The organism is Campylobacter lari (assembly GCF_004357905.1).
In the GTDB taxonomy this organism is placed as follows: Bacteria; Campylobacterota; Campylobacteria; order Campylobacterales; family Campylobacteraceae; genus Campylobacter_D; species Campylobacter_D lari_D.
Genome location: NZ_SMTT01000007.1, coordinates 1 through 57,671, shown reverse-complemented (window position 1 = coordinate 57,671; position 57,671 = coordinate 1). Strand labels below are relative to the sequence as shown.

General features: G+C 28.9%; 55 protein-coding genes, 1 tRNA gene and 1 pseudogene (1 of these 57 running past the window's edge). 29 read left to right on the top strand and 28 right to left on the bottom strand.

What is annotated here, in order from left to right; genetic code table 11:
- The 14 genes from ftsH to E2O22_RS06255 all read right to left on the bottom strand — a co-directional run.
- Nucleotides 1-71 carry the beginning of an ATP-dependent zinc metalloprotease FtsH gene (gene ftsH, locus E2O22_RS06320; protein WP_133319741.1) on the bottom strand. It extends 1,852 nt beyond the left edge of the window, so only the first 71 of its 1,923 coding nucleotides appear in the window; its start codon is at nt 69-71; the stop codon falls past the left edge of the window.
- Nucleotides 71-907 (bottom strand): 50S ribosomal protein L11 methyltransferase, encoded by an 837-nt coding sequence (locus E2O22_RS06315; protein ID WP_133319740.1) that lies wholly within the window; start codon nt 905-907, stop codon nt 71-73. The genes ftsH and E2O22_RS06315 overlap by 1 nt, the downstream gene beginning before the upstream one ends.
- A 12-nt stretch (nt 908-919) precedes the next feature.
- On the bottom strand, nt 920-1,297 hold the full coding sequence (locus tag E2O22_RS06310; RefSeq protein WP_039619063.1) for a chemotaxis response regulator CheY: 378 nt from the start codon (nt 1,295-1,297) through the stop codon (nt 920-922).
- Nucleotides 1,298-1,410: 113 nt separating this feature from the next.
- Nucleotides 1,411-3,174, bottom strand: a complete 1,764-nt coding sequence (pglF, locus tag E2O22_RS06305; RefSeq protein ID WP_133319739.1) for a UDP-N-acetylglucosamine 4,6-dehydratase (configuration-retaining) — start codon at nt 3,172-3,174, stop codon at nt 1,411-1,413.
- Nucleotide 3,175: 1 nt separating this feature from the next.
- Nucleotides 3,176-4,336: a UDP-N-acetylbacillosamine transaminase gene (pglE, locus tag E2O22_RS06300; protein WP_133319738.1), complete on the bottom strand. Its 1,161-nt coding sequence runs from the start codon at nt 4,334-4,336 to the stop codon at nt 3,176-3,178.
- The gene (gene pglD, locus E2O22_RS06295; RefSeq protein ID WP_133319737.1) at nt 4,333-4,929 is read right to left on the bottom strand and encodes a UDP-N-acetylbacillosamine N-acetyltransferase; all 597 of its coding nucleotides are present in this window, start codon (nt 4,927-4,929) and stop codon (nt 4,333-4,335) included. The genes pglE and pglD overlap by 4 nt, the downstream gene beginning before the upstream one ends.
- Nucleotides 4,916-5,518 carry an undecaprenyl phosphate N,N'-diacetylbacillosamine 1-phosphate transferase gene (pglC, locus tag E2O22_RS06290; protein WP_133319736.1) on the bottom strand — a complete coding sequence of 201 codons (603 nt, stop codon included), beginning with the start codon at nt 5,516-5,518 and terminating at the stop codon, nt 4,916-4,918. The genes pglD and pglC overlap by 14 nt, the downstream gene beginning before the upstream one ends.
- The gene (pglA, locus tag E2O22_RS06285; RefSeq protein ID WP_133319735.1) at nt 5,511-6,638 is read right to left on the bottom strand and encodes a N,N'-diacetylbacillosaminyl-diphospho-undecaprenol alpha-1,3-N-acetylgalactosaminyltransferase; all 1,128 of its coding nucleotides are present in this window, start codon (nt 6,636-6,638) and stop codon (nt 5,511-5,513) included. Before pglA ends, pglC begins: the two co-directional genes overlap by 8 nt.
- A complete protein-coding gene (gene pglB / locus E2O22_RS06280; protein ID WP_133319734.1) occupies nt 6,635-8,773 on the bottom strand; it encodes an undecaprenyl-diphosphooligosaccharide--protein glycotransferase in 2,139 nt (712 codons plus the stop codon). The genes pglA and pglB overlap by 4 nt, the downstream gene beginning before the upstream one ends.
- 1 nt (nt 8,774) lies before the next feature.
- Complete coding sequence (pglJ, locus tag E2O22_RS06275; RefSeq protein WP_133319733.1) at nt 8,775-9,875, bottom strand: N-acetylgalactosamine-N,N'-diacetylbacillosaminyl-diphospho-undecaprenol 4-alpha-N-acetylgalactosaminyltransferase; 1,101 nt, start codon at nt 9,873-9,875, stop codon at nt 8,775-8,777.
- A 1-nt stretch (nt 9,876) separates the two neighbouring features.
- On the bottom strand, nt 9,877-10,941 hold the full coding sequence (pglH, locus tag E2O22_RS06270; RefSeq protein WP_133319732.1) for a GalNAc-alpha-(1->4)-GalNAc-alpha-(1->3)-diNAcBac-PP-undecaprenol alpha-1,4-N-acetyl-D-galactosaminyltransferase: 1,065 nt from the start codon (nt 10,939-10,941) through the stop codon (nt 9,877-9,879).
- Nucleotides 10,938-12,632: a BC-type lipopolysaccharide transporter PglK gene (gene pglK / locus E2O22_RS06265; protein WP_133319731.1), complete on the bottom strand. Its 1,695-nt coding sequence runs from the start codon at nt 12,630-12,632 to the stop codon at nt 10,938-10,940. Before pglK ends, pglH begins: the two co-directional genes overlap by 4 nt.
- A complete protein-coding gene (gene galE, locus E2O22_RS06260) occupies nt 12,626-13,612 on the bottom strand; it encodes a UDP-glucose 4-epimerase GalE (protein WP_039626879.1) in 987 nt (328 codons plus the stop codon). The genes pglK and galE overlap by 7 nt, the downstream gene beginning before the upstream one ends.
- A 58-nt stretch (nt 13,613-13,670) precedes the next feature.
- Nucleotides 13,671-14,450 (bottom strand): 3'-5' exonuclease, encoded by a 780-nt coding sequence (locus E2O22_RS06255; protein ID WP_133319730.1) that lies wholly within the window; start codon nt 14,448-14,450, stop codon nt 13,671-13,673.
- Between the two features lie 66 nt (nt 14,451-14,516).
- On the opposite strand from E2O22_RS06255, the gene waaC reads away from it, so the two are divergent.
- The 4 genes and pseudogenes from waaC (at nt 14,517) to E2O22_RS06235 (ending at nt 19,138) form a co-directional block, all read left to right on the top strand.
- Nucleotides 14,517-15,536: a lipopolysaccharide heptosyltransferase I gene (gene waaC, locus E2O22_RS06250; protein WP_133319729.1), complete on the top strand. Its 1,020-nt coding sequence runs from the start codon at nt 14,517-14,519 to the stop codon at nt 15,534-15,536.
- Nucleotides 15,533-16,405, top strand: coding sequence for a lipid A biosynthesis lauroyl acyltransferase (locus E2O22_RS06245; protein WP_133319728.1), 873 nt, complete (start codon nt 15,533-15,535; stop codon nt 16,403-16,405). The genes waaC and E2O22_RS06245 overlap by 4 nt, the downstream gene beginning before the upstream one ends.
- An 8-nt stretch (nt 16,406-16,413) precedes the next feature.
- Complete coding sequence (locus tag E2O22_RS06240) at nt 16,414-17,961, top strand: glycosyltransferase family 2 protein (RefSeq protein ID WP_133319727.1); 1,548 nt, start codon at nt 16,414-16,416, stop codon at nt 17,959-17,961.
- A 3-nt stretch (nt 17,962-17,964) separates the two neighbouring features.
- A pseudogene (locus E2O22_RS06235) lies at nt 17,965-19,138 on the top strand (glycosyltransferase family 2 protein).
- Here the strand turns inward: E2O22_RS06235 and E2O22_RS06230 are convergent.
- Nucleotides 19,122-20,117, bottom strand: a complete 996-nt coding sequence (locus E2O22_RS06230; RefSeq protein WP_133319725.1) for a capsular polysaccharide synthesis protein — start codon at nt 20,115-20,117, stop codon at nt 19,122-19,124. The pseudogene E2O22_RS06235 and the gene E2O22_RS06230 sit on opposite strands and share 17 nt — an antisense overlap.
- Nucleotides 20,118-20,175: 58 nt before the next feature.
- On the opposite strand from E2O22_RS06230, the gene E2O22_RS06225 reads away from it, so the two are divergent.
- On the top strand, nt 20,176-21,348 hold the full coding sequence (locus E2O22_RS06225) for a glycosyltransferase family 2 protein (RefSeq protein ID WP_133319724.1): 1,173 nt from the start codon (nt 20,176-20,178) through the stop codon (nt 21,346-21,348).
- Here the strand turns inward: E2O22_RS06225 and E2O22_RS06220 are convergent.
- A complete protein-coding gene (locus tag E2O22_RS06220; RefSeq protein ID WP_133319723.1) occupies nt 21,343-22,716 on the bottom strand; it encodes a capsular polysaccharide export protein, LipB/KpsS family in 1,374 nt (457 codons plus the stop codon). The two genes, E2O22_RS06225 and E2O22_RS06220, sit on opposite strands and share 6 nt — an antisense overlap.
- 77 nt (nt 22,717-22,793) lie before the next feature.
- Here E2O22_RS06220 and E2O22_RS06215 point away from each other — a divergent pair, with 77 nt between their 5' ends.
- Genes E2O22_RS06215 through E2O22_RS06185 form a run of 7 tightly spaced genes read left to right on the top strand, consistent with a single transcriptional unit; the run spans nt 22,794 to nt 29,377 of the window.
- A complete protein-coding gene (locus E2O22_RS06215) occupies nt 22,794-23,804 on the top strand; it encodes an NAD-dependent 4,6-dehydratase LegB (protein WP_133319722.1) in 1,011 nt (336 codons plus the stop codon).
- 7 nt (nt 23,805-23,811) lie between these two features.
- Nucleotides 23,812-24,375: a NeuD/PglB/VioB family sugar acetyltransferase gene (locus tag E2O22_RS06210; protein ID WP_133319721.1), complete on the top strand. Its 564-nt coding sequence runs from the start codon at nt 23,812-23,814 to the stop codon at nt 24,373-24,375.
- Between the two features lie 2 nt (nt 24,376-24,377).
- On the top strand, nt 24,378-25,499 hold the full coding sequence (locus E2O22_RS06205; RefSeq protein WP_133319785.1) for an N-acetyl sugar amidotransferase: 1,122 nt from the start codon (nt 24,378-24,380) through the stop codon (nt 25,497-25,499).
- Nucleotides 25,486-26,496, top strand: coding sequence for an N-acetylneuraminate synthase (neuB, locus tag E2O22_RS06200; protein WP_133319720.1), 1,011 nt, complete (start codon nt 25,486-25,488; stop codon nt 26,494-26,496). Before E2O22_RS06205 ends, neuB begins: the two co-directional genes overlap by 14 nt.
- Complete coding sequence (gene neuC / locus E2O22_RS06195) at nt 26,486-27,646, top strand: UDP-N-acetylglucosamine 2-epimerase (RefSeq protein WP_133319719.1); 1,161 nt, start codon at nt 26,486-26,488, stop codon at nt 27,644-27,646. Before neuB ends, neuC begins: the two co-directional genes overlap by 11 nt.
- On the top strand, nt 27,643-28,674 hold the full coding sequence (locus E2O22_RS06190; protein WP_133319718.1) for a nucleotidyltransferase family protein: 1,032 nt from the start codon (nt 27,643-27,645) through the stop codon (nt 28,672-28,674). Before neuC ends, E2O22_RS06190 begins: the two co-directional genes overlap by 4 nt.
- Nucleotides 28,661-29,377: an acylneuraminate cytidylyltransferase family protein gene (locus E2O22_RS06185; RefSeq protein WP_133319717.1), complete on the top strand. Its 717-nt coding sequence runs from the start codon at nt 28,661-28,663 to the stop codon at nt 29,375-29,377. The genes E2O22_RS06190 and E2O22_RS06185 overlap by 14 nt, the downstream gene beginning before the upstream one ends.
- Here the strand turns inward: E2O22_RS06185 and E2O22_RS06180 are convergent.
- Nucleotides 29,374-30,180: a glycosyltransferase family 2 protein gene (locus E2O22_RS06180; RefSeq protein ID WP_133319716.1), complete on the bottom strand. Its 807-nt coding sequence runs from the start codon at nt 30,178-30,180 to the stop codon at nt 29,374-29,376. The two genes, E2O22_RS06185 and E2O22_RS06180, sit on opposite strands and share 4 nt — an antisense overlap.
- A 57-nt stretch (nt 30,181-30,237) precedes the next feature.
- Between E2O22_RS06180 and waaF the strand changes: the two genes are divergently transcribed.
- The 6 genes from waaF (at nt 30,238) to E2O22_RS06150 (ending at nt 36,589) form a co-directional block, all read left to right on the top strand.
- Nucleotides 30,238-31,158, top strand: coding sequence for a lipopolysaccharide heptosyltransferase II (gene waaF, locus E2O22_RS06175; protein WP_133319715.1), 921 nt, complete (start codon nt 30,238-30,240; stop codon nt 31,156-31,158).
- Nucleotides 31,159-32,661, top strand: coding sequence for an MBOAT family O-acyltransferase (locus E2O22_RS06170; protein WP_133319714.1), 1,503 nt, complete (start codon nt 31,159-31,161; stop codon nt 32,659-32,661).
- A gap of 8 nt (nt 32,662-32,669) precedes the next feature.
- Nucleotides 32,670-33,797 (top strand): hypothetical protein, encoded by a 1,128-nt coding sequence (locus tag E2O22_RS06165; RefSeq protein WP_133319713.1) that lies wholly within the window; start codon nt 32,670-32,672, stop codon nt 33,795-33,797.
- Nucleotides 33,798-33,889: 92 nt separating this feature from the next.
- The gene (locus E2O22_RS06160) at nt 33,890-34,192 is read left to right on the top strand and encodes an HU family DNA-binding protein (protein ID WP_039619003.1); all 303 of its coding nucleotides are present in this window, start codon (nt 33,890-33,892) and stop codon (nt 34,190-34,192) included.
- 96 nt (nt 34,193-34,288) lie between these two features.
- Nucleotides 34,289-35,191 carry a cysteine synthase A gene (gene cysK / locus E2O22_RS06155; RefSeq protein WP_133319712.1) on the top strand — a complete coding sequence of 301 codons (903 nt, stop codon included), beginning with the start codon at nt 34,289-34,291 and terminating at the stop codon, nt 35,189-35,191.
- A 12-nt stretch (nt 35,192-35,203) separates the two neighbouring features.
- A complete protein-coding gene (locus tag E2O22_RS06150; RefSeq protein ID WP_133319711.1) occupies nt 35,204-36,589 on the top strand; it encodes a replicative DNA helicase in 1,386 nt (461 codons plus the stop codon).
- On the opposite strand, the gene tpx is transcribed toward E2O22_RS06150, so the two are convergent.
- Genes tpx through E2O22_RS06135 form a run of 3 tightly spaced genes read right to left on the bottom strand, consistent with a single transcriptional unit; the run spans nt 36,586 to nt 39,618 of the window.
- The gene (tpx, locus tag E2O22_RS06145) at nt 36,586-37,104 is read right to left on the bottom strand and encodes a thiol peroxidase (protein ID WP_133319710.1); all 519 of its coding nucleotides are present in this window, start codon (nt 37,102-37,104) and stop codon (nt 36,586-36,588) included. The two genes, E2O22_RS06150 and tpx, sit on opposite strands and share 4 nt — an antisense overlap.
- 11 nt (nt 37,105-37,115) lie before the next feature.
- Nucleotides 37,116-38,459 carry a magnesium transporter gene (gene mgtE / locus E2O22_RS06140; protein WP_133319709.1) on the bottom strand — a complete coding sequence of 448 codons (1,344 nt, stop codon included), beginning with the start codon at nt 38,457-38,459 and terminating at the stop codon, nt 37,116-37,118.
- A gap of 1 nt (nt 38,460) precedes the next feature.
- A complete protein-coding gene (locus E2O22_RS06135) occupies nt 38,461-39,618 on the bottom strand; it encodes a M23 family metallopeptidase (RefSeq protein WP_133319708.1) in 1,158 nt (385 codons plus the stop codon).
- Between the two features lie 127 nt (nt 39,619-39,745).
- Here E2O22_RS06135 and E2O22_RS06130 point away from each other — a divergent pair, with 127 nt between their 5' ends.
- The 3 genes from E2O22_RS06130 to E2O22_RS06120 are packed head-to-tail and all read left to right on the top strand — an operon-like array spanning nt 39,746 to nt 42,650.
- The gene (locus E2O22_RS06130) at nt 39,746-40,456 is read left to right on the top strand and encodes a plasminogen-binding N-terminal domain-containing protein (RefSeq protein WP_412175223.1); all 711 of its coding nucleotides are present in this window, start codon (nt 39,746-39,748) and stop codon (nt 40,454-40,456) included.
- Complete coding sequence (locus E2O22_RS06125) at nt 40,456-41,838, top strand: FAD-linked oxidase C-terminal domain-containing protein (RefSeq protein WP_133319706.1); 1,383 nt, start codon at nt 40,456-40,458, stop codon at nt 41,836-41,838. Before E2O22_RS06130 ends, E2O22_RS06125 begins: the two co-directional genes overlap by 1 nt.
- On the top strand, nt 41,838-42,650 hold the full coding sequence (locus E2O22_RS06120) for a YihY/virulence factor BrkB family protein (protein WP_133319705.1): 813 nt from the start codon (nt 41,838-41,840) through the stop codon (nt 42,648-42,650). The genes E2O22_RS06125 and E2O22_RS06120 overlap by 1 nt, the downstream gene beginning before the upstream one ends.
- Here E2O22_RS06120 and E2O22_RS06115 read toward each other — a convergent pair.
- From E2O22_RS06115 to E2O22_RS06100, 4 genes are read right to left on the bottom strand one after another with little or no spacing between them, the layout of a single operon-like run.
- Entirely contained in the window at nt 42,597-43,856 is a 1,260-nt protein-coding gene (locus tag E2O22_RS06115) for a ComEC/Rec2 family competence protein (RefSeq protein ID WP_133319704.1), read from the bottom strand. The two genes, E2O22_RS06120 and E2O22_RS06115, sit on opposite strands and share 54 nt — an antisense overlap.
- Nucleotides 43,853-44,416 carry a DedA family protein gene (locus E2O22_RS06110; RefSeq protein WP_133319703.1) on the bottom strand — a complete coding sequence of 188 codons (564 nt, stop codon included), beginning with the start codon at nt 44,414-44,416 and terminating at the stop codon, nt 43,853-43,855. Before E2O22_RS06110 ends, E2O22_RS06115 begins: the two co-directional genes overlap by 4 nt.
- An 8-nt stretch (nt 44,417-44,424) precedes the next feature.
- Nucleotides 44,425-45,978, bottom strand: a complete 1,554-nt coding sequence (gene rny, locus E2O22_RS06105; protein ID WP_133319702.1) for a ribonuclease Y — start codon at nt 45,976-45,978, stop codon at nt 44,425-44,427.
- On the bottom strand, nt 45,902-46,531 hold the full coding sequence (locus E2O22_RS06100; protein ID WP_133319701.1) for a 5-formyltetrahydrofolate cyclo-ligase: 630 nt from the start codon (nt 46,529-46,531) through the stop codon (nt 45,902-45,904). The genes rny and E2O22_RS06100 overlap by 77 nt, the downstream gene beginning before the upstream one ends.
- A gap of 66 nt (nt 46,532-46,597) precedes the next feature.
- Between E2O22_RS06100 and E2O22_RS06095 the strand changes: the two genes are divergently transcribed.
- The 8 genes from E2O22_RS06095 to E2O22_RS06060 all read left to right on the top strand — a co-directional run bounded on the left by E2O22_RS06095 (nt 46,598) and on the right by E2O22_RS06060 (nt 55,202).
- Nucleotides 46,598-47,143 (top strand): TlpA family protein disulfide reductase, encoded by a 546-nt coding sequence (locus E2O22_RS06095; protein ID WP_133319700.1) that lies wholly within the window; start codon nt 46,598-46,600, stop codon nt 47,141-47,143.
- On the top strand, nt 47,143-48,009 hold the full coding sequence (ftsY, locus tag E2O22_RS06090; protein ID WP_133319699.1) for a signal recognition particle-docking protein FtsY: 867 nt from the start codon (nt 47,143-47,145) through the stop codon (nt 48,007-48,009). Before E2O22_RS06095 ends, ftsY begins: the two co-directional genes overlap by 1 nt.
- Before the next feature lie 3 nt (nt 48,010-48,012).
- A complete protein-coding gene (gene radA / locus E2O22_RS06085) occupies nt 48,013-49,353 on the top strand; it encodes a DNA repair protein RadA (protein ID WP_133319698.1) in 1,341 nt (446 codons plus the stop codon).
- A complete protein-coding gene (locus E2O22_RS06080) occupies nt 49,344-50,852 on the top strand; it encodes a phytoene desaturase family protein (protein ID WP_133319697.1) in 1,509 nt (502 codons plus the stop codon). Before radA ends, E2O22_RS06080 begins: the two co-directional genes overlap by 10 nt.
- A 62-nt stretch (nt 50,853-50,914) precedes the next feature.
- Nucleotides 50,915-51,595, top strand: coding sequence for a F0F1 ATP synthase subunit A (locus E2O22_RS06075; RefSeq protein ID WP_133319696.1), 681 nt, complete (start codon nt 50,915-50,917; stop codon nt 51,593-51,595).
- Between the two features lie 123 nt (nt 51,596-51,718).
- Nucleotides 51,719-53,137, top strand: a complete 1,419-nt coding sequence (gatB, locus tag E2O22_RS06070; protein ID WP_133319695.1) for an Asp-tRNA(Asn)/Glu-tRNA(Gln) amidotransferase subunit GatB — start codon at nt 51,719-51,721, stop codon at nt 53,135-53,137.
- 2 nt (nt 53,138-53,139) lie between these two features.
- The gene (locus tag E2O22_RS06065) at nt 53,140-54,042 is read left to right on the top strand and encodes an NAD(P)H-dependent glycerol-3-phosphate dehydrogenase (protein ID WP_133319694.1); all 903 of its coding nucleotides are present in this window, start codon (nt 53,140-53,142) and stop codon (nt 54,040-54,042) included.
- On the top strand, nt 54,039-55,202 hold the full coding sequence (locus E2O22_RS06060) for a metal-dependent hydrolase (RefSeq protein ID WP_133319693.1): 1,164 nt from the start codon (nt 54,039-54,041) through the stop codon (nt 55,200-55,202). Before E2O22_RS06065 ends, E2O22_RS06060 begins: the two co-directional genes overlap by 4 nt.
- A gap of 11 nt (nt 55,203-55,213) precedes the next feature.
- On the opposite strand, the gene cetZ is transcribed toward E2O22_RS06060, so the two are convergent.
- The 4 genes from cetZ to E2O22_RS06040 form a co-directional block, all read right to left on the bottom strand.
- Nucleotides 55,214-56,509 carry an energy taxis response protein CetZ gene (gene cetZ, locus E2O22_RS06055; protein ID WP_133319692.1) on the bottom strand — a complete coding sequence of 432 codons (1,296 nt, stop codon included), beginning with the start codon at nt 56,507-56,509 and terminating at the stop codon, nt 55,214-55,216.
- 64 nt (nt 56,510-56,573) lie between these two features.
- The gene (locus E2O22_RS06050; protein ID WP_133319691.1) at nt 56,574-57,008 is read right to left on the bottom strand and encodes a hypothetical protein; all 435 of its coding nucleotides are present in this window, start codon (nt 57,006-57,008) and stop codon (nt 56,574-56,576) included.
- A gap of 30 nt (nt 57,009-57,038) precedes the next feature.
- Nucleotides 57,039-57,124, bottom strand: a tRNA-Leu gene (locus E2O22_RS06045).
- A gap of 29 nt (nt 57,125-57,153) precedes the next feature.
- Entirely contained in the window at nt 57,154-57,477 is a 324-nt protein-coding gene (locus tag E2O22_RS06040) for a F0F1 ATP synthase subunit C (protein ID WP_012661906.1), read from the bottom strand.
- Nucleotides 57,478-57,671 lie beyond the last annotated feature (194 nt).

Here is a 57,671-nt window from a genome sequence, read left to right as displayed (position 1 = left end):
AAAATGGGATTTTTGTTAAAAAAGTTATTATTGTTTTGATTATCTTTTAAATCATTTGGTTTTTTATTCATTATTGCAATTCCTTTTTATAAACTAAACTCAACCATTCTCCTTTGTGTTTGCATTCTAACAAAGTGAAATCTTTGAATTTATTTTTAATCCTTTCTTCATATTTATTTAATATACCAGATAAGATCAAAATTCCACCTTCTTTGGTTTTTTCTTTAAGATCTTTTTCTAGTATGATCAATATATCGGCAATGATATTTGCCACAACTATATCATATTTATGTAAGCTTTTATTAATAGAACCTACCCAAATATCATCAAAGCTAACTTGATTTAATTTCGCGTTTTCTTTACTTGCAACTATAGCTAATTCATCTGTATCGCAAGCTTGTACTTTGGCTCCAAGTTTTGCCATGATAATGCTTAAAATTCCACTTCCACAACCCACATCTAAGCAAAATTTGGAATTATCTGTATATTTTTGTAGAAATTCTATACAAGTATAAGTACTCTCATGATGTCCTGAGCCAAAAGCTAGAGCAGGATCTATAATGATATTAATTTTATCTTGTTTAGCTTCTTGCCAAGTGGTATGAATGTGGATATTATCGATCGTCAAAGCTTGTATACCTTTTTTATACTCTTCTATCCAATTTTTATTTTCTTTTTTTTCTAAGGTAGAGTGGAAATTAATATGAGTATTTAGTTTTTGACATAATTTTTGATGAAAATCATGCAAGGCTATTTTAATGAGTTCTATATCTTCTTCTGATCTTATATAAATACCATTGTTTTTTTCTTCTATAGCGTCTATCTCTAGAGAAAAGATAAGATCAAGGAATAAATCTAAATATTCCTTGTCTGTTTGAAAAAAAAGTTCGTAATAATGTGTTTGCATAAAAACTTATAATTAGCCTTCGTTTGTTCCTAAAACATCTTCAAGTTTTTCTTTTAACACTTGAGGAGTAAAAGGTTTTACAATATAGTTATTTACGCCTGCTTTTAAGGCGGTAATAACTTCTGCTTTACCACCTTCTGTAGTTACCATAATAATTGGCATATCAGCATATTTTTCTTCCGCTCTTACTTTTTTTACTAATTCCAAGCCATTCATTTCAGGCATATTCCAGTCAGTAATTAAAATTTTAATATCATCATTTTGTGAAAGTAAATCCCAAGCTTCAACCCCGTGTTCAGCTTCTAAAACATCCTTGTGGCCTAATCTTACAAGGGTATTTTTGATTATTCTTCTCATGGTAGAACTATCATCAACTACTAATAACTTCACTTTTTTTCCTTTATCTTGATGTAATTACATAAAACTGTAATTGTATCGTTTTTATTTTTATTAATCAATTAAAAGTTTATATTATATCATTTTAAAATAAAATTAGAATTTAATCACTCTCCGTTTTTATTGTGATTAAATTCAGGCACAATCTCCTTTAAAACTTTTGCAGGATCTGTGCTGTGGAGTAATTTTTCTATTTCTTGATTTAAAATTTTTAAATCTTTAAGATCACTAGTGGTAACAAATATACTTTCATATTGAGTTTTTAAATCATTTTCATGGATTAAAAGCTCTTCGTAAAGTTTTTCACCTTTTCTAAGCCCAGTGATTTTGATTTCTAACTTTTTATTAGAAAGTAAAAGCATTTTTTGAGCTAAGTCCATGATTTTAACAGGCTCACCCATATCAAGTACAAATAATTCTCCACCTTTAGCAATAGCCGCAGCTTGTAAAACAAGTTGCACAGCCTCATCTACTAACATAAAATAACGCACTATATCAGGATGAGTAAGAGTAAGTGGCTCATTAGCTGCAATTTGAGCTTTAAATTTAGGTATTACACTTCCACTTGACCCTAAAACATTACCAAAACGCACACAAGCTACTTCAAAATTTTCACAACTTGAACTTAATGTATAAAGTTCACAAATTCTTTTTGTGCAACCCATGATGTTAGTCGGTCTTACAGCCTTATCAGTGCTTATCATAACAAATTTAGCAACCTTATAAGCTTTTGCAAGATCGATTAAATTTTTAGTACCTATGATGTTATTTAAAATAGCTGAATGTGGATTTTGCTCACATAAAGGCACATGTTTGTAAGCTGCTGCATGTAAAATCAAATCTATGTTTTTTTCTTGTAAAAGTTTTTCTAATGCTTCTTTGTCTAATATACTCATCATAATAGGTTCGATTTTTTCTTTATGTAAGCTTAATTCCTCATTGATTTTATATAAATTATACTCACTATGATCAAGCATGATCAAGCGTTTTGCACCAAATTTAATGCATTGTTTGCAAAGCTCACTTCCTATAGTTCCACCAGCTCCACTAACTAAAACTACTTTATCTTTGATAAAATCAATCACGCAAGCATTATCCAAATCTTTTGGCTTACGCGCTAATAAATCTTCGATACTTATATCTCTTGCTTCATTTTGCGTAAAAGAAAAAAGCTTTATATCATTAATCCCATAAGCAATGAGTTCGTCAAAAAGCTTTTTTAATTCTTCTTGCTCAAGTTTTAAAGCAATGATAGCAGTATGAATTCCTTCAGCGGTATATTTTCTGATTGCTTCTTTTTCTTCAACTATAAATTTATCACAATAAGTACCTATTAAATTTTTACGCTCATCTACTACAGCTACAGGAAAAAGTCCTAAGCTCCCTTCTTTAGCTCCTTTTAATAAATGCAAAGCCTTTGAAGTGGCGCCAACTACTATACAAGGATGTTCTTCGTTGTATTTTGGCTTTCTAAAATCAACTATCATTCTTTTGCTTATACGCAAACTTCCAATTAGCATACAAGATAAAACAAAGTCTATTCCTATAACGCTTCTTGGAAAAGGATTGAAAAAATCATCGTAAAAATAATAAATTGCTAAAAATACAAGCTCAGCCAAAGCTAAAGCGATGACTAATTTACGCGCTTCATTAAGTGAGAAAAATCTCCAAGCAACTTGATAAATTTTAAAAAAAGCTAGAAAAATGATTTTAAGTAAAATCAAAATCACAGCACTTTTAAACATACCTTCATAAAATTCACTTGGGATGTCCGCACTAAAGCGTAAAGAAAAAGACAAATAAATACTTATAACAAAAAGTAAAATATCAGCGCCTAGAAAAAATCCTAAGCGTTTGCTTTTATAATCCATCTTAGTCCTTTAAGGTGTTTAAGATTAAAGTAGAAACTTCCTCTACATCAGCTTTGCTCATAGTAGTTGCACTTGGAAGGCAAATTCCATTACTAAAGAAAAACTCACTATTACCATTTAAGTAAGCATCGCAACCTTTGTAAAGTTCTTGCAAATGCATTGGCTTCCAAAGTGGACGGCTTTCGATTTTATTATCTTTTAAAACTTGTATGATTTTTAAAATTTTATCTTGAATTTGAACATTTTTATTTTCACATATACAATGTTTTTCATAAGTATTAAGTTTATTTAAATCAAAATCAAGTAAAGCAGTGCTTAACCAGCGATTTGACTTGGTATTTTCAAGCTCATCTAAAAAAGTAAAAGTTCCACTTAAAAATTCTTTATACCAGCTATAAATTTCACGCTTTTTACTCACTCTTTCTTCTAAAACTTCCATTTGAGCAGTACCGATTGCGCCTAAGATATTGCTCATTCTATAATTATAGCCATATTCTTTATGCTCATAATGAAGACAATTTTCTCTAGCTTGGGTACTATAAAATCTTGCTTTTTCAAGATTAGCATGATTTTCACTCACAAGCATGCCACCACCACCTGTTGTGATGATTTTATTACCATTAAAAGAATATACTCCAAAATCCCCAAAAGTACCTAAGGCTTTATTTTTGTAAAAACTTCCCAAAGCTTCAGCAGCATCTTCGATTAAAAAAATCTCATTTTCTTTACAAATTTGGACAATCTCATCCATTTTAGAAGCATTACCATAAAGGTGTGTTAAAATGAGAGCTTTTGGCTTTTTAGGACTTTCTTTGATAGCTTTTTTTAATAAATTTACATCTAAATTATAAGTTTCATCACAATCAATAAATACAGGCGTAGCATTCATGTAAGAAATAGGTGCTACTGAAGCAATAAAGGTAAAACTTGAAGCTAGAACTATATCGCCTTCTTTGATACCCAAAACTCTTAAAGCTAAATGAATAGCTGCAGTGGCTGCATTTAGAGCAAGTGCGTTGGAACTTTTTGTATAATCTTTAATACTTTGTTCTAAGGCATTAACAAACTCACCCAAAGGTGCTATATAATTACTTTCAAAAGCTTTGTGTATGTATTCTAATTCTTTTCCACTCATATGTGGTGCTGATAGAAAAAATCTCATTTTACCTCCTTTATTTTTTTAGCAGGAACTCCAGCATAAATGCCTTTAGAAGTTAAGTTTTTAACTACAACTGCTCCTGCTCCTAAAGTTATATCATCATTTAAACTTATACAAGGAATAACACTTGAATTAACTCCTAAAAAACAACGCTTTCCTATTTTTACATTTCCTGTTAGTTTAGCTCCAACGCTAATATGGCTAAACTCATCTACAAAACACTCATGCTCAATCACACAAGCAGTATTTAAAATCACACCTTTTGCAATACTAGCTTTAGCATTAACTACGACATTTGGCATGATTAAAATACCCTCATCATCTAAAAAAGCACTTGGGCTAATAATAGCACTTTTGTGTATCAAATTAACTAATCTAAATCCATCATCTTTTGCTTTTTTGAAAAGTTTTTCTCTAATAGAGTTTGCGCCAATAGCAATAAACATATCGTGTTTTTCTAAATTGGAGTGATATTTTAAGCCTTTATTATCATCTAAAAAGATGATTTTTTCATATCCTAAATTTCTAGCTACATCAGCACAGACTAAACCATGCCCACTAGAACCATATATATAAATACTTTTAGTTGTGTCCATTGAATTTATCCGTTGTAGCTACTCCTTCTTTATTAACCCCGCTTCTTTTTAAAACTTTAATAATGGTCATAAAAAAGATTTTAAGATCAAATAAAAAAGAGCAATTTTGCACATATTCTACATCATATTTAAATTTTTGCTCCCAAGAAATAGCATTGCGTCCATTAATCTGTGCCCAACCTGTAATGCCTGGTCTTACATCGTGGCGTTTTTTTTGCTCTTGATTGTATAAGGGCAAGTATTCTACAAGTAAAGGTCTTGGGCCTATGAAGCTCATATCGCCTTTTAATACATTAAAAAGCTGCGGTAATTCATCTAAACTCAAGCTTCTAACTAGCTTACCAAAAGGCTTTAAGCGTAATTCATCAGGAAGTAATTCTCCATTTTCATCGGTTTCATCACTCATAGTTTTAAATTTATAAATATAAAAAATTTTTTCATTTAATCCTGGTCTTGCTTGTTTAAAAAGCACACTTCCTTGAATGATTTTTAAAACAATACCTATAAGCACTATAAAGGGTAAAAAAATAATCAATAAAATCAAAGCCAAAAAAAAGTCAAAAACACGCTTTAAACCATTTTTATACATTTATAAAACCCCTATAAAAGTCAAGATATTTCAAAGCTATGATATTTTCATCATAATTTTGTGCTCTAAGAAAAGCATTTTGCGCTAAAGTATTTTTTAGTTTTTCATCTTCTAGTAAAACTGCGATTTTTTCAGCTAAATCCTTGCTATCTTTGCTTTTACAAATTAAACCGTCTATGGCATTATTCACTGCTTCAATGCAACCCTCAGCATCACTTACCACGCATGCTTTTTTACAAGCTTGTGCTTCTAAAACCGTTCTTGGATAGCCTTCTTTATAACTTGGTAAAACAAAAATATCGCATAAATTTAATAAATGTGCAATATCACTTCTTGCGCCAAGATAAAAAACATCATTTGAGTTTAAAAATTCTAATGGTGCACAAGATTTATTATCATCTCTTCCACCCACTAAAACAAAATTTGCCTTATCTTTTAAAATTTGGCTTGCTTCATAAAATTCTTTAATTCCTTTATGCCAAAGTGCTCTTGAAATCATTAAAACGATAGGTTTATCAGGCATATTGTGTTCTTTTAAAAAAGCTTGTTTTTCTTCTGTGCTAATTTTTAAAGGTAAAAATTGTTTTAAATTTAGCCCTACGGATTTTATGATTTTGATTTTTTCTTCTTTTAAGCCTAAATTTTTCATAAATAAAGCATTGCTTTCATTGACAAAAATAAAACCATTAGCAAGTTTAAAAGAAATTTTATAAAGTAAATTAATGCTCATTCTTACTAATTTGCTTTTAAAATCATCATCTATATAAAAACTTCCTAAGCCCTCAACTAAACCAAAAGTGTATTTAATGCCCGCCATTTTAGTTGCTATAATACCTGTTGTATTGCTTTTGTGAGCGCTTGTTTGTAAAAGATCTAAATTTAAACTTTTGAGTGTATTTTTTAAACTAAGTAGATTTTTAAAAACAATCAAAGGATTAACACTTGATCTAGCTAAATCATAAAAGCAAACCTTATAGCCTAGCTCTTGTAACTTAATAGCAAAATCATCTTTTGGAGTGATGATTATAACTTCATGATTATTTTTTTCTAAAGCTCTAATGAGTGCAAGACGAAAATAATACACACTCATTGCACTATGGGTTAAAATTCCTATTTTCATCTTTTTAGCCTATAAATTTTCGCTCTTGCATCATTAGTGACTTGCTCAAATAAATCTTGATCGTATTGATTTAATAAAAACATTTGTATGTAAGCACTATTATAAAGATTTTCATCTAAAATCACAAAGCTTTTATATTCTCTTAAAAAGAGTAAATAAATTTGAGCTTTTGAATCAATTTCATTGTAATAAAATTTGCCATTAGTGATGGATTCTATATCTATAAAAGCTTTTAAAGGTATAGTTGTACCTTCTAGTTTTAAAGCTCTAAAATCATTAATAATTTCTACTCCATTATCAAGCATAACAGAACCTGTTGTTTTATCTTGAGCTATGGCATTGGCTTGAGAGAAAAATAAACTTTTTTCTTGCTCTCCATTGTCAGGATTTGTATTTGCAAATTGTGCTACCACGGGCATGATACGCAACATTCTATAAGGCATGTAAATATATACATCTCTAGTTTTATTGGTATCAAATTTAAAATCTTTATCATTTAAACTTTCTAAAAAATCTTTAGCACTTGTTTGGTTATAATCTTTTACCATAGCTTTTAAAACATCAGGATAATTTTCTTTGAAAGATTTTTCAGTGTATTCTACGCTAAGTCTTGCCATATTAGCTGCTGGAATTTGTTCTTTGCTTAAGACAAAAGATGAGAAAAAATTATCTTTTCCTAGGTGTTTTCCACCATCGATTAAGGTTTTTACATCGCTATAATAGCGTATTGGATAACCATAATCCCACCAAGCAACGACATAATCTTCTCTTTGAGCTTTATTTTTTAAATCATTTAAAATACTAGCTTCATAAGAAGTAAAAACAGTAGAGGATTTATAATAATAAATATGCATTAGGGCAGGACTTATACTAAAAAATGCAATGAGTATGAGCAAGATATTTTTATTTTTCAGACTAAGTTTGATTTGTTTTTTTTCTAAAAAATTAAAAAAAGCATATAAAAAATACCCAAAACCCAAAGCCATCACAGGAACTGCATAAATGGTAAATCTAAGTCCAGCTCTTAAAGCCATAAAACCTAGTGCAAGCATAGGTAGAGCCAAAAGCATACTTTTGTGATCTTTGCAAAGTAAGATAAAACCTATAAAAGAAAGGATAAATACTAAAACACTAGAACTAATTCTTTGCATAAATACTTCAGGATCGATAGTATTTACTTCCATAATAGTTTCATTAACATTAAAATACATAAAGGCAGCATCTTTTAAATTTTGCACATCAGAAGCTTTGAAAACATAAAATTTAAGTTGATATAAAACAGGATCTAAACCACCACTTAAATGTAATATCAAAATGCTAATAAAAATCAAAGCCCAAATCATATAAAAATTAATTTTTTCTTCTTTAAAGGCAAAAATAGCAAATAACAATACAGTCAAAGCAAGTTTATATTGCCATGCTAGCATACTTAAAGCTATGATCATTAAAGCAATAGCTAGATAAAAAATCTTTTCTTTTCTATGAAATACTAAAGTATAAAGACCAAAAAGTCCTATCATGGCAAAATTTAAAGAATAACTTGATGGATACCACCACAAATAAATCATGATGAAAACCGGACTTAAAAGTAGGGTAAAAATGTCTTTATTAATAGTTAAGCGTATAAAGGTAAGCAAAATAAGCATTGGTAAAACTAACACTAGCATATCAGTATCATAATACCCGCTCATAGTGCGGTTATAATAACTATTTGCAATACTTCCAAGTAAGGCTGCTATAAAGCCATAGGTAGTGAGTTTATATTCTCTTGCGATTAATATAATAGGCACAACGATCAAAGAAGCAAAAAAAGTACTCATATATAAAATAATACTTTCAAAGCTAAAAGGTAAAATACTATAAAGCCAATAAGTTAAAGTAGAAAGTGAGCTTCCAAAATAAGATAAGTCATTAGGTTGGTGAAAACCTGCTATCATATCCCTTGCACCTTCTGCAAAAGCATAGCCATCATTAGTAGTAATCATAAGTTGATCATTAAAGAAAAACTCATAAAACTCACTTGCCCAAGCCACCCAGTATAACCTACACAAAACACTAAAAGCAAAGGCTATAAGGATTAAAATACAGGTATATTTTATAGAATTATTATCAGTGAAATTTTGTTGCAGTTTCATTTTATGCCTTGTTGAAAAATTCAAATAATTGCTTTGCTATGCTAATTTTATCAAATTCTTTTGCACGCAAAAAAGCCTTTTGTCTATATGAAGCTTTTAATGCTTCATCATTGCACATTTTTTCTAAGCCTTCTTGCATGGCTTTTTCATCATCTACTTTTACTAAAAGTCCAAACTCATCATCTAAAAATAGCTCCCTTGCGCCACTTTTATGATCAGTGCAAAGTACGGCAGTATTACAAGCTAGGCATTCGATTAAAACATTGGAAAAACCTTCAAAACTTGAAGCAAAAGCAAAAAAGTCACATTTGCTCATGTATTTATAAGGATTTTTATCAAAACCTAGTAAAAAGACTTTGTCTTTTAAATTTAAAGTTTCTATTAAAGCTAAAAGCTCATCTTTTAAAATGCCCTCGCCTAAAATGACTAATTTTAAATCAGTTTTAACTTTTGCATAAGCTCTTATAAGCATAGCATGATTTTTACCATGATCAAGCCTACCAACACTTAATATAAAAGGATCTTTAAAATCTATTTTTTCTTTAGATTTTTCTATAATGTTTTCTAAATCTATGGCATTGTATAAAATATCGCATTTTTTAGCCTCTATATTGAAATTTTGTATTAAATCTTCTTTGTTTCCTATAGAATTTGCTAAGATTAAATCTGCTTTGTTATAAAGTTTTTTAATAAGAAATTTATTGATAAAAGAATTTAGATTATTATGTTTATAAATTACACTTGGAGTGGTGCATTCATTGATAATAAGGGTTGATTTAAGTCCTAGGGATTTTGCCATTAACGCAATATAATTAGGTCTATTTAATAATACAAATTGCAAGTTGATTTTTAAATCTTCACAAAGTTTTTTGTATTTTATAGCTAGCAAGGGTAGTTTTAAAAATTTAGCTAAGTTACTTTCACTTGGACTTGATTTTTCAAGATAGTGGATATTAACTTCAGGAATATCATATGATATTTTGTCATTCATTAAAATTAAATGTATTTCATATTTTAAATTTAACATAGGTAATAGTGTAGATACAACCCTTTCAGCGCCACCACTTCCTAAAGAATAAATAAAAATTGCTAGTTTTTTCATTTTAAACCCTTACTTCTTTGATTAAATCAAGCCATTTTTGTGCTACATTGGCCACTTCATAATCTTTACATCGTTGCTGTGCATTAAGCGCTAGTGTTTTTCTTAAATTTTCATCTTGCATTAAAAGTGCGAGTTTTTCGCTTAAAGCTTTTTCATCATCTAAATCTACTAAAAATCCATCTTTTCCATCATCAATTAAATCTTTATGACCGCTTGTGTATTTAGTGCTAATGCGCGCTACTTGATAATATAAACTTTCAAGTAAAACTGTTGGCAAGCCTTCTATGAAAGAGCAAAGGCAGATTATTTTTGCTTTTTTATAAAGCTCTTGCATATTTTCAATTTTACCTAGAAAATTAACTTTGATATTTAAATTCTTGGCTTCTTGTTCTAAATCTTGTCTTAATTCTCCATCGCCTGCTATGAAAAAGTTGTATTGTTTTTGTAAATTTGTATCTAGCCTTGCTATGGCTTTTAAAAACATAGAAGCATTTTTATTATGATCAAGTCTGCCTACGAAAATGACATTATTTTCTTTTTCTAAATTTTCTTTAATAGGGCTAAAATGACAAGGATTTGGCATATTGATAACTTTTTTAACAAAGTTTTCATAGTAATTTTTATCATCATTACTTAGCACGGTTAAAGCATTTGCATGAGGAAAACTTATACGGCGTAAAAACTTCCAAATTTTAGATTTTAAATAAGTATAAGAGCTATGTTCGCTAATGATTAAAGGTGTATTTAAACCTTTGTTTGCCCAAATGCAAGCAATATTAGTTGTATCTAAAAATGAGATAAAAACATCGCTTTTGTGGTCTTTAAGTGCTTGTTTTAAGGCTTTGAATTTTTTAATACGCGAGGCTATTTTATTATAAAGAGTGGAAAAGTCAAACTGCTCTAGGGTAAAAAGTTTGATTTTTGGCTCAAGCTTGTAAAAAGAGTCTTCTTTGTGAAATTTAATAATATTTATTTCATGATTTTTGCAAAGTTCATTAGCTAAAGTGACTAATACTCTTTCAGCACCGCCTGAATTTAAAGTAGCTATGATGAAAGTGATTTTCATACTTGTTCCTTTAAATGCCCATGTTTTACTTCAAATACTCTATCACAACCTTGTATGGTTGAGAGCCTATGGGCTATGATGATGAGAGTTTTATCTTTTGAAATTTTATAGATTTCTTCCATGATTTTTGCTTCACTTTCTTGATCAAGAGCGCTAGTTGCTTCATCTAAAACTAAAATTTCAGGTTGTTGATAAAGCGCTCTTGCTATGGCTATTCTTTGTCTTTGGCCTCCACTTAAAAACGAACCTGAATCACCTACCTTAGTATGCACTCCATCTTCAAGTGAATTTACAAAGCTTTCAAGATTAGCTTGTTTGATCACTTTGTGTAAAAGCGCTTCATCTACTTCTTCTCCAAAGCTAATATTTTTAGCAATAGAATCATTAAAAAGATAAATTTGTTGAGGTATGTAGCCAATTTTACTTCTAAAACTTTTTATATTGCTCTCATCAAGCTTAATTCCATCTACAAAAATAGCTCCATCGCTTGGTTTTAAAAGTCCTATGATAAGATCAACTAAAGTACTTTTACCACTTCCACTTTTACCTATAAAAGCGATTTTTTCATTTTTATTAAGCTCAAAATTTAAATTTTTAAATAAGTTTTTCTTACCCTTATAAGCAAAGAAAAGATTTTTTAAAACGATTTTTTCTTTAAATTCAATACTTTCATCGCCTAGCTTTTCTTCTTTTTCATTGAGCATGTTATAAATAATATCTAAAGAGTTTTTATAATATGTAATTTCATTATAACTTGTGATGATACGATTAGCACTTGGCATAAGCCTATAAAGAGCCACCACAAAAATAGTAATAGTTGCTAAGATAGATGAAATATCACTTTCATATCTTAAAACTAAATACACTACGATAAAACAAAGCATACAAAAACCTATACCTTCAAGGTAAATTCTAGGAATGCTTGACATGCTTTCATTGCTAATGTTTGCTTTGGCAAAAAGCCCACTTTGAATTTCATAAAGTTTTTGTGTGCTTTGTTCTTTGGTTTTGAGTTTGATGATTTTAAGGTTGTTTAAATTTGCATTTAAAATTTCAAAATAATTTTTCATCGCCTCTTCTCTAGCTATGGAAGCTTTTTTTACCAAGGGTGAGAGGATTTTAATCAAAATAAAAGCATTTAAAAGTAAAAAAGCACTTAAAGCTAGGGTGATTTTATAGTTGATAATTAGCAATAAAGTATAAAGTAAAAACACCACAAAGCTTTCACTTAGCATAAGTAAAAAAGCACTAATTAAAGTGCTTAAATGAAATACTTCTTGTGTGATGGTTTTTAAAAGTTCTGATTGATTTTTATTAGTAAAATTCTCATATTCAAGATGTAAGTATTTATCAAAAATACGACAAGCAAGGCTGTGATAACGCCCTTTAGAAAAACGCGCAAGCAAATGAAAATAAAAGGCATTCAAAAAGGCTCTAAAAATATAAAAGGCGATTAATATACAGCCAAAATAAGCAATAATCTTATAACTTGGTAAATTTAAATACTCATATATAGGTTGAAAATAGGAACTTTTTTCTAAAAGCTCAAAATTACTCGCTACTGATACAAAGGGCATGATTAAAGAAATAGCAAAGCTTTCTATGAATCCTATAAAAATAGAAAAAATTAGCAAAGCAAATAAAAATTTCTTATCATGAGCATTGAGTATGAAAAAAAGTTTTTTTAACACTGTTTTTCCCACTCATAAGCACTTTTACAGATTAATTCTAAATCATCATATTTTGGTTTCCAATTAGTTAGAGTTTTGATTTTATCAGCATTTGAAATAAGCACAGAAGGATCCCCAGCTCTTTTTGGTGCAAGTTCTACTGTGAAATCTACTCCACTTACTTTTTTCATAGTTTCAATAACTTCTTTTACGCTAAAACCGTGTCCATATCCTACATTGAAAATATTACTTTCATTATTTTCTAGGTATTCTAAAGCAGCTAAATGTGCACTTGAAATATCATCAACATGGATAAAATCTCTAATACAAGTACCATCTTTAGTATTATAATCATCACCAAAAATATAAAGCTTTTCTCTTTTTCCTGTGGCTACTTCAGCAGCAACCTTGATAAGTAAAGTAGCTTTTGGATAGCGTTGACCTATAGGATAACTCATGCAAGCACCTGCTACATTGAAGTATCTTAAAATGCAATATTTAAATTCAGGATTAGCCATATTAGCATCTTGTAAGACTTTTTCACTCATTAGTTTGCTTTGTCCATAAGGATTAATCGGTGCTAATGGACTTTGCTCATCTACGATAGGAGTTTGTGGCTCTCCATAAGTAGCTGCGGTTGAAGAAAAAATGAATTTTTTCACACCTGTTTCTAAACAAGTTTGGATTAGATTACTTGTGTTTGCGGTATTGTTCATATAATATTTTAAAGGATTTTCCATACTTTCAGGAACTTCAATACTAGCTGCAAAATGCACAATTGCATCAAATTTTTCTTCTTTGAAAAGTTTTTTAATCCCAGCATAATCGCTTAAATCTTGCTCAAAAAACTTAAAAGGTCTGATTTTAGAAAGTTCATCCAAACTTTTTTTACTGCCTTTTGAAAGATTATCTAATACACAAATTTCATGATTTGTTTCTAAAAATTGTTTTAAAGTATGAGAGCCTATGTATCCTGCGCCACCGGTGATTAAAATTTTCATTTTTATCCTTTTTGTGATATTTAATAATAGTTATTTTAATATACTTTTCTTAATTAATTTAAAACTTACTCTTTTCTTTTTCTATGGCTTCTAAAAATGGCTTTTGATAGCTTTTATCGCTATGTTTTTGCAAAAGCTCTTCTTTGAAATTTTCTAAAATATTAAGATAATCTTCTTGGGTTAAATTACCTTTAATGAGTTCGTATTTTAAAAATAGCATATAGGTGTTTAGCACATCACTTTCGCAATACTCGTGAATTTTTTCTAATTTGTTTTGATAAAAAAGTTCTAATACTTCATTTCCATGTACATCATACTTTCCAGGAAGTCCTGCCATAGCACAAAGTGTGTCAAGTTTTAAGCCTTTTTGGCCAAAACTTCCTAAAGATTCTAATAAATCACAATGTTTATTTTCTACAAATTTGCTTTTGTAGTTATTCCATTTATCGCTTGCGTCCAAATAAGCACTTGCGTTGATATTGTATTTTAATGCTCTTATAACAAGCAAAGGCATGTCATAGCTTTTGCCATTAAAACTTACAAGGCGGGGTTGGTGTTTATCTATGAAGTTAAAAAACTCTTCTAGCATTTGTTTTTCATTTTCGCCTTTGATTTTATTGACTTTGATGAAATTTCCAAATTTATCTGCAATCACTGCACAAATGCTTACAACTTTATGAAAAGGTAGGGGTAAAAATTCACTTCCACTTTCTTCTTTTTGTCTTTCTAAAGCTTGCTTGCTAATGCTTAAATCATCGCCATTAAAATCATAAAGATGTTTTATCAATTCTGCATCAGGAATGCTCTCACAATCAAAAACGCAAATATATTCTTGCATGATAAACCTTTTTTTAAAAAAATCTTTGTTAAAATCATAACAGAAAATTTAAAAATAAAGTAGTATATGAAAATAGGTTTGGTTAAGTTATCCGCACTTGGAGATATCATCCATGCGGTAATTGTTTTGCAATTTATTAAAAAGCATTATCCTAAGGCGAGTATTGATTGGTTTGTAGATGCAAGATTTGCAGGATTATTGCAAGATCATCCAATGATTAATGAAGTGTATGCCCTGCCTTTAAAGGATAGAAAATTCAAAGAAGTCTTTGCTATGCTTTTTGAAGCAAGACAAAATAAATATGATGTTGTGATTGACTTGCAAGGTTTGATTAAATCTGCTTTAGTGAGTAAATTTTTATGTGCTAATACTTTTGGTTTTGATCAAGAAAGTATCAAAGAGGGTTTTGCGAGCAATTTTTATACGCATAAATTTGCGTGTAATTATGAAGAAAATATTATCGTGCGTAATCTTTCTTTGGTAGCTTATGTATTAAATGAGCATTTTGATCATAGCGATATAGAGTTAAAACAAAGTTGTTTTAGTGTAGATGATGAGTTAAAAGAAAGCTTAGAACAAAGGCTTTCTTTAAGTGAAAGTGCGCCAAATATACTCATACATATAGGCTCATCTATGCCTAATAAAATTTACCCAAAAGAGCGTTTGATACTACTTTGTAGAATGCTTTTAGAGTATTTTACTAGTGCAAAAATCATGCTTGGTTGGGGCAATGTTAATGAGTTTAATTTTGCTAAAGATATAGTTTTAAATTTAAAACATTTGAAAATAGAACTTGCGCCAAAATTAAGCTTAAGCGAGCTTTGTGCTTTAACTAAGGCAAGTGATTTGATTATCGGAAATGATAGTGGGCCTACTCATTTGGCCTTTGCACTAAACAAGCCTTCTATAACGATTTTTGGTGCTACTCCTAGTCAAAGAAATACCTATGAAACAAATATCAACAAAACAATCAATGCAGGTAAAAAAATACTGCATTCAAAGCATATCGATAAGAGTGATTTTTGCATACAAAATATCGATGAAAAAGATATTTTTAAACTTGCTTGTGAGCTTTTAGAAAAATGATAAATTATGTATATCTAAGCCTTTTTTATATATTAAAAGCCCTTGTGAAGATTTTACCTTCAAAGCTTTTAAACTCTTTTGTAAATTTGGTTGCTTTGATCACTTATAGGCTTAATCACAAACACCGCAAAATCATTGACATAAACTTAAAAATTTGTTTTCCTGAAAAAGATCAAAAATGGCGTGATGAAACTAGCCTTAATATCTATAAAAATTTTGCTAAATTTGGGATTGATTTTATCAAAAATCAAAATGCAAGCAAAGAAGAAATCGTCAATAAAATTTGCTTTGATGATGAGGGGCAAATTTTAAATATAATGCAAAGTAAAAGACCCTTGATTGTAACTACGGCTCATTATGGTAACTGGGAGCTTTTGGCTTTGTCTTTTGGGGCTAAATTTCAAGGAATTTCCATAGTTGGAAGAGCACTTGATAGTATGATAATGGATAAAATTTTAAGTAAAAATCGCACGCAATTTAATATAGAGCTTATAGAAAAAAAGGGCGGGCTTAGAAAAATGCTAAAAGCCTTAAAAGAAGGTAGATCGCTTGGAATTTTAACCGATCAAGATGCAGTGGATAGTGAAAGTGTAAAAATACAATATTTTAACCAAGAAGTAAATTTCATAGCAGGTGCAAGTGTGCTTGCTAAAAAAACAAATGCTATGATTTTACCTTGTTTTGTGTATCAAAAAGATGAGAAATTTTTTGTAAAAACTTTTAAGGCTTTAGATGCAAGCAAGGCAAGTATAGAAGAGCTTACTAAGTATCAAGCAAAGTGTTGTGAAGAGATGATTAAATTTAAACCTGATGAGTATTTTTTCTTTCATAAGAGATTTAAAAGATACAATCATGAATTATATTTATAGGATATAAAATGGATTTAAAACAAATTAGTGTGATAATGATTGTTAAAAATGCTCAAAAAACTTTAAAAGCTTGCTTGGAATCTTTGCAAGAATTTGGCGAGATCGTTTTAATAGAAAATGATAGCAATGATGATACTTTAAAAATTGCTTATGAGTTTAGTAAAAATTATAAAAATATCAAGATTTATCAGCATAAATTTATAGGTTTTGGACCTTTAAAAAATTTAGCCATAAGTTATGCTAGCAATGATTGGATTTTTAATATTGACGCAGATGAGCTTGCTAAGAAAGAATTTTTACAAGAATTAGGGCAAATTGAGCCTAATAAAGAAGATATCATAGCTTTACCAAGAGAAAATTTATACAATGGAGAGTGGATTAAAGCTTGTGGGTGGTGGCCTGATCATGTAATGCGGGTGTTTAATAAAACCCATACTAGTTTTAATAAAAATTTAGTGCATGAGAGTTTAATTTTACATGAAGATAGCAAAAAGATTAAGTTGCAAAATGGTTTGAGGCATTTTGCGTTTGATGATATCGATAGTTTGTTAGATAAGCTTCAAAAATATTCTAAGCTTTGGGCTTTGCAAAATTTACATAAAGAAAGTAGTGTTTGCAAGGCTTTGCTAAGAGGAATTTGGACTTTTTTTAGAAATTATGTTTTGAAAAAAGGGATTTTTTATGGCTATAAAGGCTTTATTATAAGTACTTGTAATGGACTTGGAGCTTTTTTTAAATATATGAAATTGTATGAGTTAAAAAAGCAAAAGCCAAAAACTTGTGCTTTAATCATCACAACCTATAATCAAAAAGAAAGACTTGCTTTGGTGCTTGATAGTGTTAAAAACTTAGAGCCTTTACCAGATGAGGTTTTAATAGCTGATGATGGAAGCAGGGAAGATACGGCTAAGCTTATACAAGCTTATCAAAAGGATTTTCCTTGTAAGTTAGAGCATATTTGGCAAGAAGATGAGGGATTTCGTGCCGCGGCAAGTCGCAATAAGGCAATTAATGCTTCTAATAGCGAATATATTGTTTTAATCGATGGGGATATGATTTTAGAAAAAAACTTTATCAAAGATCATTTAAAATTTGCTAGTTTAAAAACTATCTTGCAAGGTTCAAGAACTATTTTAAACGAAAAAGAAAGCAAAGAACTTTTAAGCAAAAATGATTTTAGCTTAGCTTTTAATAAAAAGGGTTTTAAAAACAAAAGAAATGCTTTTTTAGCTAAATGTGTATATAAATTTTCAAAGCTAACTAAGAAGTTTTTTAAAAAATCACAACTTGTTAAAGGCAGTAAAACTTGCAATATGAGTTTTTATAAAAGTGATTTTGAAGCTATTAAAGGATTTAATGAAAAATTTATAGGCTGGGGCAGAGAAGATAGTGAGTTTGTGGCTAGATTTTTATTTAATAATGGAGTGTTTAAAAGACTTAAATTCTATGCTCTAGCTTATCATATTTACCATGAAGAAAATAGCAAAAATATGCTTGAGATTAATCATCAAATTTATCTTGAAACTATAAAAAATGAAAAAGTGATTTGGAGATAAAGCATGAAAAAAGTAGGCGTAGTAATCCCCATATACAATGTAGAAAAATATTTAAAACAATGTTTAGATAGTGTAATTAATCAAAGCTATACTAACTTAGAAATCATACTAGTAAATGATGGCAGCACTGATGAAAACTCATTTAACATAGCAAAAGAATACACTTTAAAAGATAAAAGAATAACTCTTTTTGATAAAAAAAATGGTGGTTTAAGCAGTGCTAGAAATGTAGGTATAGAATTTTTTTATGGTGAATATGAAATACAATATATTGAAAAAGAAAATGAATTAAATATTTTTAAGATTGTTGGCAATAACCCACAAAATATTTATAAAATTTATAAACATAAAAATGCTTTAGTAGATGATAAATTAGAAATTCCAAAGATTGATTATATTATCTTTTTAGATTCTGATAATTATTGGGAGTTAAACTGCATAGAAGAGTGTGTTATAAGAATGCAAAATGTAGATGTATTATGGTTTGACCATACTTGTATTTATGATGATGGTATAGAAGATAAGGGCCAAAAAACAAGGATGAATATATTTAATTTCACTCAAGAATGTACTATCACTCCAAGAGACTATGCTAAGCAAGCTATAAAAGTAGGTTCAAGGGATATCTCGTTTAGCTGGGGTGGTATGATAGATTTTTCATTTTTAAAACAATTAAAACTTAAATTTATTAACAAAATCATCAATGAAGATATTCATTTTGGCATGGTTTTATTTAGCTGTGCTAATAATATTTATATTTTGCCAAAAAGATTGTATTTGTGCCGTTTGAGAGCAAATAGTATATCAAATCATGATAAGAAAGTCACAAAGGCAAATGTATCAGAGTACTTTAAAGACTTATATGAATTTTTTGGAGAAAATGCTAAAGAGGCAAAAAACTATTTAAAAGCAGCAAGTAGGATGATAACAGCTTTAGAGTTGATAGAATTTTTTAAAGATCAAAAAAATGAAAATTTTCAAGCTATAAAGGAAACCTTTTTGCCTTTTTATGTAAAAAAGGCTTTGATGATTAAAAAATTTAAAAAAGATCCTTTAAATTTAAAGGAAAAATTACCTATAATAAAACCTTTTATCCAAACAAAAATTCCTTATGATCTTTGGAAAATTTGGCAAAAAATAAAAAGTATTTTTAGATAAAATCAACTTTGCAAAATGATTTTATCTATCATTGAATCTTTTTTTATAGATTTAAAATGCGTGAGTTTGTGTAAAAAACTTTGTTTTTGAATTTCTTCCCAAAGAGTTGGATTAAATTTTTCTTTGGCGCTAAATTGTAATAAATGGCATTCTATATCACTCATGTTTTTATAAACATCATTTACAAAGCTATGCTCTTTTAAAAGTTCAAATATGATATGCAGTACAAAATAATAGTGATTTTCATTTGATTGCTCATTTTTCCAATAATTTATTAAAATATCTTTTAGAGTTTGAATAAAAGTATTGCTTGCTTTGGCTATCATAAAACTACTTAGCATTTTAACCTTAAAATCATCATTCCAGTTAAAATATCCATAAGAAAAATACCCACTTTTGATAAAATTTTTCAATTTCTCTTTACTAGGTTTTGTTTTTGATCTTTCAAAGATAAAAAAATCTTTATTACAAAGTTCACTAGGAATTTTAGAGCTTAAAAATATACTTGCATCACACCATATACCTCCATAAGTTGCAAGTAAGCATACTCTTAAAAGATCTGAAAAAAAAGTTATAGTTTTTTCTCCAAAAAAATTATTTTCTAATTTTTCTATAACATATGGTGGAAAATCAATATACTCTTTTATATTATCTTTATCTAAAATGATGATTGTGTAGTCATCTTTCATTTGACTTTGCACTGAATTGAAACATTGTTGTATCATAGGTGAAGCTTGATTTTTACCTTGATACCAAAATTGCCAAATAATTTTATCGTTTTTAAAATGATGTTTTTTTTCAAAATCAAAATGAGGAATTTTTCCTTCTAAAAAAGGGTTTATATAGTTGTTTGAAAGATAATTAGCCACTTTGGGGTGTTCTAACTTATATTGAATATGATTTCTTAATTTTCTTCTTATTGATTTTATAGGTATAAATGAGCTTAGTTTTTTTGTTAAAGTATTATAAATTAAAGAATTGTTTTGTTGTATTTGCATATATATTCCTCAAAAGTTTTTCTGATATAATATCGAAAATAATTAAGGTTATGTATATATGAAAACCGTAGGCGTAGTAATCCCCATATACAATGTAGAAAAATATCTAAAAGAATGTTTAGATAGTGTAATCAATCAAACCTATACTAACTTAGAAATCATACTCGTAAATGATGGTAGTACAGATGAAAACTCACTCAATATTGCAAAAGAATACACTCTAAAAGATAAAAGAATTACTCTTTTTGATAAAAAAAATGGTGGTTTAAGTAGTGCTAGAAATGTAGGTATAGAATATTTTAGTGGAGAATATAAACTCAAAAACAAAACCCAAACTTTAAAAGAAAATTCTTTAATAGAATTTAATATAGAAGGTAATAATCCTTATGAAATATATACTGTATATAAAAGCTATAAAGCTTTTAATGATGAACAAGATTTAACTAGCTTTACTTATCCTATTATAGATTATATTATCTTTTTAGATTCTGATGATTATTGGGAATTAAACTGCATAGAAGAATGTGTACCTAGAATGGATGGGGTAGATGTGGTGTGGTTTGATGAGGCAAAATACTATGAAATATCTTGTAAAAATCAAAGTCAAAGTAGTAGATTAAAAGATATTAATATAAAACAAGAAAAAAAGATTACTCCATTAGAATGGTTGCGACATTTAGCAAGAAGCAAGATGAAAGATTTTTCTTTTGCTTGTTCAGGTATGATAAATTTTAATCATATAATAGATAAAAAAATAAAATTTAAAGATGGTATTTTTGCTGAAGATCATTTATTTGGAATTTTGCTTTTTTCGCAAGCTAAGAATATTTATATTTATCCTAAAATATTTTATTATTATAGAATTCGAGCTAATTCTTTGACAAATCAAGATAAAAAAATTACCAAAGATAATATTCTTCCATATTTTAAAGATATATTTATTGCATTTGAAGAGAATGCAACTTTAGCAAAAGAGTATTTTAAATGCGCTAGTTGGGTGCAAACTAGTTTAGAATTAGTGCGATTTATAGAAAATTATCATGATAAAAAAATTTCTTCACTATTAAGAGATGTTATTTTATACTTTTATATCAAAAATGCATTTAAAATTAAAAAAATTGGTAAAGATCCTTTGTGTATTAAAGAGAAATTACAACTATTAAAACCTTATAAAATTTCTAAAATCAGATATGTGATTTTTAGAAATTATTTTTATATTAAGAAATTATAAAAGAATTTGTATTATATCTTGTATTTCTTTTGTATTATTTGTTTGGAGAAAAGTGTAGTTTTCTAAAATATAATCTAAATCATCATATTTGGGAATAAAATTTTTTTGAATTTTATCAATAGCTTTTGCTAAATCTTCTTTAGAGCGAATATTAAAACATTCATTGAGTAATTCAATAAAATTAGTATTTTCACCAAAATTTATAATAGGTTTTTTTAATAGAACTGCTTCTATTAGAGATGTTGCAGCTATTGCACATGTAGCTTTAGAATATTTTATAAGTTCAGTAGAGTTCGTATCTATATCTATAATTTTTACATTTGACATCTGTTCTAAAAATTCATAAAATTTTAAGCTTCTAAAATAATGAATATTGTTTAGATATGGCAATTCGTTTTCATAGCAAAAAAATTGATGCGGGTGTTCTTTGACATAAATTTTCCAATTTTTGGGCAATAAATTTGATAGGAGTTCAATAATAAATAATTGAGATGATAGTGTTGTTCTATTCATAATTGAAGCTTCTGGTTCTAGGTGTAATGGAAAGTATATATAATTATCTTCAAAATCAGCTTTTTGTGAAATTTTCTTATATATTTTTCGAAGATTGTTTATATATACAGACTGTCTATATATTTCATATTTTGAAAGAAAAAACATTTCTTTGTTTTTAATTAAGTTGTACTCTAAATATATACCTCCCAATTTTCTTTGAATTATTCTAGGTAGGGTTTTTATTTTTGTTTTATAAAAATATTTTAAAGGATTTTTAATTCCTATTTTTTTATTTGATGTTGAATTGTTAAAAAAATTATAGAGGTTTACTTTAGTTTTGTTGATACTTTTTATGTTTTTAAAACTATGACTATTTAAATGTAATAGTTGATAGATTTGTTGATTGTTAAAATCACTAGATATTGATAGTAGATAAACTGGGATGTTGTGTTTTAAAGCAATATCAAAAGGAATGCTATCCCAATCACCACCATGCTCTATTTGATCGGAAAATATCATATCGATGCGGTTGTTATTAAAATAATCAAGCCAGAAAGAAAGTGCTTTATAATATAAATTTTGTATTACACCAGTATCTAGATAATACCTATGGTAATATTTTTCAAGTTTATATTGAGTTGATCTAAATTTTAATATTTCTTCATATTTTAAATCATAATTTATTTTATGAATATTATTTATTTTTTCTCTGATTTGTCCTTGCGGATAAAAAAATTTTACAAACTCTTTATACTTTTCCTTGGCTCTTTTTATATCATTGGTAATTAACATATCTATCTTAATATATTTGTTAAAAGATAAAAATTGCTCTATTAACTGTAAATCTAGATCTATTAGGATTATTTTTTTCATTATTTTCCTTATTTTTATTTTTATTATATAATATAGTTTGTAAAAAGCAACTTTAGTAAAATATTTAAAGAAGAATTATGAGTAAGAATATATTAGTCACAGGTGCAGATGGTTTTATAGGTTCGCATTTAGTTGAAATGCTTTATACACAAACTAAAGACAAGAATTCTTTGTTTTATGGTTATAAAATTAAAGCTTTAAGTCAGTATAATTCTTTTAATTATTGGGGTTGGCTTGAAGATATAGAGTGTTTAAAAGATATTGAAGTAGTTTGTGGAGATATTAGAGATCCACATTTTTGTAAAAATATCACTCAAGATGTAGAAATCATCTTTCATTTAGCAGCTTTAATAGCCATACCTTTTTCTTATGTTGCTCCAGATAGTTATGTAGATGTTAATATAAAGGGTACTTTAAATATCTGCCAAAGTGCATTGGAAAATAATGTAAAGCGTATTATTCACACAAGTACAAGCGAGGTTTATGGTACGGCTTTGTATGTGCCTATTGATGAAAAACATCCTTTGCAAGCACAAAGTCCATATTCAGCAAGCAAAATAGGTGCTGATGCTATGGCAATGAGTTTTTATAATGCTTTCAATCTCCCACTGACCATAGCAAGACCTTTTAATACATATGGCCCAAGGCAAAGCGCAAGGGCGGTGATCCCAACTATCATCACTCAAATTGCAAATGGAGCTAAACAAATAAAGCTTGGAGATGTAAGTCCTACTAGAGATTTTAATTATGTAAAAGATACTTGTTTAGGGTTTTTAGAGTTAGCTAAATGCCAAAAGGCTATAGGTGAAGTGGTAAATATAGGATCAAATTATGAAATAAGCATAAAAGATACTTTAGAACTCATTAAAAAACTTATGAAATCAAATGTAGAATTTATCACAGAAAATGAACGCATAAGGCCTGAAAATAGTGAAGTATTTAGGCTATGGTGTGACAATAGCAAGATTAAAAGCCTTACTAACTTTTCACCACAATATGATATAGAAAAAGGTTTAGCTCAAACTATAGAGTGGTTTAGTAGTTCTTTAAATTTAAAAAAATATAAAAGTGATATTTATAATATTTAGGATTTTTGTGAAAGAAAAAATAATCATTATTGGAGCTGGAGGACATGCAAGAGCATGTATGGATGTTATAGAGCTTGAAGGTAAATTTGAAATTGTTGGTTTTGTGGATAATGATATAGAAAGTGCGTATTATCCATTGCTTGGGAATGATGATGATTTAAAAAAATTATTTAAAGAATATAAATATGCCTTAATTGGTATTGGACAAATTAAAACTTCATTGCCGAGAGTGCAAATTTATGATAAGTTGAAAACTATAGGTTTTAGATTGCCAACTATTATTTCGCCGCTTGCTCATGTGTCAAAAAGATCTTTTATTGATGAGGCAAGTATAATAATGCATCATGCCTTGGTAAATACAAATGTCAAGATAGGTAAAGGTTGTATAATAAATTCAAAAGCATTAGTTGAACATGATGCTATAATTGAAAATTTTTGTCATATTAGTACAGCTAGTGTTGTTAATGGGGGTTGTTTGATAAAGCAGCATAGTTTTTTGGGGTCAAATACTCATTTAAAACATGGTAGTATTTTAGGCGAAGATAGTATAGTATATATGAAAGGAGTATAATGATGAAATATTGTGATTATTGCGTAATGCCAGATACGAGACCAGGGATAAAATTTAGTAAAGATAAAAATGGTAAAAATATTTGTTCAGCTTGTGTAAATCATAAAAATAAAGAAAATATTGATTATGAAGCTAGATTTAAAGAATTAGAAAAACTTTGTGATAAATATAGAAGAATGAATGGTAAGTATGAGTATGATTGTGCTATTGCGGTAAGTGGGGGCAAAGATTCTCATTTTCAAGTACATATTATGAAAGAAAAATTAGGAATGAATCCTATTTTATTTAGCGTAGAAGATAATTTTACTATGACTGAAACTGGGAAGAAAAATTTAAAAAATATTTCTGAAGAATTTGGCTGTCATCTTATAAGCTTAAAACCTGATATAAAAACTCAAAAAAAAGTTATGTTGAAAACCTTTGAAAAGTATGGAAAACCTACCTGGTTTATAGATAGATTAATCTATTCTTACCCTTTTGCTATGGCTTTGAAATTTAATACACCTTTGCTTGTCTATGGGGAAAATATTTCATATGAATATGGCGGGAATGACAACATTGAAACTTCTGATGCAAGTGGTATTTTTTTAAATGGAGTAGCGAGTGATTTGGATATTAATGAATTTATAGATGATGAAATAAAGGAAGAGAATTTGCAATTGTTTTTTGATCCACAAAAAGACGATTTGGGTAATCTTCATCCTATATACTTGAGTTATTTTGTTAAATGGAATTCTTATTCTAATTATGTTTTTGCCAAAAATAGAGGGTTTAGTGATTTAAATGGAGAATGGGACAGGAGACATTGTGCTGAAAATTTTGATCAAGTTGATAGTATTGCTTATTTAATTCATCCATGGATGAAATACCCAAAATTTGGCCATGCTATGGCTAGTGATTATGCAGCTAGATTTATAAGATATGGACTTTTAAGCAGAGATGAAGCCGTAAAAATAGTAAAACAAAAAGATCATAATTTGGATAATAAATGTATAGAAGATTTTTGTAATTTTTTAGGTATTTCAAAATCTAAATTTTGGAGTATAGTAGAAAAGCATTATAATAAAGAGTTATTTTATAAGAATGAATTTGGAGAATATAAATTAAAAAATGAAATACAATAAAACTCTTGTTATAGCAGAAGCTGGAGTTAATCATAATGGTGATATAAATTTAGCTAAAAAGCTTATAGAAGTAGCTAGTGAAGCTGGGGCTGATTTTGTAAAATTTCAAACCTTTGTAGCTGAAAATTGTATAAGTAAAAATGCCAAAAAAGCAGAGTATCAACTCCAAGCTACTGATGAAAATCAAAGCCAGCTTGATATGGTTAAAAAATTAGAACTTTCTAAACAAGATCATGAAATTTTAATAGAACATTGTAAAAAATTTAATATTAAATTTCTTTCCACTGCTTTTGATTTAGAAAGTATTGATTTGCTTGTAAAATTTGATATAGAAATTTTTAAAATTCCAAGCGGAGAATTAACTAATCTTCCTTACTTGAAAAAAATTGCTAGTTTTAATAAAAATATCATCTTATCGACAGGAATGGCCACTTTAGGTGAGATTGAAAAAGTTTTAGATATTTTGGTGCAAAATGGCACTCAAAGAGATAAAATCATTATTTTACATTGTAATACAGAATACCCTACACCTTTTGAAGATGTAAATTTAAGAGCTATGCAAACTTTAAAAAAAGCCTTTTGTTTGCCCGTAGGATATTCTGATCACACTTTGGGTATAACTATACCTATAGCAGCTGTAGCTATGGGAGCTTGTGTGATAGAAAAACATTTTACTTTAGATAAAAGTATGCAAGGGCCTGATCATCAAGCTTCCTTAGAACCTGAAGAATTAAAAGCTATGATTAAATCCATAAGAGAGCTAGAACAAGCTTTTGGAAATGGTGTTAAAATTCCAAGCAAAAGCGAAATTAAAAACAAAGCCATTGCTAGAAAATCTCTTGTAGCTAAAAAAGTTATAAAAAAGGGCGAATGTTTTAGTGAAGAAAATCTTACCACAAAGCGACCGGGGGATGGAATTTGTGCTATGAAATATGATAAATATTTAGGTAAAATTGCTAGTAGAGATTATGCTGAAGATGAGTTAATTGATGAATAGAAAAATTTGTGTTATTAGTGGCACTAGAGCCGAATGGTATTTATTAAGAAATTTATGCAAATACATTGAACAAGATAATGAATTAACTTTGCAGCTTATTGTTACAGCAGCTCATTTAAGTCAAGATTTTGGTTTTACTTGTCAAGAGATTGAAAAAGAATTTAAAGTAAATAAAAAAATTCCCATTTTGCTTAATAACAATGATGGTGTAGGTATTTGTAAAAGTATGGGGCTTTTACAAATTTCACTTTGTGAAGCTTTTGAAGAATTAAAACCTGATATTGTGGTGATATTAGGCGATAGATATGAAATGCTCTCTTGTGCTAGTGCTTGTTTGATAATGCAAATTCCCTTAGCGCATCTTTGTGGAGGTGAGCTTACCTTGGGAGCTATTGATGATAGCATTAGGCATGCTATTAGTAAAATGGCGCATTTGCATTTTGCTAGTACTCAAACTTATGCAAATAGAATTTTGCAACTTGGAGAAAGTAAAGATAGAGTTTTTAATGTAGGTTCTCTAGGGGGAGAAAATATCAATAATATGAATTTTTTAAACAAGGAAGATTTGCAAAAAGAATTGAATTTGATATTTGATGAAAATATATATTTAATAACTTATCATCCTCAAACGATACAAAAATCAAGCGTTAAAAAAGAAATAAAATTATTGCTTGAATTTTTAGATAATTTGGAAAATTCTACTTTAATTTTTACGAAAGCAAATGCTGATGAGAATGGCTTATATATTAATGAGCTTTTAAATGAGTATTGTATAAAACAATCTCATAAAGCAAAGTTATTTGATAATTTGGGCTCTAAAAGATACTTAAGTTTAATGAAAATAGCAAATATACTTATAGGAAATAGCTCTAGTGGAATTTGCGAAAGTCCTTTTTTAAGAATTCCTTGTATCAATATAGGTAACAGGCAAGAAGGAAGAATTTTTGCTGATAATATTATAAATTGTGATATTTATCATTTAAAACAAGCGTTTTTGTATGTTAATACCAAAGAATATCAAGATAAGCTAAAAAATTTCATTAATCCTTTTGAGTGTGAAGGTAAAAATACAAGTCTAATGATAAAGGATATTTTAAAAAATATTTCTTTGGAAAAAATTTTATATAAAAAATTTGTGGATATGCAATGAGTATTGAAAAATTAAAACTTGCTAAAAATGCAAGCATACAAGAAGCTTTAAAAATTATAGGTAGTGAGCGTGTTAGAATAGCTTTGGTGGTAGAAAATGATAAATTTTTAGGTGTAATTAGTGATTCTAACATTAGAAGAGCTTTATTAAATGGCAAAAAGCTTGAAGATAGCATAGAAACAATTTATACTAAGAATTCGTTAACCATTAAAGAAAATACAAGTAAAGAAGAGCTTTTAAAATTAGCTAGTCAAACTGATATTTATGATTTTCCTGTCTTAAATAGTGAAAATGAAGTCATAGCTATAAAATCTATTGCTTCAATTCTTAAAGAAAAAAGTTTTGAAAATGAAGTAGTTCTAATGGTTGGAGGTCTTGGAAGTAGATTGGGTGAACTTACCAAAAATACTCCAAAACCTATGTTAAAAATAGGTAAAAAACCAATACTCGAAAATATTGTTTTAAATTTCAAAGAACAAGGTTTTAAAAAGTTTATATTTTGTGTAAATTATAAAAAAGAAGTTATTTGTGATTATTTTCAAGAAGGCAAAAGTTGGGGTGTTGAAATTTCTTATATTAAAGAAAAACAAAAACTTGGCACTGCCGGGGCTTTGTCTTTGGTGAAAGATATGAAAAAATCATTTATTGTTATGAATGGAGATATTTTAACTAAACTTGATTTTGATCAACTTATTCAAGAGCATAAAAAAAGTAAAGCAGTGATGAGTGTGGTACTTAGAGAATTTGAGCAACAAATTCCTTACGGTGTTGTGAAAATTTCTAACAATGATATAAAAGATATAGAAGAAAAACCTATGCAGAAATTTTTAGTTAGTGCTGGAATTTATGTATTAGAACCAGAAGTTTTAAAGTATATCAAAAAAGATGTGTATTTGGATATGCCTAATTTGATTAAGCGATTGTTAGATAAAAAATTAAAAATAAATTCTTATATATTACAAGATTATTGGATTGATATAGGAAGACTTGAAGAATATGAAAAGGCGATTATTGATGCAAATAATTAAGAATAGTTTAAATGATATTTTGGCAATCATTCCTGCGCGTAGTGGAAGTAAGCGTCTTATTCATAAAAACATTAAAATTTTAAAAAACAAGCCTTTAATCGCATGGAGTATTGAAGCTGCTTTAAAGTCTAAATATATAAAAAATGTCATGGTTAGCACAGATTCTCAAGAATATGCAAGGATAGCAATGCAATATGGAGCGCAAGTGCCTTATTTAAGAGATAGATCTTTATCAGATGATACATCATCTTCTTTTGATGTTATAAAAAATATTATTGATTTTTATGCTGATAAAAATATTAGTTTTAAATATATTGTTTTGTTACAACCTACAAGTCCTTTGAGAAATAATAAACATATTGATGAGGCGTTGGATTTATTTTTTAAGAAAAACGCTAATTCTGTAATTAGTGTTTGTGAGTGTGAACACTCTCCTCTTTGGAGTAATACTATACCAGAAAATGGCGCTATGGATTTATTTTTGCCTTCAGAGATTAAAAATTTACGCTCACAAGATTTAGAGAAACATTACAGACTTAATGGTGCTATTTATATAGCAAAAATAAAAGAATTTATGCAATATAAAGGTTTTTTTATGCCAAATAGCTTTGCTTACAAAATGGAGTCTATTTATTCTATAGATATTGATACGGATTATGATTTTAAAATGGCTAGTTTGTTGTTAAAAAGTGAGTATATTTAAATCCTACTCTCTAACCCTAAAATTTCTTTTTCTAAAACTTCTAATATTTTTTTATTAAAATGCTTATATTGAAAAATATTAGCTAATTTTTTAATGCATTTTAAACTTTGCTTTTTATGTTGGTAATTTTGCCATAAAATTTCTTTATTTTTGTTTTCATATCTACCATTTTCATTAAATTCATAGCGGTATGTACATTCTTTCGATACAAAAAAGCTCTCACTTAGCATAAAATTTATATAGTTAAAAAGCACATCTTCTCCATAACAAAGTTTTTCTTTAAAATCAACATACTCAAAACTTTTTAAAATCAAATTTTTCCTATATACTTTTGCCCAAACACTCCAGCAAAAATGTTTCTGTTTAAGTAAAAATTCCAAAAATTCATCTTTGTTAAAAAGCCTATCTTGTTTAAATCTATAAAATTTCTTAAATTTCACCCTATGTACATATGCATCAAACACTACCATATCTACATTTTTGATTTTTTCAAGCCCAACTTCACAAGCATTAAGCTCTAAATAATCATCAGGATCTAAAAACATTATAAAATTTGATTTTGCATTTAATACACCTATATTTCTACTAGCAAAAGTTCCTAAATTCTTTTCATTATGTATGATTTTTATTCTATCATCTTTACTAGCATATTCTTTAGCTATATCTATACTTTTATCATTGCCAAGGTCATCTACCACAATGATTTCTATATCTTTAAAAGTTTGTTTAATACAGCTTTCTAATGCTCTAGCAATATATTTTTCTACATTATAGGTTGGTAGTATGATGGAAATTTGACTCATTTTAGCTCTTTAAATAAAGTGATGATATAATTATAGCTTTTATTTTTAAGGAAAATTATGAATATTTTTATCAACCTTCCTACTTGGCTTGGCGATGCGGTGATGGCTAGTGCGGCTATTTATGCTATAAAAGAAAAATACCCTCAAGCTAAATTTACTTTTTATGGTTCTTTTGTGAGCACAGAGCTTTTTAAACGCTTTGAAAATGCTCAAATTTTAGTAGAAAATAAAAAGCAAAGATATAAGCAAATTTTAAAAGCTAGAAAAAATCTTGGTAAATTTGATCTAGCTTTTTCATTTCGCTCGGCATTTTCAAGTAAGATCATTTTAAATCTAATCAAAGCAAAAAAAAGATTTTATTTTGATAAAAATATTCTAAAAGAAGAACACCAAGTCTTAAAATACTTAAATTTCATAGAAAAAGCCTTAAATTTTAAAGCCACTTCAAATGCTTTAAAACTCCCTATAAAAGCAAAATCAACTCAAAAAATCTTAGGTATAAACCCGGGTGCGCATTTTGGAAGTGCCAAAAGATGGGAAGCGAGCTATTTTGCAAGGGTAGCAAAAGAATTTAGCTCAACTCATCAAATTTTAATCTTTGGAGTAGAAAGTGAGAGAGAAATTTGTGATGAAATTGAGCATTTTCTTTTAAAAGAAGGTATCAAATCAAAAAATCTTTGTGGTAAAACTAGTATTTATACTTTATGTAAAAATATTTCTATGCTTGATTTGCTCATCACAAACGACAGTGGTCCTATGCATATAGGTGCAGTTTATGGGGTGAAAACGGTGGCTATTTTTGGCTCGACTAAATTTAGTCAAACTTCGCCTTGGCAAGAAAATGCTAAAATAGCACATTTAAATTTAGCTTGTATGCCTTGTATGCAAAAGGTCTGCCCTTTAAAACACCACAAATGTATGAAAGATTTAAAGCCTGAAATGGTAATAAATTTAGCAAAAAATATTTTAGGAGTGTGAATGGTTTTTAGTTCTTATGAATTTATATTTATATTTTTACCTATAACTTTAATTATATTTTATATGCTTAAAAAATTTAATCATATTCAAAGTGCAAAATTATTTTTAGTTTTAGCAAGTTTATTTTTTTATGCCTTTTGGAAGCTTGAATATGTTTTGATTTTATTGCTTTCTATGGGTGTGAATTTTTATCTTGCAAATTTAATTTTACTTAATAGGGGGAGGATAAAGCTATTATTTTATAGCGGAGTGTTTTTTAATTTAGTCTTACTTGCTTTTTTCAAATACACCGATTTTCTTTTAGAAAATTTTAATGTATTTTTTCAAATAGTCCAACTAGATTTTAATATTCCTTTACCGCATATATTACTACCTTTAGCTATATCTTTTTTTACTTTTCAGCAAATTGCTTTTTTAGTAGATTGTTATAAAAGAACAAATATAGAAGGTTTAAAAAGTGAAAATACATATAAAATAAATATTTTAGATTATGCTTTGTTTGTAACATTTTTTCCTCAGCTTATAGCAGGTCCAATAGTGCATCATAAAGAAATGATGCCTCAATTTAAAAGTATGCTTTGGAATAATTCTATTCTTATTAATTGGGAAAATATAGCCAAAGGATTATTTATATTTTCTATGGGTTTATTTAAGAAAGTATATATTGCTGATTCTTTTGCGCTTTGGGCTAATGCAGGGTTTAAGATAGCTGAAAATGGAGGTGCTTTAAATATTTTTGAAGCTTGGGCAACTTCTTTATCTTATACTTTTCAGCTTTATTTTGATTTTAGTGGCTATTGTGATATGGCTATAGGTATAGCTTTATTTTTTAGTATAAAACTTCCTATTAATTTTAACTCTCCTTATAAAGCATTGAATATAAGTGATTTTTGGAGAAGATGGCATATAACATTAGGTAAATTTTTAAAAGATTATTTATATATACCTTTGGGTGGTAATAGGGTTTCTAAGATTATAAATTTAAGAAATCTTTTTATAGTGGCTTTTGTAAGTGGAGTATGGCATGGAGCTGGATGGGGTTTTGTGATATGGGGAGTGTTGCATGGACTAGCTATGGTGCTTCATAGAATATATGTATTTATAATCCTAAATGCTAAATTTAAAGAAAATATTATTTATAAAATATTTGCATGGTTTATAACTTTTAATTTTATTAATCTTGCGTGGATATTTTTTAGAAGCGAAAGTCTTCAAGGTGCTATAAATCTTTTAAAAGCTATGTTTGGTTTAACTTGGGTAGATTTACCAATAAAATGGCATAGAATGAAAGAATCTTTAGCGCAAATTAGTGGTAGCAATGAAACTTTAATTTATATCATCGTTTGTATGATTTTATGTATTGGGTTTAAAAATAGTATTGAAAAACTTGAAAAGTTTAAAACTAGTTATATAAATTCTTTATTAGTCATGCTTTTTTTATATATAGCTTTGATAACTTTAGGAGTAGTTCCTTATACTGAATTTATTTATTTTAATTTCTAAGGATAAAAATGTTTAAATCATATAAAAAATTTGTAATTTATTCTTTAGTAATACCTTTGCCTTTTATATTGTTTTTAGGAGTTTTACTTTATGTGTATGATCCATTGCAACTTTATCATGAACCTTGGTTTAGAAAAAAAACATATTACAATGATTTAACTATTAGCTCCAAAGGTATAATTGATCACAATAAATTTGATTCTATAATTTTTGGAACTTCAATGCTTCAAAATACTTCATCTTTTGAAGCAACTTCTAAACTTGGAGGGCAATTTATCAATTTATCAATAGGTGGAAGCACTTTTGAACAAAGAAAGATTATTTTAGACTATATATTGAAAAAACATACTATTAAACATTTAGTAATATCTTTAGATGAATTTGCAATTATGGATGTAAAATTTCAAAATTTTTCTAATTTTAGCTATTTATATGATCAAAACACCTATAATGATTTAAAAATTTATCTTAATAAAAAATTTATTTTCTGCGCATTGAAATTTTCTAGTAATAAAAAATGTGTTGGAGATGATACTGAGTTAGAAAATTTACCAAAATGGATTAAAAGCCCAATTGCACAAAAACAATTTGGAGGGATTGGAAATTGGATTAAGAATATAGAAGAGGGTGTCCGAAAGGATATTAAAAAAATTGTGCAATTATACAATGGAAATTACATACATGATTATTCGAGTATAGATCTTAATGTTTTAAAAAATCATATTGATATTTACATATTTAACTATGTTAAAATGTATCCAAATGTCCAGTTTTCTTTAATCTTACCAACTTATTCTAGAGTTTATCACAAGATGGCACAGGTTGATTTTCAATATTACCAACAATGGGTAGATTTGGTAAAATATATTATTTTAAAGTCAAAAACACTTGAAAATGTTAAAATATATGGATTTGATGATTTAGATTATGCAGATGATATTGCAAATTATAAAGACTTAAATCACTATAATATAGATATGAATTCAATGCAACTTGATGCTATTAAAAACCAAACAAACATTTTAACGCCTGAAAATATGGATGAGTATTTTAAAATTATGGAAGAAAAAATCAAAAATTATGATTTAAATCCTTTAATTGAGCAAATAAAAGCAAGCGGTATTTTAGATAAATAGTGTAAATAAAAGCTTTTTTTGCGTGAAAACCTCTTGCAAAAGCTTGATAAATGTGTTAAACTTAACAATCATTTTTAATCAAGGAGCTTTTTATGACTAAAGCAGATTTTATTTCTCAAGTTGCTCAAACTGCTGGGCTAACTAAAAAAGATGCAACTGCAGCTACTGATGCAGTAATCGCTACTATTACTGATGTATTAGCTAAAGGTGATAGCATTAGCTTTATTGGTTTTGGTACATTTTCTGTAGCTGAAAGAGCTGCTAGAGAAGCTAGAGTACCAAGCACTGGTGCTACTATCAAAGTACCTGCTACTAAAGTTGCTAAATTTAAAGTAGGTAAAAACCTTAAAGACGCAGTTGCTGCTGCTAAAACTGCTAAAAAAGCTAAAAAATAATTCTTTGCGCAAAAGTTTCTAACTTTTGCGTTTTTCTTCATAGTTAAGTATTAATTTTCTTTTGATATTGTTTTTAAAAATATTAAAGGAAGACTAATGTCAGTTTATAATAATATTTTAGATTGTATAGGTAATACCCCGATTGTTTCTTTAAAAGAATTTGCTCCAAATCTTTATGCTAAATGCGAGTATTTTAATCCAAGTCATTCTATAAAAGATAGAGCGGCTGTGGAGATGATAAAACAAGCTTTAAATGAAGGTAAAATCAATCAAGAAACAACCATTATAGAAGCTACAAGTGGAAATACCGGCATAGCTTTAGCAATGATTTGTGCAAGCTTAAAGCTTAAACTTATCATAGCTATGCCTGAGTCTATGAGTATTGAGCGTAGAAAAATGATGAGTTTTTTTGGTGCAAAGTTAGAGCTTACTCAAGCAAGTAAAGGCATGCAAGGAGCGCTTGATAGAGCTAATGAGCTTTTGAGTGAAATTCCAAATTCGTTTATGATAAGTCAATTTGAAAATATCAACAACAAAAATGCACATAGAAAAAATACTGCTTTAGAAATTTTAAAAGCTTTGCCTGATCTTAGTGTTTTTTTAGCAGGTTTTGGTACAGGCGGGACTATTAGCGGGGTAGGAGAAATTTTAAAAGAACGCAATCCTAATGTCAAAATCATAGCCTTAGAACCCGCATCTTCGCCACTTTTGAGCCAAAATACCGCTGCAAGCCATAAAATTCAAGGTATAGGTGCAAATTTTATCCCTAAAATTTTAAATCAAAAAATCATAGATGAGATAGTTTGTGTAAGCAATGAAGATGCTATAAATACAGCCTTAGAGCTTGGTAAAAATGGCATAATGGCAGGAATTTCAAGTGGTGCAAATGTATATATGGCTAGAAAAATTGCTTTAGAAAACCCTGATAAAAAAGTCTTGACTATGTTAAATGATACAGCCGAGAGGTATTTATCAACTGATTTATTTGCAAATTTATAATTAGGAGCGTGTATGAGTCAAAATAATGAGCATTTTGATTTAGATCTTGAAAGGGCGATTTTAAGTTCTTGTATATATAGTGAAGATTCTTTTTTTAGTGTTTCTTCGGATATTGAAATTAATGATTTTTCGCTCAAAGCTCATCAAGATATTTATAAAGCTATTTTAGCTTGTGTGAATGCAGGCGAGCCTATAAGTGCAAGTTTTATAAGAAAACATAAAAAAGTAGATGAGCAAATTTTAGCTGAAGTTTTAGCTACTACTTCCATAGCAGATGTGAGTAAATACGCTTATGAATTAAGAGAAAAATCCATTAGACGCCAACTTTTAAATTTTGCTTATACTATACCTACAAGGGTTAATGAAGATAAAAGCATTTCTCAAATCTCAGATGAAATAGGCAAAGAAATTTTTAATCTTACAAACCGTGTAAATAGTAATAGTATTAAGGATATGACTATGGTGATGTCTGAGCTTATGGATGAGTTTAAAAAGCAAAAAGAAGCTGAAAATAAAGATATTTTGGGACTTGATACAGGTTTTAGTGAGCTTAATAAAATGACAAAAGGCTTTAAACCTGGCGATCTTGTAATCATCGCAGCACGCCCTGGCATGGGAAAAACTACAATTTGCTTAAATTTTATAGAAAAAACACTAAGACAAAATAAAGGTGTTGTGATGTTTTCACTAGAAATGCCTGCTACGCAAATCATGCAAAGATTAATCAGTGCAAAAACTTCCATTCCTTTGCAAAAAATTCTAATCGCAGATTTAAACGATGATGAGTGGAGTAGGGTAGGTGATGCTTGTAATGAGTATGCACAAAAAAATCTTTATATTTATGATAGCGGTTATGCTAGTATAGCAGACATTCGTTCAATTTTACGCAAAATTAAGGCTCAAGATGAGAGTATTGAGCTTTGTGTAGTTGATTACATCGGTCTTATGATGAGTAACTCAGCTTTTAATGATAGGCATTTGCAGGTGAGTGAAATTTCAAGAGGCTTAAAGCTTTTAGCAAGAGAATTAAATATGCCAGTAGTGGCACTCTCACAGCTTAATCGTTCATTAGAAAGTAGAGCAAATAAGCGTCCTATGCTTAGTGATTTAAGAGAAAGTGGCGCTATAGAGCAAGATGCAGATACGATTTTATTTGTATATAGGGATGAGGTTTATAGAGAGCAAGAAGAAAAAGAAAGAGAAAATAAAGCTAAAAATGAAGGCAAAACTTATGAGAGAAAATTTATGCCAAATCCTGTGCAAGAAAAGGCTGAGCTTATTATAGGTAAAAATAGAAATGGTCCTGTAGGGCATGTGGATTTGCTTTTCTTAAAAGAAAAATCGTGCTTTATTGAAGCTCCAAAAGAAGATTTTGTGGTTACCAATTTTGAAGGTTAATTTAAAGAATAGCGATAATCGTTTTGTATAAAAAGCTCTAAATCTTTAAAATCAATTTTTCCCATCAGCTCTTTTACGAGCTGTTTGTATATTATTTTTTCATCTTTAACTACAAAAGCTGATCTTGCTAATAATCCTGCAAATATACTATCATGTATTAATACTCCATAATTAGTGCCAAAATCTTTAAAGGCAAAATCACTTGCAACTATGATATTATCAATTCCTTCAGTTGCACAAAAACGATCCATAGCAAAAGGTAAGTCCATGCTAATAACAATCACTTCAATGTTTTTTATAGATGCCAATCTTTTGTTAGTTTCTTTAGCTTGTTTGGAACATACTTGAGTGTCTAAGCTAGGAAAAGTTAGTAAAATTTGAGTTTTTCCAGGTGGTGCTATTTCTACTGAGGCAAGATTTTTAGTTTTTAAAGTCACTTTTGGAGCATTATCGCCAATTTGTAGTTGATTTCCTGTGAGTTTTATGTTTTGTTTTTTATATATAATGCTTGACACAATTTTCCTTTTTATAATAAAATCATCTTAGCTAAGAGTAAAAAGCTGAAAAAACCCAAACCATCAGTAATTGCAGTAATTACAACACTTGAACCTACTGCAGGATCAATTTTAAATTTTTTCAAAGTTAATGGCACAAAAGAGCCTACAAAACCGGCTAAGGCTAGATTGATTAGCATTGACAAAGCTATAACAAGTCCTAAAAGGGCTGTTTTAAACCATATAAAAGCTATAATACTCATAACGCTAGCAAATATAAGCCCATTTAATAAAGAAATTCCACTTTCTCTTAATATAACTTTTTTAGCATCTTTAAATTCTACTTCATTGAGTGAGAGTTTTCTAACTGTTACCGCTAAGGCTTGTGAGCCTGTGTTACCTCCCATGGAAGCTACAATAGGCATAAGTACTGCTAGAGCTACAAGTTGTTCTATTTCACCTGAAAAAAGACTGATGATATTAGCTGAAATTAATGAAGTTGTAAGATTAATCATGAGCCAAAAAGCTCTTGCTTTAGCTGCTTTAAAAGCACTTTCTTCTTCAACATCTGCATCAACTCCGGCTAAATTATAAATTTGCTCTGTTGCATTTTCTTGGATTAAATCATGAATATCATCATAAGTAATTCTACCCAAAAGCACTCCATCATCATTTATAACAGCCAAAACACTTAAATCATAATCTTCTACTATATCAATAGCCTTTTGTATATCTTCATGATCTTTAATGCTATAACATTTATATTTTTCATTGTTATTTTTAATAATATCTGCAAAACTTAGTTTAAAATCCCAAAGCAAGAGATCGCTTAGGTTGATAGCATTGCAAAGTTTTCCTTGTTTATCTATGATATAAACTTGAAAAATTTGATCTACTTGTCCTGAATGCTTTAAAATTCTATATCTTTTAATGGCCTTTTCTATACTTTCATTAATAGAGGCTGTGAAAATTTCTGTTTGCATATAAGCACCAGCAGTATTTTCATCATAATTTTTAAGGCGTAAAATTTCTTCTTTATCTTCTGAACTTAAGCGGTTTAAAATAGCTAAAGTTTTTTGTGGATTTAGTTCTTCAAAACGCTTAATTAAGTCTGTTGCATCATCACTTTCAAGCTCTTCTACTGCTTTTGCAATCTTTATAATGCTTAAGTTTTCTAAAATATCTTCTAAGATATGTTCAGGCGTTATAGTAGCTACATTTGCAAGTGTGTAAGTATCAAAAGATTTAAGAGTTTTTAAATAAAGCTCTTCATCATGCCTTTTAATAGTTTTTAAGGCTTCATTGATTTCATAGGTACTTTGATCTTTGAAAGTATTTTTTAAAAGTTCTTGTGCTTCTAAAAAATCATTCATCATCTCAAAGCTCCATAGAATTTTCTATATTTTGTTCTTTTGGTGGATTTTTATAATTTTCATCAATGCTTTGCAAGCGGTTTTCATACTCTTTTGCCATTTTTAAAAATTCTTCTTTGTTTTTTCCACTTAAGCTTGATTTTGGAATTTTAACTATAGTTTCAGGATTAATTGCTTTATTATTTAGATAAAGTCCAAAATGCAAATGTGGCCCAGTACTCATACCAGTAGAGCCTACATAAGCAATCACTTGTCCTTGCTTAACTTTTTGTCCGCGTTTGATTTTTGCAAAGCGACTAAGATGAGCATATAAAGTCATATAGCCTGACATGTGTTTTACTTGTACAACCTTACCATAACCACCTTTTGTCCCAACAAAGCTAATCGTTCCATCTCCTGCACTTTTAACTGGAGTACCCGTTGGAGCTGCATAGTCAATACCTAGGTGTGCTCTATAGCGTTTTAATATAGGATGGTATCTTGCTCTAGTAAAACGATCTGAAATTCTTGTATATTTGACAGGTTTAGTTAAAAAGAAATTTTCAAGCTCTTTTCCTTGAGCATTATAATAAGAATCTTTATATAAAAATACAGAATATTCTTTACCTCTAATATTAGCTAAAGCTGCTTGGATATTAATATCGCCAAAAAGTCTTCCTAGTCTTCTTTTTTGCTCATAAATTAATACTACACTATCGCCTTTTCTAACATTTTTAAAATTAACACTATTTTTAAAAGCTCTTACCATAGCTCTTGCTAAGGTTACGCTACCACTTTCATCATAAACATCTTGATAAGCTGAATTGTTAATAGCTACGCGAATAGTTCTTTTTTCTTTGGTATAAGAAATTGGAGTAAAACTTAATACGAATTTATTTTCAGTATTTTTGTAAATATGAATTTGTAAATCATCACTGATTGGGATTAAAACCTGTTCTAATTCTCCTTGATCATCTTTTAACATTTGGTATTTAATACCACTTGCAATTTCTGCACTTAGTTCTTTATCTTCAGCATCAAGATTATAGTATAAATTTAAAGGTATGGAGTGATCTTGTAAAAAATCAAGTAAAGTTTTGCCATTCTCCCAAGAAAGTTCTTCAACACTTGAAATAGCAAAAAGTTTTATCGATATAAGTAAAGATATGAAAATTTTTTTCATGGTATTTTAAAGCCTTCTAAAATTTAAACATAAATTTGTATTTTACTTAATTTTTCTTACAATTTTGTAAGGAAAATACAATATAATTTAATTTTTACACTTTTTTAAGGAGTATCAGTTGTCAAGAATTATTTTAATGCTTTGTTGTTTTTTAGCATTTTTGCAAGCTAAAAATTTTGATTTAATACAAACAAAACTTGAAAAAGTAGATGATATTTATGGTTATATAAAAGATGATCCTAGAATTTTATTGCACTCAAGTGGTATAGTTGTGCATGAAATTGATACACAAAAATCAATTATTGCAAGAGCTAGTGTGATAGGCCGTGAAAATGGCTTAGTTAAATTACAATTTAAAGTTTTTGATATGCTAGCTCAAGATGCTATGCCTTTACCAAATGTATTGCCACAAGTAGGCGATAAAATAGTTTTAAATTATTTATATGATAGAGCCTTGATTATAGCTCCTGATAAAAATGTGTATGATTTTATAGCTCAAAAATTAAATGGACTTTATTTTTTACACCCTGATTTATTTGGTGCTCATATGATACAAGAATACCGCCAAACTCCAAGAAGATCAGATTTTAGATCTTTTTGTTCAAAAAATGCTGTTGGGCTTTTAGTGGTAGCTTTAGAAAATAAAGCTGAGATAGTTGATTGTCAAGATTTTGGCAAGATAGAAGAATTTAACATACCTCAAGCTCAAAGTTTGCAAATTCCATTTTATTCAAGAATTACAGGTTATAAAAGCGATATTTTTAGCTTAAATGATGAAGCAATTGGAAATTATTATGTATATTATGAAAAATTAATTAGCTTAACTAGAGAAAAATAATGCAAGAAATCCATCAAAAATTTTTTCAAGATCTTTTAGGGGTTGAAAATGCTCATTTTGATCCTATCCACAAAAGAGCGTATAGTTATGATGCTACTAAAAAGCATTATTTACCTGATGGAGTGCTTTTTCCAAGAGATGAAAATGATATTAGTCAAATTTTAAAATATTGTAATGAAAATAAAATCATCGTTATTCCTAGGGGCTCAGGTAGTGGATTTACCGGTGGAAGCTTAGCTATTAATGGTGGAGTAGTGTTAAGCTTTGAAAAACATATGAATAAAATTTTAGAAATTGATCTTGAAAATTTAGTTGCAGTAGTGCAGCCTGGTGTGATAAATATGGCTTTACAAGAAAAAGCAAAAGAATATGGTTTATTTTATCCACCTGATCCTGCTAGTATGGAGTATTCTTCTTTAGGGGGGAATGTAAGCGAAAATGCAGGGGGTATGAGAGCTGCTAAGTATGGTATAACTAAAGATTATGTAATGGCTTTAAGAGCTGTTTTACCTAATGGAGAAATCATTAGAGCAGGTAAAAAAACTATAAAAGATGTAGCGGGTTATAATCTAGCTGGAATTTTAATAGCAAGTGAGGGATCTTTGGCTGTGCTTAGTGAGATTACTTTAAAACTAGTAGCTTTGCCAAAGTTTAAAAAGACAGCTATGGGGATTTTTAACAGCATTGATGAAGCAATGAATGCAGTTTATAAAACTTTAGCTAAAGGTGTGACTCCTGTATCTATGGAATTTTTAGATCAATTAAGCATACAAGCATTAGAACAAAAATTCCAAAAAGGCTTACCTATGGATGCGGGTGCGATTTTAATCGCTGATGTAGATGGCAATGTAGAAGAGGCTATTGAAGCAGATTTAAAAATTTTGCAAGAGAGTTTTTATGAATCTGGCGTAAGAGAGTTTAAAATAGCAAAAGATGAGCAAGAAGCAGCCAATATTTGGTTTGCTAGAAGAAACTGCTCTCAAAGTATAGCAATGTATGGAAATTTAAAGCTTAATGAAGATATTACAGTGCCGCGTTCAAAACTACCTGATCTTTTAAAAGGCATAGCTGAAATTTCTAAAAAATATGGTTTTAAAATCCCTTGTTTTGGTCATACTGGCGATGGTAATGTGCATACTAATGTAATGGTAAGTGATAAAAATAATCCTGAGTTGGTTAAAAAAGGTTACGAAGCTGTAGAAGAGGTGTTTAAGCTTACAGTTTCTTTGGGTGGGACTTTAAGTGGAGAACATGGTATAGGCATTTCAAAAGCTCCTTTTATGAAGCTTGCTTTTAGCGAAGCTGAAATGGACTTGATGAGAAATATCAAAAAAGCATTTGATCCAAATAATATACTTAATCCTTTTAAAATGGGACTTTGATGAATTTTAAAAACTTCATAAAAATTCTTTTAAGCATAAGAGATAAAGAAATTTTAAATTATGCTGCAGCTTTGAGTTTTTATACTATTTTATCTTTAATACCGCTTTTATTTTTATGTTTTTGGGTTTTTACTCAAATTCCAAGTTTTGAAATGTATCAAGAAAGAATTAAAAATTTAATTTTTACTTTTTTAATCCCAACTCAACAAGAATTAATAACACAATATATTAACACTTTTTTAAAAAATAGTGTCAATCTTGGTTTAATTGGTCTTTTAGCTATGGCTTTGACTTCTTTGGCATTTTTTTCAGGTTATGATTATGTTATTAATAAGCTTTTGGAAGAAGATTCTAAAAGTCTTTGGCATAGTATAAGTTCTTATTGGACTTTGGCAACATTAACTCCACTTGGACTTGGAGTGAGTTTTTACATTTCAGGTTTTATACAAAAAACCTTAGATGATTTTAATATTGCTTTAAATTTTTTTGAGATTTTACCTTATGTGATTATATGGGCTTTGTTTTTTACATCTTATTCAAGTTCAGTGAGTAAAAAAGGTGATTTAAAAACTTTGCTTATTAGTTCTTTTGGTGCTTCTGTGATTTGGTATATTTCTAAGATGATTTTTGTATATTATGCTGTATATAATAAAACTTATTTAAATGTATATGGTTCTTTTTCTGTGATATTGTTTTTCTTTTTGTGGATTTATATTTCTTGGATTATTTATCTTTTGGGTTTAAGGGTTTATTTGATTTTAAATCAAGAAAATAAAGGGAATAAAACCAAGAGAAATTACAAAAAGAGCTAAATAACGATGAAAAATAGCCATGAAGGATAAAAATATATAAATAAGATAAATTTCTAATGGTATATGTAACAATATACTATTTAATTTAAAATCAAATAATGCTAATAATATTTCATCTAATACATCTCCATAAGATAATAAATGCAGTAATAAACTTATAGGGTAAAATAAAGCAAATAATATGCTTAGAGGTATACCTAAAAATTGTTGAAAACTAATAAGTGGAAAGAAATATAATACAGGAATCATCATTGCTAAAAAAGTCCAAAAATTTATAAAAATAATATGAATATAATTTTTTGAAAAATTATCTTTAAAATGATGTAAATATAAATAAATATAAAATACTCCTAAACTTGAAAACAAAAAGCCAACGCTAAATAATAAATTTGGAAATAAGCTTATACATAAAATTACACTTAAGAATAAAAATTTAAAACTCAAAATTTTAATATTTTTGCTAAATAGATAAAAAGCAAAAATACTCATACATAAAGCTCTTATATAAGAAGGGCTAAAGTCTATTAAAAATATATACAAAATTAAAAGCAAGAAAGCAAAAATACTAATATCAAGTTTTAAACTTCTATAAGGAAAATATCGTTTGTGAAAAAAGGCATATAAAGGAGCAAAAATCAAAAAGCAAAAGCTAAATAACAAGCCCAAATGATATCCACTAATAGCAATTAAATGCGCGATATTGTAAAAATTTACATCATTTCTAAGCTCACTTGATACATTTTTTGCAAAAAATAAAGCCCCGTAAAATTCTTTGATTTTTTCATTTTGATGTTGATTTAAAAAATACTCCACTAAGATATTTTCTTTTTGAGTATTAGTTTTATGAAAATCATAACTTGGTACAAAAAAATTTTTACTAAGATAATCTTTAAAGTTAATATTTTTAGTAATAATCCTAAGATTTATAATATCATTTTTACTTAAATTTAGATCTTTAAAACTAGTAGTGTAAAAAACAAAATCAGAATTTTTAATTTTAAAAACTTGGTATTTTTTACCTTTTTTATTAGTTTTTTGATAGCTAGATATAATGATATTATTTTTAAGCAATAAATGTTTTGTGAGTTTAAAATTTTGGTATTTTTTATACTCATAAATGAGATTTAGGCTAAAAATTGCTAAAAAACATAATAATAAAATTAAAAATTCTCTATAAGAATCTTTTATAGAGAATTTTAAATTCATTTTTTCTTAGAAAAGCGTGATAAGTATAACCATATAATAAAAATTAAAGTGATTATAAAGGCAGGTGCTATATAAGGATGATTTGAAAAAATTTCAAAAGCCTCCTTTAAGGTGTTTCCAAAAATAAATCCAGCATAACCAAGTATTATAGCCCAAATTAAACTAGCTAGGGTATTGATGATAAAAAATCTTACAAAGCTAAATTTGCAAAGACCTGCTGCTATAGGAATGATAGTTTTTACCCCGTAAATAAATTTTTGCACTACTAAAAGTAAATCTCCATATTTTTTGATTTTTATCATAGCAAGCGCGATTTTTCTTCTATGATTTTTAAAATAAGGCATTATGTCTTTTTTATAATATTTTCCTAGAATAAATAATAGGGTTGAACCTATAGTATTAGCCAAAAAGGCTAAAAATATACACAAATGCAAATCAAGTTTAGTTGAACTTGCACAAAGTACCCCGGCAGCAAGTATGGCCACCATTCCTCCACCAAAAGAATAAAAAAATAAAATCAAATAACCATAAGTGCTAAGATTATCAATCATTTCTTGCATGAAAAACCCTATCTTGCAAAATCAACAGCTCTAAGCTCTCTGATGACATTAACTTTTATTTCACCAGGGTATTGAACTTTTTCTTGAATTTCTTCAGCTATTTCTTTAGCTAAAAGCACAGATTCATCATCATTGACTAATTTTGCATTAACAATAACTCTAATTTCTCTACCAGCATTAATAGCATAAGCTTTTTTAACCCCTTCTTTACTTTTTGCTATATCTTCAAGTTCGCTAACTCGTTTCAAGAAGGCCTCAAGCACCTCACGCCTTGCTCCAGGGCGTGCAGCGCTTAGTGTATCTGCTGTACAAACTGCAGCTGATTCTATACTTGTAGCCTCTTCATGTCCATGGTGAGCATAAATCGCATTAATCACTATAGGATGTTCTTTGTATCTTTTGCAAAGTTCAGCTCCTAAATCTACATGAGAACCTTCAAATTCATGCGTTAAAGCCTTGCCTATATCGTGTAAAATTCCAGCTCTTCTTGCTAGTTTTTCATCGCCACCACACTCAGCTGCTATGATTCCAGCTAAATGCGCTACTTCCAAAGAGTGTGCTAGAGCATTTTGTCCATAACTTGCTCTATATCTTAATTTTCCTATTAATTTAACAATTTCAGGATGGATATTATTAAGTCCTAAATCCATTACTATAGTTTGACCTTCTTCTAAGATATTATCTTCAAATTCTTTGCAAACTTTTTCATGGATTTCTTCTATTTTTGCAGGTTGTATTCTGCCATCTTCAACTAAAAGTTCAATCACCTTTGTAGCAATGGCGCGTCTATAAAGATTAAAACAACTTACTATAATTGCTCCAGGCGTATCATCTATGATAATATCAACACCCAAAACCATTTCTAAGGTTTTAACATTTCTCCCTTCTTTGCCTATAATGCGTCCTTTTAACTCATCATTTTTGATATTTACTACATTGATCAACCTTTCAGCAGCGAATTCTCCTGCAAATCTTGAAGTAGCTTGTGCTAAGATAAAATTAGCCTTTCTTTTGGCTTCATTTCTAGCTTCTTCTTCGTATTTTCTAACAATATGAGCAATTTCAGCTCTTGAGGCTTCTTCTACTTTTTGTAAGACTATACTTTTTGCCTCTTCTTGTGTGAGACCAGCTGAATGTTCAAGAATTTTTAAAACATCATTTAACTTTGTTTCGTAGCTTTGTTTTAAATTTTCATTCTCCTCATGCAAAGCTTTTATAGTTTGCTGCTCTTTTGCTAATTTGTTTTTGTTTTCTTCATGAAGCTTTTCTTGATAATGAAGGTTTTGTTCTTTTTTGTTGAGTTCTTCTAGCTTAATAGAATGCTCTTTTTGTAGTTTTTGAATTTTTTCATCAAATTTTTTCTTTGCTGCAAATTCAGCCTCAGCAACTGAATTTTTAGCATCTTTAAGTGTTAGCTCAGCTTCATATTCAATGGCTTTTGCTTTTGCTTTTGCTTGCTCTAAAAAGATATTGAAATTTGCATCATTAATCTTTTTGGCGACTATATATCCAATCCCTCCGCCTATGAAAACGGCTATTAATGCAACTAATATTTCTATCATTGTTTTTAACTTTCCTAAAATATTTTTTATAAGGGTTTATATAAAAATTTCCTTTTATATCATGGTCTTGACTAAAAATTTGATGAGATTTTGCATCCATCATTTGTGTGAAAATAACTAAAGGTTTTTTATAAGAAATATTTTCAAAAAACCTATCGTAAAATCCTTGGCCATGACCAACTCTTCCTAATTTTGCATCTACTCCTATAACAGGGATGATTGCAACATCTATACGAGTTTGCAAAAAAGAATCTTTTGGTTCATATACCCCAAAACTCTTTTTATCAAGAGCTAACCTTAATTTTACTACCTTTAAACTTTTATCTTGCATAAATGGAACAAAAATTCGGTATTTTTTTGTTAAAAAATGTCTGAATTTATAAAGATTAATTTCATATTTTAAAGGAATATATATAAGGATATTTTTATAATTTTTACAAGATTTTAAAATTTTATTTACTTCTTGAAAAACTGAAAAATCTCTTTTGTATTGAAATTTTAGTTTTAATTTCATTTTAAATTTCTGTTTTATTCTAAAGTCATTTTTTATCAAAGCTTTCCTTGGTTTTTTAACTTTTTATGTTATACTTTTAAGCTTAAAAAATCATAAGGATATGACTTGAAATTTAAAATTTTTTTAGCAATTTTTGCTATGATTTTTTTTACTTCATGCTCAAGTGATAAAGAAAATTCTAGTAATGAAAATACTGATAATGCAAGTTTAAGTCAAAGTGAGAATACTGATTTTACTTTGAAATTTTTAGATGGTAGAAAAATGTATGTGAAATACCATGAACAAGAATTTAATTTTGATGATACAGCAAAAGCTAAGTTGTTTGTATTTTTTACAAGTTGGTGTGAGCCATGCAAAGCTGAAATTCCACATTTAAATAATTTAAATAAAAAATATCAAGATAGATTTGAAGTCATAGCGCTTTTTTTAGAAGAAGATAAAAAACAAGAATTATTGGAGTTTATACAAAAAGAAAAGATGAATTTTTCTTCGGTTTTAGGAGAGAATAGTTTTATTTTTTCTAAAGTTTTAAATATCAGCTCTATTCCAACAATGGTTTTATTTAATGCAAAGGGTGAAAAAGTTAAAGAGTATTTAGGTTTAATTCCTGAAGAAATGTTAGATATAGATATACAAAAAGCGATAATGTAATGTTTGGATTTTTAAAAAATGGTTTGAAAAAAACCTTAGAAAGTATTCATTTAGTTAAGGCTTCAAATAAAATCATTACTAAAGATTTGCTTGAAGAAATGCTTTTAGAAGCTGATGTGGCGTATGAGATAGTTGAAGAGATTATTTACTATCTTCCTCCAAGTGATGAGGTTAAAAAGGCTGATTTAGAGCGTGTTATGGGGACTTATTTTATTTATGATAAGCCAGAACTTGCTAATGCTAAGCCTTTTGTGGATTTGATTTTAGGTGTAAATGGGGTAGGTAAGACCACAAGCATTGCTAAAATGGCACATTTGCATAAAGAAAATGGTGAAAAAGTTATACTTGGGGCTTGTGATACTTTTAGAGCAGGAGCCATAGAGCAGTTAAAATTATGGGCACAAAAATTAAATATAGATATCATAGCTACTTCACAAGGACATGATCCTTCGGCAGTTGCTTATGATGCTATTTCTAAAGCTTTGGCAAAAAACTATGATAGGGTTATTTTAGATACAGCAGGACGCTTGCAAAATCAAAAAAATCTTGCTAATGAGCTTGAAAAAATTGTCCGCATAAGTGATAAAGCTATGCAAGGAGCTCCTCATAGAAAAATCCTTGTACTTGATGGCACTCAAGGTGTAGCAGGAATTTTGCAGGCAAAAGCTTTTAATGATTTAGTAAAACTTGATGGAGTGATTATTACAAAACTTGATGGAACTGCCAAAGGTGGAGCTTTATTTAGCATAGCAAGAGAGCTTGAACTTCCTATTTTATATGTAGGAGTAGGGGAACAATTAGGACAAATTCATGAGTTTAACCCTAGTGAATATGTTAAAACTTTAGTTGAAGAGATTTTTGCTTAATTTATGGCTAAAAAACACATTTTATTTGAATGTCAAGCTTGTGGAAATCAACAAAGTAAATGGCTAGGCAAATGTCCTGAATGTGGTTCTTGGGATAGTTTTGTTGAGCTAAAGCAAGAACAAGTTAAGGTTTTAAAAGAGTTAAATTCATTCTCAAATACTCCAAGTTCTGCAGTATGTATAAATGATGTTATAGCAGAAAATTTCACACGCATTAGCACGGATGATAATGAGCTTGATTTAGTTTTAGGTGGTGGGCTTGTTGTGGGTTCTTTAGTGTTAATTGGGGGTTCACCCGGGGTTGGAAAATCCACACTTTTATTAAAAATTGCTTCGAATTTGGCTAAAAGTGGTAAAAAAGTGCTTTATGTAAGTGGCGAGGAGAGTAAATCTCAAATCAAACTGCGTGCAGATCGTTTAAATGCAAATTGTGAGAATTTATTTTTACTTACTGAGCTTTGCTTAGAAGATATTTTAAGCGAGCTTTCTAAAAAAGATTATGAAATTTTAATTATTGATTCTATTCAAACTTTATATTCTAATAAAATTACTTCAGCAGCAGGTAGTATCACTCAAGTTAGAGAAATTACTTTTGAGTTGATGCGCTATTCTAAGGCCAATAATATTAGCACTTTTATCATAGGACATATCACTAAAGATGGGGCTATAGCTGGACCTAGAATTTTAGAACATATGGTAGATGTAGTGCTTTATTTTGAAGGCGATGCCAATAAAGAAATAAGAATTTTAAGAGGCTTTAAAAATCGTTTTGGAAATATTTCCGAAGTTGGTATTTTTGAAATGACTTCCAAGGGCTTGATTAGTGCTAAAGATATAGCTAATAGATTTTTTACGCGTGGTAAGGCAGTAAGTGGTAGCGCTTTGAGTGTGGTGATGGAAGGAAGCAGAGCTTTAGTGCTAGAAATTCAAGCCTTAGTTTGTGAGAGTGCTTATCCAAAGCGTAGTGCAACAGGCTATGAAAAAAATCGTTTAGATATGCTTATAGCTTTACTAGAGAGAAAGCTTGAAATTCCCTTGGGGCATTATGATGTTTTTATTAATGTAAGTGGTGGGGTAAAAATTAGTGAAACTGCAGCGGATTTAGCGGTGGTTGCAGCAATTATTTCAAGTTTTAAAAACCGCCCTTTGAGTAAAGATAGTGTTTTTGTGGGTGAGCTTAGTTTAAATGGTGAAATCAAAGAAGTATTTTCACTTGATGTGCGTTTAAAAGAAGCTAAAATGCAAAAATTTAAAAATGCCATAGTACCTGTAAAACCTATGGAGGAACTTGGCTTAAAATGTTTTGTAGCTAAAGAATTGCGTGAGGTTTTAGAATGGATGTAAAATTTGATGTAATCATTATAGGTTCGGGACTTGGAGGCTTAAGTGCAGGCGCTTTTTTAGCTAAAAATGGAAAAAAAGTTTTAGTTTTAGAACAGCATTCTTTAATTGGTGGTTGTGCTACTTGTTTTAAAAGAAAAGGCGCTTTAATTGATGCGGGACTTCATGAGATGGACCTAGGTGAAGCAAAAACTGATATGAAGCATTTGGTTTTTGAAAAACTTGGTATAAAGGATAAAATTGAAATTTTACCTTTACCAAGTGCATGGAGTATTAAAAGTAAAAATTATAATCTAACTTTACCTCATGGTATAGAAAAAGTAAAAGAAGTTTTGAAAAAAGAATTTCCGCAAGAGTGCAAAGGTATAGATAAATATTTTAAAGCTATAAAAACGCAAGCTTATGCTATTCGAAGATTTCCTTGGGATTTAAAATTAAGTGAGTTATTGTTGTTTCCTTTTGACACTGCTTGGATATTTATTAAAAATAGATTGTTTAATAAAAAAGTTTATGATGTTTTAAATGCTTATATTAAAAATGATAAGCTAAAAAAGATTTTAAATGCAAATATGAGTTATTATCATCATGATAGTAAAGAATTTATTTTCAGTTTTCATGGCATTGCTCAAAAGCATTATTATGATGGTGGGGTGTATATTAAAGGTGGCTCGCAAGCTTTAAGTGATGCTTTGGCTGAGGTTATCAAAGAAAATCAAGGGCAGGTTTTAGCTAAGGCTGAAGTTGTTAAAATACTCACAAAAGAACAAAAAGCTTATGGAGTAGAATACATTCAAAATAATCAAAAATATACCATCCATGCGCAAAATATCATCGCAAATTGCGATCCTTTAATCGTATATAAAGACTTGCTTAAAGAGTTAAATTTAACCCAAGAAATCAAAGCAATAGAATCTAAAAAGCGTGCTTGTTCTTTAGTGAGCGCTTATTTTATTTATGATAAAGATATTTCTAAAATTTATGAAAATATGGATTATTGCAATTTTATATTCGAAGATGATTTTTTAAATAGTTCGTATGAAAACACTAATATTTTAAAACTAGATATTAAACAAAGGCCTATGGCTTTTGTGAATTATTCTAAGGTTGATAGTGGCTTAGCTAGTGATAAATACATAGGTGTTGTAGCTTTTAGTTCAAATTATCAAGAGTGGGATTTAAATAAGCAAGATTATAAAGCTAAAAAAGAAGAAGTATTAAAAGCCATAGTGCAAAGGCTTGATGAGATTTTTCCAAATTTAAGTTCACACTTAATCCATCAAGAATTAGCCACGCCAAAAACTATACAAAGATATACTAAAGCTTACGAGGGTACAATTTATGGATTTTCTCAAGATCAAGAAGGGGTTAAATATAGATTGCATTATAAAAGTAAAAGTATAGAAAATTTATATTTTGCTAATGCTTTTATATTTCCTGGAGGTGGTTTTACAGGTGCGATTTTGGGTGGATATTTTTGCGCTAATAAAATGAATTTTCATTAAAATATAAGCAATTTTTTTTTATAATATTAGCTTTGAAATATTTATTCTGCTAAGGATTTTTAATGAAAGATTTATTTTTATTTAGTTCTTTTATAGATTCTAGCCACACTTTTGCATACTTTTTTCATTTGGGTATAGTGGTTGTGATTTCTTTGATTTTAGCAAAACTTGCTACAAGATCTATGCAAATTGTCCCAAGAGGTAGTCAGAATTTGGCTGAAGCTTATATGGAAGGCATTTTAAGCATGGGTAGGGATACTATGGGTAGTGATGAAGCTGCTAGAAAATATTTACCTTTAGTTGCAACTATAGGTTTTATGGTATTTTTTAGTAATATTATAGGAATCATCCCTGGTTTTGAAGCTCCAACAGCAAGTTTAAATTTTAGTGCTTCTTTGGCTATTATAGTATTTGTGTATTATCATTTTGAAGGTATTAGAACTCAAGGATTTTTTAAGTATTTTGCACATTTCATGGGACCTGTGAAAATTCTAGCACCTTTGATGTTTCCTATAGAAGTGGTTTCTCATTTTTCAAGAGTTATTTCTTTATCTTTCCGTTTATTTGGTAATATCAAGGGAGATGATTTATTCTTAGCAGTTATTTTAGCTCTTGTGCCTTGGGTTGCGCCATTGCCTGCTTATATGCTTTTAACTTTTATGGCATTTTTACAATCTTTTATTTTTATGATTTTAACTTATGTTTATTTAGCAGGTGCAACTGTAGTTGATGAGCATCATTAATTTTTAAAAAGCAAAAAATATTTTTTGCTTTTTTCTTTTTTAATCTTCTTCTTTTATTCTTTTTTAAACTCTTTTTGAAATAAAAAACGCTAGAATAAACAAAAAATTCTAAGGAAAATTTTAATGTTTGAAGTTGTTATAGGACTCGAAGTTCATGCACAATTAAATACAAAAACAAAAATCTTTTGTTCATGTGCAACTTCTTTTGGAGAAAAATCAAATACTAATGTATGCCCAACATGTTTAGCTTTACCAGGTGCTTTACCTGTATTAAATCAAGAAGCAGTGAAAAAAGCCATAGCATTTGGAAAAGCAGTTAATGCAACTATAAATAAAAAAAGTATTTTTAATAGAAAAAATTATTTTTATCCTGATTTACCAAAAGCTTATCAAATTTCGCAATTTGATATTCCTATAGTGGAAAATGGTGAGTTATTTATCAATGTAAATGGAGAAAATAAACGCATAGGTATCACTAGGGCTCATTTAGAAGAAGATGCAGGAAAAAATATACATGAGAGTAATTTTTCAAAAGTAGATTTAAATAGAGCAGGCACGCCTTTGCTTGAAATTGTCAGTGAACCTGAACTTAGAAGTTCCGATGAAGCAGTGGCTTATTTGAAAAAATTACATTCTATTATAAGATTTTTAGACATTTCAGATGCAAATATGCAAGAAGGTAGTTTTAGATGTGATGCTAATGTTAGTATTCGTCCAAAGGGTGATGATAAGCTTTATACTAGAGTGGAGATTAAAAATTTAAATTCATTCCGTTTTATCCAAAAGGCGATTGAGTATGAAGTAAAACGCCAAAGTGAAGCTTGGGAAGATGGAAAATACGATCAAGAAGTTGTGCAAGAAACAAGATTATTTGATACGGTTAATTTAGTTACTAGAAGTATGAGAGGTAAGGAAGATTCTGCTGAATATAGATATTTCCCTGATCCTGATCTTTTACCTGTAATTTTAGATGATGAAATGCTAAATCAAGATATACCTGAACTTCCTGATGAGAAAAAAGCTAGATTTGTGAGTGAATTGGGTATTAAAGAAAGTGATAGTGAAGTGATTGTTTCTTCATTAGAGCTTTGTAGATATTTTGAGTATCTAATTAATCAAAAATTAAATCCAAAACTTTGTGTTACTTGGCTTACGACAGAGTTAATGGGGCTTCTAAAAGGCGAATTGACTATAGAAAATTCACCTATAAAACAAGAAAAATTAGCTGTTTTGATCAAACGTATAGAAGAAGGTGTTATTAGTGCTAAAGCAGGTAAGGATATTTTAGCTTATGTATTTGAAAATACAGAAGTTGAAATTGATGATGCTATTGAAAAACTTGGTTTAAAACAAGTAAGTGATGATGGTGCTATTGAAAAGATTATTGATGAAATTTTAGCAAACAATGAAGATAAAGTAGCTGAATATAAAAGTGGTAAAGATAAACTTTTTGGTTTCTTTGTCGGTCAGGCAATGAAAGCAGGTAAGGGTGCATTTAATCCTGCTAAGGTAAATGAAATTTTAAAAGCAAAACTTGGTTAAATATGAAAATAGCAGTTGTTGGTGCAGGAAAATGGGGAAGTGCTTTATATGATGCATTGAGCGTTAAAAATGAATGTGTAATAACTTCTTTTCACGAAAAAGATCTTTCTTATTTTGTTAGTACCAAAGAAGCTTTAGAATATGAATATTTAGTTTTTGCTTTATATGCTCAAGGAATGCATGAATGGCTTGCAAATAATTTTAAAGATTTAAATCAAAAAATTCTTGTAGCTTCTAAGGGTATTGATTGTAAAAGTTTAAAATTTATGGATGAGGTTTTTAGTGAGTTCATAAGTAGTGATAGACTTTGTTTTTTAAGTGGTCCTTCTTTTGCAAGTGAAGTTTTAGAAAAAAAACCTTGTGCTTTGGTTGTTAGTGGTAAAAATCAAGAGCTTTGTAATCAATTTGCAAGTTTTTTTCCAAATTATATTAAAACCTATACAAGTTCTGATGTTAAAGGCGCTGAAATTTGTGGTGCATATAAGAATGTTTTAGCAATTGCAAGTGGAGTTTGCGATGGTTTAAATTTAGGCAATAATGCAAGAGCTTCTTTAGTTTCAAGAGGTTTAGTAGAAATGCACCGCTTTGGGCAATTTTTTAATGCTAAAGAAGAAACATTTTTAGGGCTTAGTGGGGCTGGAGATTTATTTTTAACAGCTTCAAGTAACTTATCAAGAAATTATAGAGTAGGTTTGAGTTTGGCTAGTGACAAAAATATAAAAGATATTTTAATGGAACTTGGCGAGGTAGCTGAAGGAGTGCAAACTGCTTATGCTATACATTCTTTATCAAAACAATTTCAAATTTATACCCCGATTGTTAACGAAGTAGTCTTAATGCTAGAGGGTAAGAATGCTTGGGAATCTTTGAAAGATTTGATGTCATCAAAGGAGGAAATATCATGATCATCAAAAATGCAAAAATTTATGGCGAACAAAAGCTTGATCTTAAAATAGAAGATGGGAAAATTACTCAAATTACTAATGATTTAAATGATGATGAGTATATTGTTGATATAGAAGGTAAAACTTTACTTCCTTCGTTTATTGATTTAAATGTTAGTTTGCTTGATAATGAATTTAGTATAGATAAATTATATGATCTTGAAAAAGCATGCTTAAAAGGTGGGGTAGGGACTATTGTTTTAAAAGATAGTTTAGAAGCTAACACTCAAGGCTATGCGCTTTATTTTGATAAATTAAAATCTTTAGATATTAATGTTTTACCTACTATTAATGTATTAGATAAAACAGAAAAATTAAAAAATATTGCTACCTTAATTGATATGGGTGCAAAAGGCTTAGAGCTTTCAAGTACTTTGGGTGCAAATTATTTAAGACAATGTATGCAATATGCCAATATGAAATCAACCCCTGTATTTTTAAAGTGTTTTGATGAGAGTTTTGATGATCATGGAGTGATGAACGATGGACAAATAAGTTTTGAATTAGGACTTATAGGAATTAGTAATATAGCTGAAACTAGTGAAGTGGCAAAAATGAAAGAACTAGTGAAATTTTATAAAAACAAAGCTTGTTTTAGCTCTTTAGCAATTGCAAGATCGTTTGAATTATTGCATGATCAATATAGTGAAATTTCAATTCATCATTTAATCAAAGATGAAAGTACTTGTGAAAATTTTAACACTCAAGCAAAAATTTTACCTCCATTAAGAACAAAAGATGAAGTAACAAATCTTAAAAAGTTGCTTCAAGATAAGAAAATTACTTTCTTAAGTTCTTTACATGCTCCTAACACTAAAAAAGATTTGGCTTTTGATGAAGCAGGTTTTGGAGTTAATGCCATAGCTATATATATGAGTTTATGTTTTACATATTTAGTAAAAGAAGGTATCTTAACTTGGAAAGAATTATGTGATTTTACAAGCTATAATCAAGCGCAATTTTTAGGATTAAATAAAGGTAAAATAGGACTTGGTTTTGATGCTGATTTAGTTGTATTTGATGAAAAACTTTCTTTTAATGGAGAAGGTTTATATGCAAATGATATCTTGCAAGGTAAGGTAGAAAAAAGTTTTATAGCAGGAAAAGTTTTTAGCCTTTAAGCTAAAAACTTTTATTTATCTTGCATAGCTTGAGCTACTTGAGCTGAACTATTTCTAATTTTTTCCATACATTCTCTAGCTTCTTTGGCTAAATCCACGCTTTGATTTACGCCACTTAAGCCATCTTTAATGCTTTGTACAACTTCAGCTGTTACATTTCTGATAGAATTAATGGTAGTAGTGATTTCATTTACTGAATGTCCAGTTCTTTCAGCTAGATTTCTAACTTCATCAGCAACAACAGCAAAACCTCTACCATGCTCACCCGCACGCGCTGCCTCAATAGCCGCATTTAGAGCTAAAAGATTGGTTTGATCAGCTATATCGCTAATGGTTTGAATAATATTTTTAATTTCTTCTGATTGCTCATTTAATGATGATACGAGATTACTACTATTGTTCATCATATCAGCAATGCCTTGAATATTTTGAACCGTATTTTCTATAACACTATCGCCCTCTTGAGTGAGATTATCATTTTGTTCAGCTAATTCACTAATGAGCTTTAATTTTTCCTCATCTCTTACAACTTGTTCGGTAATATCTGTTGCAAATTTAATAACTTTGTAAATTTCTCCATCATCATTTTTGATAGGATTATAGCTTGCTTCTAAATGGATTAGTTTGCTGTTTTTACCAAAGCGTATGAATTTTCCTGATTGAAATTTACCACTTCTTAGCTCTTCCCAAAAAATTGTATATTCTTTGGAATTTCTAAATTTTTCCTCGCAGAACATACTATGGTGTTTTCCTTTGATTTCACTTAGTGAATAACCCATGGTTTGAGTGAAGTTTTCATTAGCATTTAAAATCTCTCCATAAGGATTAAATTCAATAATAGCCATAGAACGATTAGCAGCATCTATGGTGTTTTTTAGATCAAGCATTTCATAGTTTCTTTGAGTAATGTCATTTGCAAATTTAATAACCTTATACACTTCATTGTTTTGGTTTAAAATAGGAAGATAATTGGCTTCAAGATAAATATCTTTCCCGCCTTTTGCAATGCGTCTAAAAAGTCCATTTCTTGATATACCATTTTTTAAATCTCTCCAAAAATCAACATAGCGTTGTGACTTTACAACCTCTGGTAAACAAAACATACTATGATGTTTACCTTTGATTTCATTTAAAGAGTAATTCATAGTTTTTAGAAAATTTTCATTAGCATTAATAATAGTTCCATCTGTTTGAAATTCTATCATGGCCATAGTTTTGCTAATAGCATTAAGTATATCTTGAAAAGTTTGATTAGATTGCTCTAATTGAGTAATTTGTTCATTAATTTTTTTCTTGTTGATAAACATAAAACCCCTTTATAAAATAATTCGGAATTATATAGTGCTTTTTAAAATAAATAATTTGTTTATATTAGCTTTTTGTTAAATTATAAAATTTTTCTTGGAGAGAATTTCTTATTTCATCGTTAATTTTCTCATTGTCATTTAGATATTGTTTGTTAAGTTCTTCAAGCTCTTTTAAAAATCCAAAAAGTGTTTCTTCCCATAAAGCATTATTTCTTTTACTTAAATTCATTGTTTGGATATGATTAAGTTTTCTACTCATATTGCTTAAATTCTCTAAAAATTCATCTTTATAATTTTCATCTTGGAGTGTAAAGGTATTTTGTAAAAGATTATTTTTTATATTTCTTATCTCTTCGTTAATTAGATCACAAAATTCAGGATAAATATCATTTTTAATAGGTTCAAGTAAGGCTTGTTCATCTAGTTTTAGAGTATATTTTTTTACGGCAAAAAAAAGAATTAAAAAAGCTATTGCACTGACTAAAATATAGAAAGTCATTTTGTTTTGATAATCCTTAAAAAATAAAAATGGTGCGGTTAGCGAGATTTGAACTCGCACACGCTGAGCGCACCACCCCCTCAAGATGGCGTGTCTACCAATTCCACCATAACCGCATAAGCCCCATAAGAGGGCTTTGAAAATTTTAAGCTGCTACTAATGCTTGGAATGGATTAGCATAAAGAGCGATAAGAGCAATAACAAGCGCATAAATAACTTGAGCTTCAATCATCGCTAAAGCAATAAACATAGTAGTCATTAATTTACCACCAAGACCAGGGTTTCTAGCAGTACCTGCTATAGTTGCTGCTGCAGTATTACCCATACCGATAGCTCCACCTAAAGCTGCAACACCAAGTCCTAAACCTGCTGCTAAGATAGAAAAAGAAGCTAACCATTGATTCATAGAACCTTCAGCCGCAAATGCAAAACCGCTTAAAGCTAGCATTAAAAATACGATTTTTTTCATAGTTTTTCCTTGTAAAAATTTAAATCCTTTCGGCTTGCGTATCCCTACTCGTGATTTATAAAAGCGAAATTATATACAAATATAACTTTAAAATTATTGAAATTTAAATTAATATTATATATTTTAAAATAAATTAAAGTTTTTTTTAGCTACATTAAAAATTTTTATAGTTTTATAAATTTAAGGTTATCTTT

Coding starts and splice junctions, on each gene's coding strand:
- pglJ (WP_133319733.1), bottom strand. CDS start 9,875: ATGAAAAAACTAGCAATTTTTATTTATTCTTTAGGAAGTGGTGGCGCT.
- E2O22_RS06120 (WP_133319705.1), top strand. CDS start 41,838: ATGAATTTTAAAAACTTCATAAAAATTCTTTTAAGCATAAGAGATAAA.
- gatB (WP_133319695.1), top strand. CDS start 51,719: ATGTTTGAAGTTGTTATAGGACTCGAAGTTCATGCACAATTAAATACA.
- mgtE (WP_133319709.1), bottom strand. CDS start 38,459: ATGATGAATGATTTTTTAGAAGCACAAGAACTTTTAAAAAATACTTTC.
- E2O22_RS06205 (WP_133319785.1), top strand. CDS start 24,378: ATGAAATATTGTGATTATTGCGTAATGCCAGATACGAGACCAGGGATA.
- rny (WP_133319702.1), bottom strand. CDS start 45,978: ATGATAGAAATATTAGTTGCATTAATAGCCGTTTTCATAGGCGGAGGG.
- E2O22_RS06215 (WP_133319722.1), top strand. CDS start 22,794: ATGAGTAAGAATATATTAGTCACAGGTGCAGATGGTTTTATAGGTTCG.
- E2O22_RS06050 (WP_133319691.1), bottom strand. CDS start 57,008: ATGACTTTCTATATTTTAGTCAGTGCAATAGCTTTTTTAATTCTTTTT.
- neuB (WP_133319720.1), top strand. CDS start 25,486: ATGAAATACAATAAAACTCTTGTTATAGCAGAAGCTGGAGTTAATCAT.
- E2O22_RS06080 (WP_133319697.1), top strand. CDS start 49,344: ATGGATGTAAAATTTGATGTAATCATTATAGGTTCGGGACTTGGAGGC.
- pglC (WP_133319736.1), bottom strand. CDS start 5,518: ATGTATAAAAATGGTTTAAAGCGTGTTTTTGACTTTTTTTTGGCTTTG.
- E2O22_RS06240 (WP_133319727.1), top strand. CDS start 16,414: ATGGATTTAAAACAAATTAGTGTGATAATGATTGTTAAAAATGCTCAA.
- pglE (WP_133319738.1), bottom strand. CDS start 4,336: ATGAGATTTTTTCTATCAGCACCACATATGAGTGGAAAAGAATTAGAA.
- cysK (WP_133319712.1), top strand. CDS start 34,289: ATGTCAGTTTATAATAATATTTTAGATTGTATAGGTAATACCCCGATT.
- E2O22_RS06065 (WP_133319694.1), top strand. CDS start 53,140: ATGAAAATAGCAGTTGTTGGTGCAGGAAAATGGGGAAGTGCTTTATAT.
- ftsY (WP_133319699.1), top strand. CDS start 47,143: ATGTTTGGATTTTTAAAAAATGGTTTGAAAAAAACCTTAGAAAGTATT.
- E2O22_RS06180 (WP_133319716.1), bottom strand. CDS start 30,180: ATGAGTCAAATTTCCATCATACTACCAACCTATAATGTAGAAAAATAT.
- waaC (WP_133319729.1), top strand. CDS start 14,517: ATGAAAATAGGTTTGGTTAAGTTATCCGCACTTGGAGATATCATCCAT.
- E2O22_RS06060 (WP_133319693.1), top strand. CDS start 54,039: ATGATCATCAAAAATGCAAAAATTTATGGCGAACAAAAGCTTGATCTT.
- E2O22_RS06170 (WP_133319714.1), top strand. CDS start 31,159: ATGGTTTTTAGTTCTTATGAATTTATATTTATATTTTTACCTATAACT.
- E2O22_RS06075 (WP_133319696.1), top strand. CDS start 50,915: ATGAAAGATTTATTTTTATTTAGTTCTTTTATAGATTCTAGCCACACT.
- cetZ (WP_133319692.1), bottom strand. CDS start 56,509: ATGTTTATCAACAAGAAAAAAATTAATGAACAAATTACTCAATTAGAG.
- pglH (WP_133319732.1), bottom strand. CDS start 10,941: ATGAAAATCACTTTCATCATAGCTACTTTAAATTCAGGCGGTGCTGAA.
- pglB (WP_133319734.1), bottom strand. CDS start 8,773: ATGAAACTGCAACAAAATTTCACTGATAATAATTCTATAAAATATACC.
- radA (WP_133319698.1), top strand. CDS start 48,013: ATGGCTAAAAAACACATTTTATTTGAATGTCAAGCTTGTGGAAATCAA.
- E2O22_RS06225 (WP_133319724.1), top strand. CDS start 20,176: ATGAAAACCGTAGGCGTAGTAATCCCCATATACAATGTAGAAAAATAT.
- galE (WP_039626879.1), bottom strand. CDS start 13,612: ATGAAAATTTTAATCACCGGTGGCGCAGGATACATAGGCTCTCATACT.
- E2O22_RS06125 (WP_133319706.1), top strand. CDS start 40,456: ATGCAAGAAATCCATCAAAAATTTTTTCAAGATCTTTTAGGGGTTGAA.
- E2O22_RS06150 (WP_133319711.1), top strand. CDS start 35,204: ATGAGTCAAAATAATGAGCATTTTGATTTAGATCTTGAAAGGGCGATT.
- E2O22_RS06315 (WP_133319740.1), bottom strand. CDS start 907: ATGCAAACACATTATTACGAACTTTTTTTTCAAACAGACAAGGAATAT.
- E2O22_RS06190 (WP_133319718.1), top strand. CDS start 27,643: ATGAGTATTGAAAAATTAAAACTTGCTAAAAATGCAAGCATACAAGAA.
- E2O22_RS06230 (WP_133319725.1), bottom strand. CDS start 20,117: ATGCAAATACAACAAAACAATTCTTTAATTTATAATACTTTAACAAAA.
- pglD (WP_133319737.1), bottom strand. CDS start 4,929: ATGGACACAACTAAAAGTATTTATATATATGGTTCTAGTGGGCATGGT.
- E2O22_RS06185 (WP_133319717.1), top strand. CDS start 28,661: ATGCAAATAATTAAGAATAGTTTAAATGATATTTTGGCAATCATTCCT.
- pglA (WP_133319735.1), bottom strand. CDS start 6,638: ATGAAAATAGGAATTTTAACCCATAGTGCAATGAGTGTGTATTATTTT.
- E2O22_RS06245 (WP_133319728.1), top strand. CDS start 15,533: ATGATAAATTATGTATATCTAAGCCTTTTTTATATATTAAAAGCCCTT.
- waaF (WP_133319715.1), top strand. CDS start 30,238: ATGAATATTTTTATCAACCTTCCTACTTGGCTTGGCGATGCGGTGATG.
- E2O22_RS06135 (WP_133319708.1), bottom strand. CDS start 39,618: ATGAAAAAAATTTTCATATCTTTACTTATATCGATAAAACTTTTTGCT.
- pglF (WP_133319739.1), bottom strand. CDS start 3,174: ATGGATTATAAAAGCAAACGCTTAGGATTTTTTCTAGGCGCTGATATT.
- E2O22_RS06255 (WP_133319730.1), bottom strand. CDS start 14,450: ATGCAAGAATATATTTGCGTTTTTGATTGTGAGAGCATTCCTGATGCA.
- E2O22_RS06220 (WP_133319723.1), bottom strand. CDS start 22,716: ATGAAAAAAATAATCCTAATAGATCTAGATTTACAGTTAATAGAGCAA.
- E2O22_RS06160 (WP_039619003.1), top strand. CDS start 33,890: ATGACTAAAGCAGATTTTATTTCTCAAGTTGCTCAAACTGCTGGGCTA.
- E2O22_RS06165 (WP_133319713.1), top strand. CDS start 32,670: ATGTTTAAATCATATAAAAAATTTGTAATTTATTCTTTAGTAATACCT.
- E2O22_RS06040 (WP_012661906.1), bottom strand. CDS start 57,477: ATGAAAAAAATCGTATTTTTAATGCTAGCTTTAAGCGGTTTTGCATTT.
- E2O22_RS06115 (WP_133319704.1), bottom strand. CDS start 43,856: ATGAATTTAAAATTCTCTATAAAAGATTCTTATAGAGAATTTTTAATT.
- E2O22_RS06110 (WP_133319703.1), bottom strand. CDS start 44,416: ATGCAAGAAATGATTGATAATCTTAGCACTTATGGTTATTTGATTTTA.